This is a genomic window from Promicromonospora panici (assembly GCF_900608595.1).
Lineage (GTDB): Bacteria > Actinomycetota > Actinomycetes > Actinomycetales > Cellulomonadaceae > Promicromonospora > Promicromonospora panici.
Genome location: NZ_UWYY01000009.1, coordinates 1 through 57,671, shown reverse-complemented (window position 1 = coordinate 57,671; position 57,671 = coordinate 1). Strand labels below are relative to the sequence as shown.

The window sequence follows — 57,671 nt, the reverse complement described above, 5'->3', positions numbered from 1 at the left end:
TGAACGAGAACGGCGACTGGACCGACGGCGCGACCCTGTGGTTCACGGTCAAGGCCTGGCGGACGGCCGCGCTGAACGTGGTCGAGTCGGTGCACAAGGGCGTCCCGGTGGTCGTCACGGGCCGGCTCGAGGTCGACGAGTGGACCGGCCCGGAGGGGCAGCAGCGCACGGGCCTGGTGATCGTCGCGACGTCGATCGGCGTCGACGCGATGCGCGGCAAGGTCGGGTTCACGCGCGTGGTGCACCACGACACGGTGCCCGACGGCGCCCCGGTCACCCCGGCCGACCGCGGCGAGCTGACCGCGGCGCGCCCGGGCGACGTCGACCCGTTCGGGCTCGACGCACTGACGTCCGGGAGTGCCGCCGGCCTCCCGGGTGACGAAGACGACCCGGGTGACGAGGCCGGCGTCGGGCAGCGCGAGCTGGTGAACGCGTAGGCTGGTGCCAGTCGTGCTCCGCGGTCCGCGGGTGCCGGGGGACAACCTCCGCGCAGGGATCTCCCGGCACCCGCTCCGCGTGAGCGCACCCGTCCGAAGTACCTACTGTGAACGGTGGAACACAGGCAGTGGCTGAGTACATCTACTCCATGTATAAGGCGCGTAAGGCGCACGGCGACAAGGTCATCCTCGATGACGTGTCGCTGAACTTCCTGCCCGGCGCGAAGATCGGCGTGGTCGGACCGAACGGTGCCGGTAAGTCGACGATCCTCAAGATCATGGCCGGGCTGGACACGCCGTCGAACGGTGAGGCGCGCCTGTCGCCCGGCTACACCGTGGGCATCCTGCAGCAGGAGCCGCCGCTGAACGAGGAGAAGACCGTCCTGGGCAACGTCCAGGAGGCAGTCGGCGAGATCCTGGCGAAGAAGGCGCGGTTCGACGAGATCTCGGCCCTCATGGCGGAGCCCGACGCCGACTTCGACGCGCTGCTGGCCGAGATGGGCACACTGCAGGAGGACATCGACGCCGCCGACGCGTGGGACCTCGACTCCCAGCTCGAGCAGGCGATGGACGCCCTGCGCTGCCCGCCGCCGGACGCCGACGTGACCGTGCTCTCCGGTGGTGAGCGCCGCCGCGTGGCGCTCTGCAAGCTGCTCCTGGAGAAGCCCGACCTGCTGCTCCTGGACGAGCCCACCAACCACCTCGACGCCGAGTCCGTGCTGTGGCTCGAGCAGCACCTCGCCTCCTACGCGGGCGCCGTGCTCGCCGTGACCCACGACCGGTACTTCCTGGACCACGTCGCGGAGTGGATCTGCGAGGTCGACCGCGGCCGCCTGTACCCCTACGAGGGCAACTACTCGACGTACCTGGAGAAGAAGCAGGCGCGCCTGGAGGTCCAGGGCAAGAAGGACGCCAAGCTCTCCCGGCGCCTCAAGGAGGAGCTGGAGTGGGTGCGGTCCAACGCCAAGGGGCGCCAGACCAAGTCGAAGGCCCGTCTCGCCCGGTACGAGGAGATGGCGGCGGAGGCCGAGCGGACCAAGAAGCTCGACTTCGAGGAGATCCAGATCCCGGCCGGCCCGCGCATGGGCTCGCTGGTCCTGGAGGCCTCGGACCTGAAGAAGGGCTTCGACGACCGCGTGCTCATCGACGGGCTGTCGTTCACGCTGCCGCGGAACGGCATCGTCGGCGTCATCGGTCCGAACGGTGTCGGTAAGACCACGCTGTTCAAGACCATCGTGGGCCTGGAACCGCTCGACAGCGGTGAGCTCAAGATCGGCGACACGGTCTCGATCTCGTACGTCGACCAGTCGCGCGGCGGCATCGACCCGAAGAAGACCCTGTGGGAGGTCGTGTCCGACGGGCTCGATTTCATCAAGGTCGGCAACGTCGAGATCCCGTCCCGCGCGTACGTGGCGTCGTTCGGGTTCAAGGGCCCGGACCAGCAGAAGCCGGCCGGCGTGCTCTCCGGTGGTGAGCGCAACCGCCTCAACCTGGCGCTGACGCTCAAGCAGGGCGGCAACCTGCTGCTGCTGGACGAGCCCACCAACGACCTCGACGTGGAGACCCTCGGCTCGCTGGAGAACGCCCTGCTGGAGTTCCCGGGCTGCGCCGTCGTGGTGTCTCACGACCGGTGGTTCCTCGACCGCGTGGTGACGCACATCCTGGCGTACGAGGGCACCGAGGAGGACCCGGCGAACTGGTACTGGTTCGAGGGCAACTTCGAGTCGTACGAGGCCAACAAGGTCGAGCGCCTCGGCGCCGACGCGGCCCGCCCGCACCGGATCACGTACCGCAAGCTCACCCGCGACTAGCCCGTTGAGCGCTGGATATTCGCCCTCCTGGCCGCACTGGAGGGGCGAATATCCAGCACTCAGCGATCCAGACGGCGGTGCGGGCAAAGGGTGAAATTTATTCATTCCTTGCTGTAACGTGACATCTCCGACAAGATGCCGCAGTGAGTGCCCTGCGACCCGGATGGCGTGACCTGCCGCCTGCGCTGAAAGAACGCATCAACCACCTGCTCGGCGCCCGCGTGATCGCCGCCAGTACCCCGGGAGATTCCGGGACCCTGCCCGTCGCGCAGTTCCAGGTGCAGACGATGCAGGGGAACGCCTTCGTCAAGGCGCTGGGCACGGAACAGCCGGACACTCTGAACTTCCTGCGCCAGGAGATCGCGCTCTCGCCGTTGCTGCCCCAGGCCGCGCCCAACCCCGAGCTGCTGTGGTCGATCGACGAGGTGCTGCCGAATCTGGGCACCTGGGTGGCGGTCGCCTACGCGATGCGCGCCGACGTGCGGCCGATCGACCTCAGCTGGCCGGAGGACGACGTCGCCACGCTGTTCCGGGTGGTGCGGTCGATCGGTGAGATCGAGGCCCCTGACGACCCGATGTTCCTGCCGGAGGAGAAGGTGTTCCCCGCGGACTCGTGGGAGGTGCTCGCGGACAGGCTGCCCGCCAGGCTCGCGAACCACTCGCCGTGGCTCGCCGGCCGGCTAGAAGGCCTCGCGGAGATCGCCTCGCACGCCCCGGACGCGATAGCCGGCAAGAGCCTGCAGCACGGCACGCTGCGCGTGCAGAACGTCATGCTGCCGACGGCGCCGGGGGCGAAGGCGCTGATCTCGGACTGGATCCGGGGCAGCGCCGGGGCTCCGTACCTCGACCTGGTCTCGATCCTGCTGCACGCGAGGATCAACGACGGGCCGCCGCCCGAGGCCACGCTGCGCCGGTACGGGCTGCCGCCCGGCACGGAGCCGGATGCCGTGACCTGCTGGATCGCGGTGCTCGCCGGGCACTACGTGAAGTCGTCGATGGAGCCGCCGCCCACCGACATGCCGGAGCTGCGTTCGTACCAGCACCGGCTGGCGCAGGCCGCCGTCTCGTGGCTCAAGACCCGGCTCGGTTTCTGAGCCCGGCCAGGCCGGCACAACCGCGTCATACCGATTGTGGTTTGCGGGTGAAAGCCGGGTTGGGCAAACTCCGGCCATGAGTGCTGTTCGGCGGCCGGCATGGTCCGATCTCCCCCCCTCTGTCCGTTCCCGTGTGAGCGAGACCATGGGAGGCCGGGTGATCGGCTCCGCTCCGATGAGCGGCACCGCTCCGGCCAGCACGCTGGAGGTGCTCCAGACGGCGTCCGGCCGGTCGATAGTCCGCGCGGTCGGGCCCGAGGCCCCGGTGACGCAGGACCGGATGGCCGCCGAGGCGGCGTCGGTGGCCACCCTGCCCGACGAGGTCCCGACCCTCCCGCGCGAGTGGTTCGTCGACGAGGTGCTGCCCGGGGCGGGCCGCTGGGTGGTGCTCGGCTACCGCAACGAGCCCATCCGCCCGCCGCACGACCCCTGGGACGAGGGGGACCTCGCGGCCGCGGTCGAGCTGGCCATCCAGATCGGCACGAGCGAGGCGCCGGCGGAGCTGCCCGACGCGCTCGACCAGATCGACGTCGGTGCCTGGGCCACCATCGCCGCCATGCAGCCACCCGGCTTGTCCGCCTTCACACCGTGGCTGTCCGACAAGATCGACCATCTCGCCGACATCGCCTCCTACGCGGACGAGGCCCTGTCCGGCAAGAGCCTCGTGCACGGCGCGCTGCGCCGGGAGTCGATACTGATCACCGACCACGGCTGGGACGCGACCAGCGCCCACGCCGTCGACTGGTTCATGCCGTCCCACGGCGCGCCGTTCCTCGACGTCGTGCTGCTGCTGCCGCACCTGCGGGTCGACGGCGCCCCGCCACCCGAGGCGGTCCTGGACCGGCACCCCCTGCCCGACGTCGACCCAGAGGCACTCACCTGCGCCGTGACGGTCACCGCCGGCGCGCTCGTGCTCGAGTCCATGCGGCCGCCCGAGCCGGGCCTGCCGCACGGCCGCGCCGTACAGCGCGAGGTGGCGCACGCGGCCCTCGAATGGCTGCGGATGCGCCTCGGCGGCTGAGCCGCTCGCGGCACGGTCGCGGTTTCTCGTCGAACGGTCGGGTTTTCTCGCCGCGCGGTCGAGCCCGACCTGGGTGGTTGCGGCAGACTGTGCGCCATGACCGACAAGCCCGACGACGACGCGGCATCCGGCGTCCCGGACCCGGGGCCGGGCTCCGAGCCGGCTGCCGGGTCGGGTCCCGAAGCAGGCGTAGAACCGGTCGCCGAGCCCGGCGACTGGACCGGCCTGACCGGCGCGCTCGAGGTGCTGCGTGCCCGGCTCGGCGCGCTCCGCCTGCCGCTGGAGACGTCGGGCGCCGAGGCCGCGCGTACCGAGCTGCGCCGCGCCACGGATCAGCTCGACGACTACCTGCTGCCGCGGCTTCGGTCGCAGAAGGCGCCGCTGCTCGTCGTGGTCGGCGGGTCGACCGGCGCGGGCAAGTCGACGCTCGTGAACTCGATCCTGGGGGAGCGGGTGACGCAGCCGGGGGTGCTGCGGCCCACCACGAGGGCGCCGGTGCTGGTGCACCACCCGCTGGACGCGCGCTGGTTCTCCACGGACCGGGTCCTGCCGGGCCTGGCCCGCCAGACGGTGTCGGGCGGCGGGGCGTCGGGCGGCGGCGCGGCGGGCGGCACGACCCCGGGCCCGCCGGCGTCGGGCAGCGCGGGGCCTTGGAACGCCGCGCAGAACACCGCGCAGAACGCCGCGCAGGCGGCGGCCAGGGCCGGCGCCCAGCCCGGCGGGACGCCGTCCGAACCGAGCCGCACGCTGCGCCTGGTGCCGAGTGACTCGCTGCCCAAGGGCCTGGCGCTGCTGGACGCGCCGGACATCGACTCCGTCGACACCGCCAACCGCGAGCTCGCGGCGCAGCTGCTCGGGGCGGCGGACCTGTGGTTGTTCGTCACGACGTCGGCCCGCTACGCGGACGCCGTGCCGTGGGACCTGCTGCTGCAGGCCTCGGGGCGCAAGGCGCAGGTGGCGATGGTGCTGGACCGCGTGGACCCGGGCGCCGAGGCCACGGCCGACGACCTCCGGGACATGATGGTGGAGCACGGCCTGGCCGACAGCCCGCTGTTCGTCATCGCCGAGGCCGAGCTCGTCGACGGGATGCTGCCCGAGGAGGGCGTCGCGGAGGTGTCGCGCTGGCTCACCGGGCTGGGCGGGGACGCTCAGGCGCGCCAGCGGGTCATCTCGGCCACGCGCGACGGCGTCGTGGACTCCCTGGTCCTGCGGGCGGCCGAGCTGGCCGACGCCGCGGACGCGCAGCGTGCGGCGGACGCCCGGCTGCGCCACGTCGTGGACCGCGCTTACACGGACGCGGTCGCCCAGGTGACGGCCGCGACGTCGGACGGCGCGCTGCTGCGCGGCGAGGTGCTCGCCCGCTGGCAGGACTTCGTGGGCACCGGCGAGTTCTTCCGGGCCGTCGAGGAGGGCATCGGCCGGTTCCGGGACGCGGTGTCGGGGTTCTTCCGCGGCAAGCCCAAGGAGGCGCCGCAGGTCGAGCAGGCGATCGCGCACGGCCTGGAGTCTGTGGTGCTGGACGCCGCCGAGGAGGCCGCGGAGCGCTCCTACCAGGCCTGGCGGGGCGACGCCGCGGGTGCGGCGCTCCTCGAGGGCCTGGAGCTGTCGCGGACGCCGGCAGCGTTGCGCGCCGAGGTGGGCGGGCAGATCCGCGGCTGGCAGGGCGACGTCCTGGAGCTCGTCCGCGAGCAGGGCGAGTCGAAGCGGGGCAAGGCCCGGGCGCTGTCGTTCGGCGTGAACGGCCTCGGCGTCGCGCTGATGATCTTCGTCTTCGCGTCGACGGGCGGGCTCACCGGCATCGAGGTCGGCATCGCGGGCGGTTCGGCCGTGCTCGCTCAGCGGCTGCTGGAGGCGGTGTTCGGCGAGGACGCCGTCCGCCGGCTGGCACTGCAGGCGCGCGACCGGCTCCGCGCCCGCATCCAGGCGGTGATGGACGGGCAGGCCGCTCGGTACACGGCGCAGCTGGACGCGCTGGGCTCCGCGGAGACGAACGGTGCGGGCGTGCGCGCCGCGGCCGACACCGTGAGTTCCGCCGCCTCGGCCGAGCGGCAGGCACGCCGGGCCGCCGGAGCCGGAGCCGGGGCCGGGGCCGGAGCACCCACCGAGGACCTCACCGAGAGTCGCGGCCTGCGCGGGGTGCACGCCCGGCCGGCCGGCGACAACCTGGCGACGGGCCGCCCCGACCTGGGCGAGGAGCCGGAGCGCAAGGGCTTCTGGAAGCGGCTGTTCGGGGAGGGCGACCGGTGAGCCGGCTCGACCTGGCGGACCGCACCACCGCCCTGGACACCGCCGTCCAGGCCGCGGAGGGCCGCATCGAGCCCGCCCTGCTCGACGAGGCGCGCGCCGTCGTCACCCGGGCACGCGAGCGTGGCGGGCTGTCCGCCGAGCACACGGTGGTGGCGCTGGCCGGCGCCACGGGGTCGGGCAAGTCGTCGGTGCTCAACGCGGTCGCCGGTGTGTCGATCGCGCAGTCGGGCGTGCGGCGTCCGACGACGTCGCATCCGATGGCCGCCGTCTGGGGCGAGGGCGCGGACCCGCTCCTGGACTGGCTGGAGGTCGGGTGGCGGCACCAGGTGCGGGAGCCGGGCGCCGAGACCGCGCCTCCGGTGATCGAGCTCTCATCGGTCGTCGAGCCCTCGTCGGAAGGCGGCGGCTCGACAGCTGGGCGGGGCCGCGGGCCGTTCCGGCGTCGGACCCCCGCGGGGGACACGACGGGGCTGGTGCTGCTGGACCTGCCCGACCACGACTCGGTGGTCACGGAGCACCGGGTGCGCGCCGAGCGCCTGGTGCAGCGCGCCGACCTGCTGGTCTGGGTGGTCGACCCGCAGAAGTACGCGGACGCCGCCCTCCACGAGGGCTTCCTGCGCCCGCTCGCGGGCCACGCCGAGGTGGTGGTCGTGGCGCTCAACCAGGCCGACCGCCTGACGCCGGACGAGACGTCGGCGATGCTCGCCGACCTCAAGCGCCTCGTCGCCGAGGACGGTCTGGCCGGCGCGCGCGTGCTCGCCGTCTCGGCGAAGACCGGGCAGGGCATGGACGACCTCCGCGGCCTGCTGGCGAAGGCCGCGGCGAAGCGCGAGGCCGCCACGGCGCGGCTCGCCGCCGACGAGCGGGCAGTCGCGCAGAAGATCGTCGACGAGTGCGGCACGCCGCCGCCGTCGCGCCTGGGGAGCCAGGCCCGCGGCGACCTGGTCGCCGCCCTGGAGCTGGCGGCCGGGGTACCGACGGTGGTCGACGCCGTCCGCGCCTCCGCCCGCCGCGACGCGCGCTCCGCGACGGGCTGGCCGCTGACCCGCTGGGTCGGGCGGCTGCGCAGGGATCCGCTGCGGCGGCTCGGGCTGCGTTCGGCGGACCGGGAGCACCGGGCGCCGTCGGGCCGGGAGGACCTGGTCCGCACGTCGCTGCCGACGGCGAAGCCGGCCGTGCGCTCCGCCGCGGCGTCGGCGGTGCGGCGCTACGTCGAGGAGGTGACCCGCGGCGTCGCGGACCCGTGGGTGCTGGCGGCGCGCTCGCGGGCGCAGGCGGGCATCAACAAGCTGCCTGACGCGCTCGACCAGGCGGTGGCCGCCACCCGGGTCGAGGCGGCCCGGCGTCCGGTCTGGTGGTCGCTCGTCAACGTCGTCCAGTGGTCCCTGATCGCCGTCGTTGCCGCGGGCCTGCTGTGGCTCTTCGTGCTGTTCGGCTTCGCGTACCTGCAGCTCCCGCCGCTGCCGACCCCCGTGCTGACTCTGCCGACCTGGTCGGGCGGCGACGGCGTGGTGTTCCCCGGGGCGCCGTCGCAGGGCTCCGGGGAGGGACTCGGCGTCGACCCCTTCCGGATCCCGTGGCCCACGCTCATGGTGCTGGGCGGGCTCGCGCTCGGTCTGCTGCTCGCGCTCGTCTGCCGGGTGTTCGGCGCGCTGGGCGCGCGCCGTCGGGCGCTGGGTGCTCGACGGCGCCTGAGGCAGGCCGTCGGCCAAGTCGCCGACCGACTGGTGCGCAAGCCGGTGGAGGCGGAGCTGGCCCAGCTAGCCAGCTGCCGCACGGCGGCCACGGTAGCCGCCAGCTGACTCTTTGTTGTGAGCGTGATTTGTGCGCCTACGGGCCCGTTTCAGGCGCAACGATCGCGCTCACAACCAAGTTGGGTCAGCGGCGGAAGGTGACCGGGGGCTCCTCGAACTCCTTCCACGCCAGGCGCTCCGCCTCGGTGAGGCGGCGCGGCTGGTTCGTGGCGGCATCGACGAACACGAGCGTGGTGGTGGCGCGGGCATACGGCTCGCCGCCCGACGTCGGGCCGGTCTTCGCCATGCTGGCGACGCCGTCGTGCACCTCGTAGCAGACCTCCGCGCTGGCGCCGCCGATCCGGCCGAGCCACATCTCCACGCGCACCGGCGTCCGGGTGAACAGCAGCGGGCGCAGGTACTCGATGCGCTGCCCGGCCACCAGCGTGTGCGAGTCGGCCTCGGGACCGGTGGGTACCACCGCCGTCGGCCATTCCTCGCCCTCCGGCGCCTCCGGATGCTGCCAGAAGGCGGTGATCCGGGCGTCCTCCAGCAGGCGGAACATCGCTACGTTGTTGACGTGCGCGTACGCGTCGAGGTCGGACCAGCGCAGCGTGACGGGGACATGGAGGCGTGTCATGTGCCCATCTTCCTCCGCGGCCCCCGGTGACATGGCGCGGTCGCGGCGTGAGGACGGTCACGACTCGGGCGTCTACTGCTCAGGCGGCCCCTGGTCCGAGGCCCCGGCGTCGTGCTTCGCGCGGTGGGCGAGCACGTCGTCCATGTGGGTCTCGGCCCAGCCCTTGATGCCGCGCACGAGCTGGAGCAGCGAGAGGCCGAGGTCGGTCAGCTCATAGGTGACCGTGACGGGCACCGTCGGCGTCGCCGTGCGCGTGACGAGGCCGTCGCGTTCCAGGGAGCGCAGCGTCTGGGTGAGCATCTTCTGGCTGACGCCGGCCAGCCGGCGGGACAGCTCCGAGTAGCGCATCGGCCGTGGCCCGTCGCCATAGCCCCCGCCCGGCTTCGGCGAACCGCCGCCGCCCAGCGCGCTCACGGTCAGTGTCACCCACTTGTCCGAGATCCGGTCGAGCAGGATGCGGCTCGGGCAGGCCGCCAGGAACGCGTCGTACTCCGCCTTGGCATGCGCCCTCTTCTGGGCCGCCGTCATCGTCGGCATCGTCTCTCCTCTCACCCGTGGGTGGGTTACGCACTTCCAAGTGCCTACTTCCCGTCGGGAAGCGGCCTCACCATCCTGGTGTACGGAGCCGTTCGGCACCAACCTCCGTGCGGCACACCTCCAACCCCGACGTGTCCGACACACAGGTCACCTGAGTGACCTGTGTGTCGGACACGTCGCCACTCGACACAAAGGAAGACATGAGCACGCCCTCCACCACAGTCCCTGGGCCACTTCCTGGCGGCAGCTGGACCCTCGGCGACCTGACCGTCACCCGGTTCGGCTACGGGGCCATGCAGCTCGCCGGCCGCGGCGTCATGGGCCCGCCCGCCGACCCCGACGGCGCACTCGCCGTACTGCGCGAGGCCGTCGACCTCGGGATCACCCACATCGACACGAGCGACGCCTACGGTCCGCGAGTCACCAACCGGCTGATCCGCGAAGCGCTGCACCCGTACCCCGAAGCTCTGCACGTCGCGACCAAGGTCGGCTCGACCCGCGACGAGCAGGGCGGCTGGCCCCCGGCCCGCGAGCCCGAGGCGCTCTACCGTGCCGTCCACGAGAACCTGGACAGCCTGGGCGTCGAGGTGCTCGACGTCGTGAACCTCCGGCTCGGCAACGCCCAGGGGCCCCAGCCGGGTTCGCTCGCCGAAGCGTTCGAGACGCTCGCCGGGCTTCAGCAGCAAGGCCTGATCCGGCACCTTGGCGTGAGCAACGCGACGGCGGAACAGGTCGCCGAGGCGCGCGCGATCGCACCGATCGTCTGCGTGCAAAACATGTACAACCTCGCCCACCGGCACGACGACGAGCTCATCGACAAGCTCGCGGCGGACGGCATCGCCTACGTGCCGTTCTTCCCGCTCGGCGGCTTCAGCCCGCTCCAGTCCGCCGCTCTCTCGGCAGTGGCCACCCGCTTGGAGGCGACGCCGATGTCCGTCGCACTGGCCTGGCTGCTGCAGCGGTCGCCGAACATCCTGCTGATCCCCGGCACCTCGTCGGCGGCGCATCTGCGCGAGAACGTCGCGGGCGCTGGTCTCCGGCTCACCTCCGACGACGTCGCGGCGCTGGACGAGATCGCCGGCTGAGTGGTCTCAGTGTGTCCGAATTGGTAGGTTCATCCCACTTGGTGTTGGCCACGATTCTGGCCACGGAGGAACTGTGGATCTGCCCAGACACAACTTCGACCCGGTCACGTTGCACGAGGTGTTCGACGACGTCCCGGCCGCCCAGGCGTACCTCGCCGAGCTGGCGCAGCGGCGGGACGGCGACGCGCCGGGCACACTGGCCGTGCGCGTGCCACTGATCCGCGCGCTGGCCCCCGCCGCGGACGATCCGGACGCCGAGCTGGCCGAGGCCGAGTACCTCGGCTGGCTCGCCGTCCGGCTGGCCGGCGGGCCGGGCGACGGTCGGGAGGCCGCGCACTCGCACGCCGAAGAGGTGCCCCTCGGCGCCGTCGCGCCCCTGCTGCGGCTCGCGCACGTGCTGCAGTGGCGGCACCGGTTCTCGGAGGCGGACCTGTTGTTCGGGCTGGCCCTGGAGGCCGCGCACCACTACGGGGAACACGGCGCGAGCATCGAGCACGCGCGCCGGCTCGAGTTCCTCGCGCTGCTGCACTGGGGCAAGTGCCGGTACGACCAGGCGCTCGCTGTGCACGCCGACCAGGCCCGGCCCTTCCTCGGCGAGGCCCTTGCCCTGTTCGTCCGGGCCCTGGAACAGCGCGCGGAGGCGCGGGCCGGCCGGGATCAGGTCGAGTCCACCCGTCTGGCGGTCCGGGCGACGCGCGACCGCCTGGCAGAGCTCGGGGCCTAGCGGTGGCTCAGGCCGGGAGCCGGATCATGCCCTCCTGGCCCGCGGAGGCCACCAGGGCGCCGTCCTGTGTGTAGACCTTCGCCGTACCGAGGGCGCGGCCGCCCTGCGCGCTCGGCGAGGACTGCACGAACAGCATCCACTCGTCCACCCGGACGTCGCGGTGCCACCACATGCCGTGGTCCAGGCTGGCCATCGGCACCGACGCGCCGGCATCCTGCCAGGACTTGCCGGCGGCGCGCAGGGCGGGCTCGAGCATGAGCTGGTCGCACGCGAAGGCGAGCAGAGCGCGGTGCATGGCCTGCTCCTTGTTCTCCAGCGGACGGCGCGTGCGCATCCATACCAGCTGGGTGGCGGGCGGCGTGCCGCCGTGGGCCACCGCGGCGTCCGGACGCAGGTACAGCGAGCCGCCCACGTGCCGCAGCTCGAACGCCGAGTCCGTCCAGAACTGGGCCCGGGCCGCGAATGCCTCCGGCAGGCTGGCGAGCTCGTCGAACGCGGAGCCGACCTCGTCCGGCGGCGGGACGTCGTCGGGCATCGGCATGGCGTGCTCGTAACCCGGCTGGTCCTCCTGGAAGGACGCGATCATCGACAGGATCGGCTTGCCGAACTGGATGGCGTGGGTGCGGCGCGCGCTGAACGAGCGCCCGTCGCGCAGCCGCTCCACCGCGAAGTCGATGGGCTCCTCGAGCCGCCCCTCGCGCAGGAAGTAGCCGTGCAACGAGTGGATCAGGCGGCCCTCCGGCACCGTGCGGTCCGCGGCCAGGATGGCCTGCGCGAGCACCTGCCCGCCGTAGGCGCGGTTCGCCGGGCCGGGCATGCTGTCCCCGCGCAGCACGTCCTCCTCGCCGCGCGGGCCCCAGCCCTCGAGGTGGCGCAGGTCGAGCACCTCCAGGAGGCGGTCGAGGGCGTCGGGCGGGGTCGGGTCAGGGGTGGTGGCGTCCACGAGCGGGCGTCTCCTTCAGTTCCTGGTCAGTCTTCGTCAGTCTTCGAACGTGTTGATCATGCTGAAGGCGGCGCGCTCCAGGTAGTCCCACAGCTGCGACTCGTGGATCGGCGCGAGCTCCAGCGAGTCGACGGCGGCCCGCATGTGCGCGAGCCAGCGGTCGCGGGCGTCGGGGTTCACCTTGAACGGCATGTGGCGCATGCGCAGCCGCGGGTGCCCGCGCTGCGCGGAGTAGGTGCCGGGTCCGCCCCAGTACTGCTCGAGAAACATCGTCAGACGCTCCTTGGCCGGCCCCAGGTCCTCCTCGGGATACATGGGGCGCAGCACCGGGTCGTCCGCGACGCCGTCGTAGAACGTGTCGACGAGGCGCACGAACGTGTCGTGGCCGCCGACCGCGTCGTAGAAGGATTCCTGTGTCACGTTCGTCATCCTGCCACCCGACGGTGACAGTCCGATGACGCCCGTGTGAAACGGAGTCTCATGTGATCGATTCGACAACAGTCCGGCCGAAACGCTTGCCAGGCCAGATAGGCTGAGGCCAGACCTGCAGCGACGCACGGTGGGAGTTGAGACATGACCAAGGCTGACCAGATCCTTGCGGCACTCGGAGGGACCTCGAACGTGGTCGAGCTGGAGCCGTGCATCACGCGGCTCCGGGTCGAGGTGAGCGATCCGTCCCTCGTGGACGAGATCGGACTGAAGTCGTCCGGCGCGTTCGGCGTCGTCCGGTCCGGCCGGGTGGTCCAGGTGATCGTCGGGCCCGAGGCGGACAACCTCGCGGCAGAGCTCGACACGCTCAGAGTCTGACGAGAGATGGTCTGACGAGAGAAGCGACGCCGAGCTCGACGGTGAGCTCGGCGGCATGACCGCGCGGGCCCGGGTGTGTTCCGGGCCCGTGACCGGCCTCACGATCCCGCCGCTGCCCGCGAACGGCCTGTGAAGGTCGCGCAGGAGTCCCTCGCATCCCGCCGAAGATGGCGGAGCAGGCGCCCGGACCCGAGTAAGTTTGCGCGCGTGTTCGAGTCTCTTGCTGCCTCAGTGTTCAACAGCGCCGAGGACTTCTGGTCCTGGTTCGGCGACAGGCCCCTGAAGATCATCCTGATCCTCGTGATCGGGATGGTCGCCATCGGCGTGCTGCGGCGCGTCGTCACCGCCCTCGCCGAGAGCATCGCCGTCGGTCAGAAGCCGAGGTCGGTCGAGCGGTCGGCGGACCCCGTGGGTACCACCACCGGCGCCGTCCCGAACACGACAGCAGGCGGGGGCAGCAAGCGGCGCCGCAAGAACATGCTGATGTCGCCACAGGCTCTGGCAGACGTCCTGACCGCGGCCAATCCGCGGGCGGCGGAGCGGCGCGCCCAGCGCGCGCGAACCGTCGGTTCGGTGCTGAAGTCGGCGGTCAATATCGTGATCGGCACGATCATGGTGCTCTCCATCCTCCAGGTGCTCAGGTTCGACATCGCGCCCCTGCTGGCTACTGCGGGCGTGGCGGGCGTCGCCATCGGTTTCGGTGCGCAGACCCTGGTCAAGGACTTCATCTCCGGGGTCTTCCTGCTCATCGAGGACCAGTTCGGCGTCGGCGACAACGTCGACCTCGGGGTGGGCGTCGTCGGCACCGTCGAGGCAATGGGCCTGCGGCTGACCCAGGTGCGCGCGTTCGACGGGACCCTCTGGTACGTCCGCAACGGCGAGATCCTGCGTGCGGGCAACCGCACCCAGGAATGGAGTCGCGCGGTCGCCGAGATCCAGGTCCCGCTCGGGACCGACGTCGACGCCGTCCGCGCCGCGCTCGGGCGCGCCGTCGACCGCGTGAAGAACGACCCGGAGCTCGCCGACAGCCTCCTGGAGACGCCGTCGGTGCGCGGCGTCGACGCCGTCGACGGGGCGGGCCTGACCTTCACCCTGCACGCCCAGGTGCGCCCCGCCCAGCAGTGGGCGGTCGCCCGATCGCTGCGCGTCGCGGGCCACGCGGAGCTGCTGAACGCGGGGATCGTCGCGCGCTCGGCGCCCGTGTCGTTCGACGAGAACACGACCGGGGACACACCCGGCGTCAGCTGACTCCGTCTGGACCGCCGGGGCAAGGCATACCCGGCCAGGAAGGTAACGGAGACGGAACATTGCTAGCTCTCCGTTGCCCTCCCCGCCGGGTATGCCTTGCCCCCGGCCAGCGATCCACGTCAGGCTTCGCGGGCGGGCCCAGGGTTCCGGCGTGATGCCCGGGGTGCTTGGGATCCGCCTGTCAATTCGCCTGACACGCCCGCGTTGCGCCCGGTGAGCGCCGGTTGATGGCAGGATCTTTCCTTGTGACCGACGAATCGACGACCGGCTCCACCGGAGACGGCCCCCCAGTGCCGCCGGAGCTGGCCGAGCTGGCAGCCGCCCACGGCGTGCAGCGCGAGTACACCGACCACGACGGCCGCGTCCAGCAGGTCAGCACCTCGACGATCGTCGCGGTGCTGGAGGCGCTCGACGTGCCGGCGTCGACCCCCGCCGCCGTCGCGGCGAGCCTGGAGCGGACCCGCGACGACGAGTGGCGCGCGATGCTGCCGCCCACGGTCGTGACGCGGGAGGGCACCGAGGTGCAGGTGCCGGTGCACATCGCGGACGGCGCGGAGGTGACCGCGTGGGTAGAGCTCGAGCTGTCCGAGACGCCGGTCATGCCGGCGAGCGCCACGCCCTGGCGCGTGACGGCGCCGCCGTCGACCGCCACGGGCTCGTTCGCGACCGTGAAGGGCACGCGGGTCCAGCTCCGCCAGGCGGACGTCTTCACCGAGCCGCGCACCGTGGACAGCCGAAAGGTGGGCCGGGCGACGTTCACCGTTCCCGGCGACCTGCCGCTGGGCTGGCACACGCTGCACGCGAAGTCGGGCGGGCAGACGGCGCGGACGTCGCTCGTGGTGACGCCCGAGCGGCTCGAGCTGCGCAAGAAGGTGGCCCGCAAGCAGGCGTGGGGCTTCATGATCCAGCTCTACTCGGTGCGGTCCCGGGACTCCTGGGGCATGGGCGACCTCGCCGACCTGGGCGACCTCGCCTGGCAGACGGCGCACAACGGCGGGGCCGACTTCGTCGGGGTGAACCCGCTGCACGCCACCGAGCCGGTGACGCCGCTGACGCCGAGCCCGTACCTGCCGACGTCGCGTCGCTTCATGTCGCCGCTGTACATCCGCGTCGAGGACATCCGTGAGACGGCGTACCTTTCCGCCGCCGACCGGTCGCTCGTGGAGTGGGCCGCGGAGCCCGTGCGCGAGCTGTCCGAGGACTCCGGGCCGATCGACCGGGACGCCGTCTGGGAGGCCAAGAAGGCCGCGCTCGAGGTCGTGTACACGGCGCCCCGCTCGGCGGCCCGGCAGACCGCGTTCGACGAGTACGTGCTGGCGCAGGGCAAGGGCCTGATCGACTTCGCCACCTGGTGCGCGATCACCGAGCACCTCGACGGCCGCGACTGGCCGGCGGAGCTGTCCGACCCGGGCTCGTCCGGCGTGACGACGCTGCGTAACGCCCTGTCCGAGCGCGTCCAGTTCTACTGCTGGCTGCAGTGGGTGGCCGACGAGCAGCTGCGCGCGGCACACCGCGCGGGGCTCGACGCCGGGATGCGGCTGGGGGTGCTGAAGGACCTCGCCGTAGGCTCTGCACCGCACGGCGCCGACGCGTGGGCGGACTCCGGCGTCCTCGCCCGCGGAGTGTCGGTGGGCGCACCGCCGGACATGTACAACCAGCAGGGCCAGAACTGGACCCAGCCGCCGTGGCACCCACGCGCGCTCGCGCGGGCGGGCTACGCGCCGTACCGCGAGCTGCTGCGCACCACGCTGCGGCACTGCGGCGCGCTGCGCATCGACCACGTGCTCGGGCTCTTCCGCCTGTGGTGGATCCCGGGCGGGGCACGCGCGTCGGCCGGTGCGTACGTCACCTACGACCACGAGGCCCTGATCGGCATCCTGTGCCTGGAGGCGCAGCGCGCCGGGGTGGCGATCGTCGGCGAGGACCTCGGCACGTTCGAGCCGTGGATCCGCGACTACCTCGCGGAGCGCGGGATCCTGGGCACGTCGGTGCTGCTCTTCGAACGGGACGCCGCGGGAGCGCCGCTGGAGCCGGAGGCGTACCGCAGCGCGGCCCTGGCCACCGTCACCACGCACGACCTGCCGCCGACGGCGGGGTACCTCGCGGGCGAGCACGTGGACCTGCGCGAGCGGCTCGGGCTGCTGACGGAGGAAGCGACGGTGCTGCGCGGCCGTGCGCGCGCGGAGCGCGACTCGCTGGTGGAAGCATTGTCGCGCCGCGGCCTGACGACGTTCGCCCCGTCCGAGCGGGAGCTGGTCGAGGGCCTGCACCGCTACCTCAAGGACACGCCGTCGGCGCTGGTCGGCGTTTACCTGACCGACGCCGTGGGGGAGCGCCGCGCGCAGAACCAGCCCGGCACGGACACCGAGTACCCGAACTGGAAGGTGCCGCTGGCCGACTCGGCGGGAACGGTGGTGCTCCTGGAGGACCTGTTCACCAACGCCCGCCTGCGCTCGCTGGTCACGGTCATGAACGAGGAAGACCCCACCCCGTCCCTGCCGAAGTAGAACTGTGGCGAAGTAGAACTGTGGCGAGGTAGGAGCCTGGCGAGGTAGGACCGCAGCGCTGCCACAGTTCTACCTCGCCAGGGTCCTACCTCGGCGAAGCGGGGGTCAGGCGTCCGTGGACTGGGCCTTCAGCGCGCGTTCGGTGCCTGCCAGGGCCTCCACGACCAGCCGGCGCAGGGCCGGGGGCGCGTCAGCGTTCGTGTCCAGCCAGGCGGCTGTCGCGTCTCGCAGCTCCGCCGACGCCAGCGGCGCCGGGTAGAAGCCTTCGATGATCTCCTCGGCGATGTGGTACGTCCGCTCGCTCCACACCTTCAGCACGGCGTCCAGGTACGGCTGCACGACGCCGGCCAGCGCGGCCGGGTCGTTCACGTGCAGGAACCCGAGGCCCGTGTTCCGGATGATCGCGTTCGGCACGTCGGCGTCCACCACGGACGACAGCGCGGCCAGCTTGCCCTCGACGGTCGGCTTGGCGGCCCGGGCACGAGCAGCCGCCTGGCGGCCGGTGGCGGTGTTGTCGGCGGCGAGCATCTCGTCGACCTCCGTGTCGCCCGCGGCGCCGTTGAGCACGAGGCCCTCCAGGAGCTCCCAGCGGAGATCGGTGTCGAGGGTCAGCCCGTCGAGCGCGACCGAGCCGTCCAGCAGCCCGGACAGGGTCGCCACGTGCTCGGGCGTCGACGCCACGTGCGCGAAGAACTTCACGAGCTGGAACTGCGTGTCCGAGCCGGCCGCGGCGTCGCCCACGAGCGACCAGAGCGTGTCGCCCACCTCGGCGATCGTCGCCGTCCGGGTCGACGGCGCCACGTACTGCTTGGCCGCCAGCACCATCTGGTTCAGCGTGGTCCGGAGCGTGGTCGACTCGGTCTCGCGGGCGATGCCGCCGAGTACGAGACGCACGTACTCCGACGCCGGGACCTCGGCGTCGCGCACCGAGTCCCAGACCGAGCCCCACACCAGGGAGCGGGCCAGCGGGTCCGCGATGTCGGCCAGGTGCTCCAGCGCGACGCGGAGCGACGAGGCGTCGAGGCGGATCTTCGCGTACGCGAGGTCCTCGTCGTTGAGCAGCACGAGCGCCGGGCGGTCGAGCTCGACGAGCTCCTTGACGTCGGTCCGCGGCCCGTCGACGTCCACCTCGGTGAAGTGGGTGCGCACGAGCTCTCCGGCGTCGGACAGGCTGTAGAAGCCGATGCCGAGGCGGTGCGGGCGGATCGTGGGCCACTCGGCGGGCGCCGTCTGCTCGACGACGAACGACATGATGCGGCCCTTGCTGTCCGTCTCGATGACCGGACGCAGGGTGTTCACGCCCGCGGTCTCCAGCCAGAGCTTCGACCAGGCCTTGAGGTCGCGGCCGCTGGTGGCCTCGAGCTCGGTCAGCAGGTCGGGCAGCTCGGTGTTGCCCCACGCGTGCTTGCCGAAGTACGCCGAGACTCCCGCGATGAACGCGTCACGCCCCACCCAGGCCACGAGCTGCTTGAGCACGGACGCACCCTTGGCGTAGGTGATCCCGTCGAAGTTGACCTGGACGTCCTCCAGGTCCTTGATCTCCGCGACGATCGGGTGCGTGGACGGCAGCTGGTCCTGCTTGTAGGCCCACGACTTCTCCATCGCCGAGAAGGTGGTCCAGGCGGCCTCCCACTCGGTGGCCTCGGCCGTGGCGAGCGTGGACGCGTACTCCGCGAACGACTCGTTCAGCCACAGGTCGTTCCACCACTTCATGGTGACCAGGTCGCCGAACCACATGTGCGCCAGCTCGTGCAGGATCGTCACGACGCGGCGCTCGCGCACGGCCTCGGTGACCTTGGAACGGAACACGTACGACTCCGTGAAGGTCACGCAGCCCGCGTTCTCCATGGCGCCCATGTTGTACTCGGGCACGAACAGCTGGTCGTACTTGGTGAACGGGTACGGGACGCCGAACGTCGACTCGTAGAACTCGAAGCCCTGCCGGGTCTTCTCGAAGATGTAGTCCGCGTCGAAGTGCTCCGACAGCGACTTGCGGCAGAAGGCGCCGAGCGGGATCTCCCGCCCGTCCGACGACGTCAGCGACGAACGGACCACCGCGTACGGGCCGGCGACCAGCGCCGTGATGTACGTCGAGATGCGGCCGGTGGGCTCGAACGTCCAGGTGGCGACGTCGCCCTCGCTGGTCGAGCCGGCCGGGACCGGCTCCGGTGTCGGCTCGTTGCTCACGACCTCCCACGCGGCGGGCGCGGTGACCGTGAACTGAAACGTCGCCTTGAGGTCCGGCTGCTCGAAGCAGGCGAACACCCGGCGCGCGTCGGGCACCTCGAACTGCGTGTACAGGTAGACCTCGCCGTCCACCGGGTCCACGAAGCGGTGCAGGCCCTCGCCCGTGTTCGTGTAGCCGCAGTCGGCGACGACGACGAGCTCGTTGTCGGCGGCCAGGCCTTCCAGGGTGATGCGGGAGTCGGCGAAGACGGACGCCGCGTCCAGCTCGCGGCCGTTCAGCACCACGGACCTCACCGACGGGGCGACCAGGTCGAGATGAGTCGAGGCGCCTTCCGTCGCGGTGAAGCGCACAGTCGTGGCGGATGCGAAAGTCTCCGGACCAGTGGTCAGGTCCAGCGCGATCTCGTACGACTCGACCGCTACGACGCCGGCACGTTCGACCGCCTCGGCGCGGGTCAGGTTCTCTCCGGGCACAGGCCCTCCACGTCTGTCTTCTCGTGGGCGCCGATGGCACCCCGCGCGTCCGATGAACGCGCATCTTCGGTTGGGTTGTCGTCCGATCTGTGAACTACCTGCGACGACTCGTCGATCATGCCACGCGGGAGTAACAGCGAGTAACGCCTTTGTGTACGATCGACCGCGGTCGCCCGACCGACCGATTTGAGCTGAGGGAGTCGCCTGATGTCCGGCACAGTGCCGCCGCCACCGCCGCCAGGCGGGGGCCCCGACGAGGAGTCGGGTGCGCCGCCCCAGAAACAGCACCCGGAGCAGCACCCACCCACCGCGCCCACGCCTGCCCAGCAGGGACCGGTGCAGCGGGTCTCCGCGTCGACACGCATGCCACCGGCGATCTCGCCCGCGAGCCAGTTCTCGCAGGCGGTCACCCCGGCGCCCGCCGCGCCGGGTGCTCCCGTGGTGCAGTCCGTGCACAAGAACGGGGACGCGGGGACGCAGCAACAGCAGTACTACCCCGAGCAGTACGGGTATCAGCAGGGCTATGCGCAGCCCCAGGCCTACGCGCAGCAGGCGCCGCAGCAGCCCTACGCTCAGCAGGCGCCCCAGCAGCCGCAGGCTGGTCAGTACCCCCCGCAGCCGTACCCGCCGCAGGGCTACGACCAGTACGGCCAGCCGGTCTACGCGCCGCAGGGCAGTGGCTACCCGCCCGAGCCGGAGCGTGCGCGCAGGAAGCTCAGCCCGGGCTGGATCGCGTTCATCGCCCTGGACGTACTGCTCGTGGTCGCCGCGATCGTCTTCGCCGTGAGCCTGTTCAACTCTCCCGACAACTCACCGACGGGTGACGGGACGCCGGCCGCCGAGCAGTCGGCCGAGCCGTCTGCCGAGACCGGCCTGGAGACCGCCGGCGGACCCGGCGTCGAGACGTTCGCCGCGCCGTCGCTCAACATCACCTGCACGATCTCCGAGGACGCCGCGACGTGCGGCATCGCGCAGCTCGACCAGAAGCCCGCCCCCGACGACTCGTGCGGCGGCGCGTCCGGCTACGTGGCGAAGGTCGACCCGAGCGGCAACGTGACGCAGCCGTGCGTCGGCAAGAAGGAGCAGCCGAAGGCGGCGCCGGCTGACACCGCGAAGCTGGAGTACGGCCAGACCAAGAAGGTCCATGGATTCACCTGCACGAGCGCCGAGACCGGCATGACGTGCACCGCCGACTCGACGGGCACGGGCTTCTCGATCGCCCGGGCAGGCATAGGCCAGGCCTGACCGACCGGCTCCGCCGAGGTAGGACTGTGGCGAGGTAGAACTGCAGCGATGTAGGACCGCAGCGATGTAGGACCGCAGCGATGTAGGACCGCAGCGGCGAAATTAGGACAGAAGTGGGCCCCGCCGACCGAACGGTCGGCGGGGCCCGCGCGTCCCTCCAGCTCTCACGCGGTAGCAAGCACCGGCTTACTACTGCGAGAGTGTCGGGTCGCCGCGCGTCGGTAGAACGCGCATATCCGCTCCTGCAAGGCTTCGAACTCCACGGTCTCGTCCCAGACGACGCTCTCGACCTGCCATCCTGCATGTTCGATCCCTGCTTGGCGGGAGGATTGCCGGTCGCGTGCCGCGAGAGGATCCCCCAGGAGCCCCGAGAACTTCACAGCGCCGTCGAACTCGAGGCCTGCTCTGATCGCAGGCCATCCGAGGTCGAGCCACGCAGTTCCGCCAGGTATCGCGACTGGCACCTGGATTTGTGGTTGCGGCAGTCCCGCCAGGATCGCTGCGAGCCGCATCAGGACCTCGCCCGGTGACGCGCAGTCCGGGTCGCACAGTTCCATGACCCTCCGCGCCTGCACTACGCCGCGCCCTCCGGCTCGTTCGTCAAGGATCTGCCCGACGACGACCGGATCGGCACCTGCGCGGAACCCGGCCGTCACTATGACGAGCGCGCAGGAGAGTGGAGCGCTGCAGGCCACATCGACCATCGTTCGTTCAAGCGTGGTGACCGGTATGCCGCCGACCACGGTCCGATCCCTGGCAGGCAGTCTCTTGGACCAATGGCGGATCAGGCGCCCTTCGTCCTGGACGGATGGATGATATTCATGGATGACGTGGACGTGCCCGGGATCGCGGTAGGTCCACAGGCCATGGAGGCGTGCCGCCGCGGTGTGGCTGATCCAGAACTCCGTGTCCAGTGCTTCGACGACGCCCCGCACCTCGGTGAGGAACTCGGCGTCGAAGGCACGAACCGACTCCGGCGTCGGGACGTACACACCCCGACGTACCCGCACCACCCTTTCGCTCTTTGCAGCGTCGGCAACCAGGGGCCGGGTCGTCTTGTCGTACTGAAGCGCGGGTGGGACTGTCGGCGGCGGACTGTCAGCTGAGTAGAACCTGGAATGAGGTGCCTCGCCTGCAGTGAGGGCGTCCAACTGCAAAGCGATGCGCCGCAGCGCCAGGGTGTGCGAGGGCGTCGTGGTCATATGCCGATGCTGCACGAAGCGGCGGCCGGCCGTTTACGGGCCGACCGCCGCCTGTGGACAACGCGTCCTGTGGTCGCATTCGCTGCCTAGAACCGTGGTCGTTGGCGACCGCAGTTGCTCGGAAGAAATCCGCTGTGGTTCTACCTCGCCAGGCTCCTACCTCGCCAGGGTTCTACCTCGCCAGGGTTCTACCTCGCCAGGGTTCTACCTCGCCAGGGTTCTACCTCGCCAGGGTTCTACCTCGCCAGGGTTCTACCTCGCCAGGGTTCTACCTCGCCAGGGTTCTACCTCGGCGAGAGGGGGGTCGAGCGGGGTCACCAGATGCGGACGCGGTCCGCTTCCGGGAGGTAGAGGGCGTCGCCCGGCTTGACGTCGTACGTCGTGTAGAACTCGTCCACGTTGCGCACCACGCCGTTGCAGCGGAACTCGTTGGGGGAGTGCGGGTCCGTCGCGAGGCGGCGGAGCACCTCCTCGTCCCGGCCCTTGGACTGCCACACCTGCGCCCAGCCGAGGAAGATCCGCTCCAGGGCGGTCAGCCCGTCCACGACCGGCGCCTCCTCCAGGGGCTTGCCCAGCGCGATCCGGTACGCCTTGATCGCGATCGACAGCCCGCCCAGGTCGCCGATGTTCTCGCCGATCGTGAGGCTGCCGTTGACATGCGCGTCCTCCGCCCCCTCGGCGTCGCCGCCGTCAGTATCAACGGCGGACGCCGCCAGCTGCGCCGGGCGGAACTCGTCGTACTGCGCGATCAGCGCGCTCGTGCGCTTCTCGAACTCGGTGCGGTCAGCGTCGGTCCACCAGTCCTCGAGGCGGCCGTCGCCGTCGTACTTGGAGCCCTGGTCGTCGAACCCGTGCCCGATCTCGTGCCCGATGACGCCGCCGATCCCGCCGAAGTTCACGGCGTCGTCGGCCTCGGGGTCGAAGAACGGGGGCTGCAGGATCGCAGCGGGGAACACGATCTCGTTCATCCCGGGGTTGTAGTACGCGTTGACGGTCTGCGGCGTCATGAACCACTCGTCGCGGTCCAGCGGCTTGCCGATCTTCGCCAGCTCGTAGTCCTGGTCGAACGCGTTGGACCGGCGGACGTTGCCCACCAGGTCGGCCGCGTCGACCCCGAGCTCGGAGTAGTCGCGCCACTTCACCGGGTACCCGACCTTGGGCGTGAACTTCTCGAGCTTGGTCAGGGCCTTGGCCTTGGTCTCGTCGGTCATCCAGTCGAGGCCCTCGATGGACTCCCGGTAGGCCGCGACGAGGGCTTCCACGAGCCGGTCCATCTTGGCCTTGTTCGACGGCGGGAAGTGCCGCGCCACGTACTCGGCGCCCACCACCTCGCCGAGCGCGCCCTCCACGAGCGCCACGCCGCGCTTCCAGCGCTCGCGCACCTCCTGCGCGCCCGTGAGGGTGCGGCCGTAGAAGTCGAAGTTGGCCTCGACGATGTCGTCCGTCAGGTAGGGCGCCCGGGCGCTGACCACGTGGTACGTCATCCAGAGCTGCCAGTCCAGCAGCGACAGCTCGCTCCACAGGGCGGCGAAGCCGGTCGCGAAGTCGGGCTCGCGCACCACGAGGTGGTCGAACGCGCCGTCGGGCACGCCGAGGGCCTCCGCCCAAGCCACCCAGTCGAAACCGGGCGCCGACTCGACGAGGTCGGCGAGCGTCATCGGGTTGTAGGTGAGGGTCGCGTCGCGGTCGCGGACGACGTCCCAGTGGTGGGCGGCGAGCCGCTTCTCCAGCTCGAGGACGCGGCGCGCGGCGTCGTCGCAGGAGATGCCCCACGTCTCGTCGACCTTGGCGAACCGCAGCATCCTGGCCACGTGCGGCAGGTACTTCTTGCGGATCGGGGCGTACTGCTCCTCGCGGTAGTACGCCTCGTCCGGCAAGCCGAGACCGGACTGCCGGAGGTAGACGACGTACTTCTCCGGGTCGGTCGCGTCGTTGTCCACCCAGAAGCGGACACCCGCCGTACCGCCCGTGCGCTGCAGCGTGCCCAGCGCGCGGGTCAGGTCAGCCATGCTGTGGGCGTCCTGGATCAGCGCGAAGTCCTCGTCCAGAGGCGTGGCGCCGAGCCCGGCGATGCGCTCCGTGTCCATGAAGCTCGCGTACAGGTCGCCAATCATGGAGCCGGTGGGCGCATCCTGGATGATCTCCCGGACGTGCACCTCCGCCTGGTCGTAGAGGGCACGGAACGCGCCGTCCATGGCGCGGTCGGCGGGGATCTCGTGGGTGTCGATCCACCGCCCGTTGACGTGGCGGTACAGGTCGTCCTGCGGTCGGGTTGCGGGGTCGAGCGCGTCGAGGTCGATGCCCGACGTGAATCCCGTGGCGTCGGTGGTCATTGCGCCAGCGTACGCAAGAGTTGGCCCGCGGATGAGGGAAGATAGATCCATGCGCCTGCACATCGCCGCCGACCACGCCGGGTACGACCTCAAGCAGCACCTGGTGCAGCACCTGACCACCGCCGGGCACGAGGTGATCGACCACGGGGCCCACGAGCTCGACCCCCTGGACGACTACCCGGCCTTCTGCATCTCGGCCGGCGAGGCCGTCGTCGCGGAGCCGGGTTCGCTCGGCATCGTGATCGGCGGCTCGGGCAACGGGGAGCAGATCGCCGCGAACAAGGTCACGGGCGTGCGCGCCGTGCTCGCGTGGTCGCTGGAGACCGCCAGGCTGGGCCGCCAGCACAACGACGCGAACGTGATCGCCGTGGGCGGCCGCATGCACTCGGTGGAGGAGGCGACGTCGTTCGTCGAGGCCTTCGTGGCCGAGTCGTTCAGCGGCAACGAGCGGCACCAGCGCCGCATCGACCAGCTCGCGGACTACGAGAGCAAGCGTGCCTGAGGGTCACACCGTCCACCGCCTCGCGCGGACGTTCGCCTCGTTGTACTCCGGCCAGATCCTGCGGGTGAGCAGCCCCCAGGGACGGTTCGCCGACGGCGCGGCCGTGCTCGACGGCCGGCGTCTGGTGGCGAGCGAGGCCTGGGGCAAGCAGCTGTTCCTGGGCTTCGCCCCCGCCGGCCGTTCGGCGCCCGCCGACGTGTCAGACGCTCGGGTCACCGGAGTGACCTCAGGCTCTGACATCTTGTGGCTGCGCACGCACCTCGGGCTGTACGGCGCGTGGACGTTCGCGGGCGCCCCGGACGCGCCCGAGGTGGCGCATGCCATCGGCGCGCCCCGGCGTCGGATCGGGGAGCGCGAGACGACGGCGCCGCCTCCGCCGGCGTCGGACGGGTCAGACCCACAGGTCACCCTGGTGAGCTCCACGTCTGACACGTGGATCGTGCCGGAGCCGCGCGGGCAGGTACGCGTGCGCCTGCTCGGCGACCACGCCGTCGCCGACCTCACCGGACCCACGGCCTGCGAGGTGATCACGGCCGAGGAGAAGACGGCGGTCCAGGCGCGCCTCGGCCCCGACCCCATCCGGGACGACGGCGACGTCGAGGCCTTCGTCGCGGCGGTCGGCCGGTCGCGGGTGACGATCGGGCAGCAGCTCATGGACCAGGCTGTCGTCGCCGGGGTCGGGAACATCTACCGCGCCGAGGCCCTGTTCCGGGCCGGCGTCGACCCGCTGCGCCCGGGACGTGACGTCCCCGCCGCCGCGGTCCGGGCCATCTGGGACGACCTGGTGACGCTCATGCGCGACGGCGCCGCGCACGGCGCGATCGTGACGACCCGGCCCGCGGACCGCCCGGTCCGTCGAGAACAGGACCCTGACCAGGGCTCAGGTGAACACAGGCCCGATGTCGACGGGCGACGTCGGACCCGGCAGAACACCGACGGCGCGCCGGACGCCGTGCCCGCCGACCAGGCGTTCTACGTCTACCACCGGGACGGTCTGCCGTGCCGCGTGTGCGGGACGCCGGTGCTGATCAAGGAGCTGGCAGGCCGCAACCTGTTCTGGTGCGACACCTGCCAGACCTGACCGTCGACACCGCGGACAGCCCTTGGTTGTGAGGGTGACCGTTGCGTCTAAAACGGACGCGTAGTCGCAACGGTCGCGCCCACAACCAAGCCTGGGCGGGGGTTGTCAGAAGACCCAGGACGACGCCGGCGCGACCGGCCAGCCGAACGCCGTGCTCGCGCGGGCCAGCACGCCCTCACGCTGCCCGGGGCGCGGGTGCTCGGTGACGAGTCCGGCCGCGGCCAGCGCCGCGAGCGACTTGCCGCCCAGATAGGCGGCGCCCAGCTCGCGGACGTCGAGGGACAGCTCGGGGGAGTCGAACTCCGGGTCCACCCGCTCCACCGACGCCGGCCCGAAGGCCTCCGCCTGCAGGCGGTAGACCCCGGCGTTGGCGGGCAGCCGCGTGTCGGTCACGGCGAGCGTGACGTCGACGTCGGCCGCGTACTGGCGTCCGGCGAGCGCCGCGGCGACGTCGACCAGCCGGACCCAGACGTTGTCCGGGGTGCGCGGTTCGGCGGCGCGCAGGTTCACCAGGAGGTGCGTGATCACGTCGTCCACGGGCAGGACGAACGGCGCGACCTCGTTCGTCAGGTCGAGGTCGAGCAGCGCGCCCCACAGGGCCCGCGCGGCGGCGGCGTCGAGCGCGACGACCTCGCCGGCGTGGACCCGCCCGCGCGGCCCGGCGGCCTCCCAGTTCAGGGTGCGGCGGAACGTGACGTAGCCGCGCGGTTCGCCGTCGAGCTCGACGATCATGATGCGCCGGGACTCGCGCCCGTCGCGGTAGATCGGGGCGTCGGCCCACCAGTAGGCCTGCAGCTCCTCGGTCTCGCGCGTGACCCAGCCCGGGCGATTGATGCCGGGCACGCCCGTGGGTGCGGCGCCTGCCGCGCGATGCAGGCGGTCCTCGAGCTCGCCGTGCTTCTCGCGAGTGGCGACCTCGACCCGGACGGTGTGCCGCTCGGCTCCCGGTACGTCCCGGAGGGCCGCGCCGCGCGGGATCTTCAGGCGGAGGTCGTCGGCCGCGTGGCCGTAACCGAACCGGCCGTAGATCGGCGCCTCGGCGGCGAACAGGGCGCTGAGCGCCTCGCCGCGCTCGGCGGAGCGCGCCAGGTGCAGGTTGATCATCGCCGTCAGCAGGCCGCGGCGGCGGTGCTGCGGGTGCACGCCCACCCAGGTCAGGCCTGCGGTCGGCAGCTCGGCGCCGGGCACGGGGAAGTGCCCGAAGGGGTAGGACGCGTGCAGCGCCACCAGCCCGTCGGATCCCTCGGCCTCGATCGCTATCGCGCGCTCCCAGGTCAGGGGCGACGGGGTGGCGTCGATGTCGTCGTGGGCAAGGCCTGTGGGGAACGCCCACGTGTCCAGCTCGGTCACGAGCCGCTGGTCGTCCGGGGTCAGCGTGCGCCAGCGGTAGCCGGCGGGCAGGGCAATCTCGGGAAGAGCCATAGGCCGATCGTCGCACCGCAGGGCAAGCGGAAATCTGCCGGGCACTGTCGGTGTCCGCGTCTACGATCGCACTCGTGACCGACCAGCCACCCGGAGCCCAGCTGACCGATGTCGAGGAGTACGCCGCCGCGGTGCTGGACGTCGTGCGGCGCATCCCCTCGGGCCGCGCGATGACGTACGGGCTGATCGCCGAGATCGTCGGTGAGGAGCTCGGCCGTGGCGGGCCGCGCCAGGTGGGGAGCGTCATGGCCGGGTCGGGGGACCGGTACGCGCACCTGGTCCCGGACGACGACGCGGGCCGGGCGGGCGACGGCGACCCGGACGACGGCGGACGCGTGCCCTGGTGGCGCGTCGTCAACGCGGCCGGATCCCCGCCCCAGCAGCACCTGACCAAGGCCTTGGACGCGCTGCGCGCGGAGGGCTGCCCGCTGTCCCGCGACGGCGCCCGCGTGAACCTGAGGCGCGCGGTGTGGTTCCCCGAGGACGCCGCGGAGCCGGCGCACGACGCCGAGTGAGACCGGAGACGGCGGGGGGCGGCGATCGGGCAGCCTCGGGCGGAGTCACCCACAGTTCACGCGCGGGGACTGGTGCGTTCACTGCGGCGGGCTAGCGTCCTGAGGCGAAACTGATCCGTCCGGAGGTTCTGTCATGCACCGCCACTTCTCCCGTCCTGCCAGGATTTTCGGAGCGTCGCTGCTCGCTGCCGGGCTGGCCGCGTCGGGTCTGACCTCCGCCGCCGCTGAGACACCCCCCGCTGAGACACCCGCGGCAGAGACACCCGCCGAGGCACCCACTGCCGCGCACGCCCAGCACCACTCCAAGCGCGCCGCGACCCTCCTGTACTTCCACGACGCGCACGAGATCGGCCCGGTGCTGTCCGGCGGCCAGGACCGCGGCGGCGTCGCCCGCCTGGCCACGGCGGTGCGCACGGTCGAGGAGCAGAACCCGGCCACGGCCCTCGTCTTCGGCGGGGACCTCGCCGGCGGGACGCTGTTCGGCGGCCTCTACAAGGGTGTGCCGATGGTCGACGCACTCAACGAGGTGGGCGTGGACCTGGCGAACTTCGGCCAGCACGACTTCGACTTCGGCGTGGACCACGCGCGCGAGCTGGTCGCGGCGTCCGAGTTCCCGTGGATCACGTCCAACCTGACCGACACCGCGGGGTCGCCCTTCGTCGAGGACGGCACCTGGGCGGTGCGGCGGGTGGGCAAGGTCCGCGTCGGTTTCGTGGGCCTCACGGATGCCATCGAGACGACGTCGGCTGCGGGCGACCTCGTCGAGACCGACCCGGTGGAGGCGGCGCGCGCCGCCGTCGCCGACCTGAAGGCGCACGCCAGGGTCGACGTCGTCGTGGCCGTGACCCAGTACCCGATGGACGAGAACCATGAGCTGGCGCGGGCCGTGCCGGAGCTGGACGCCGTCTTCGGCGAGGAGATGGCCGAGTACGAGTCCGTGATCGAGTACGAGGGGGACGTGCCGCTCATGGCGTCCGAGGGGAACATCGGCTCGCTCATCCGCCTGGACATCACCAAGCGGCGCGGTGAGCACGTCGTCGCGCCGTCGGTCATCGAGGTGGACCATACGGTCGTCCCCGACCCTGAGCTGCGCGAGGTCGAGGAGCGCTACGCGGCCGAGATGGACGAGCGGCTGTCCGAGGTGCTGGCCGACGTCGAGACCCCGCTGCTCGACCCCGACCAGGACAGTCGCAACCAGGAGACCGCCCTGGGCAACTTCGTGGCGGATGCGTTCCGGGCGCGGCACCAGGCCGACGTCGGCTGGGTGAACGGCGGCGGCCTGCGCGCCGAGGCGCCGGGGCCGCAGTTCACGCTCCGCGACGCCTACTCGATCGCGCCCTTCAGCAACCGGGTGCTGAAGGTACGGGTCACCGGGGCGGGCCTGCTCAAGTCGCTGGAGGACGCGGTGTCCGAGGTGGAGGACGCCGGCGGCGGCTTCCCGCAGGTGTCCGGCATGGCGTACGCGTACTCGCCGAGCGCCGCAGTCGGCTCGCGGGTGAGCGACGTCCGGGTGGGCGGGCAGCCGCTCGACCCCGCGGCGTCGTACACGGTTGCGGTGACGAACTACGTCGCCGGGGGCGGCGACGGTGTCAGCGGCTTCGCGGACGCCGAAGAGCTCGTGCCGATCGGGGAAGCCCCGGTGGACGCCGAGGTGATCGCCGACCACGCCCGCACCCTGGGCACGATCGATGTCGAACCGGACGGCCGCATCACCGTCCTCCTCCCGTAAGCCGTCGTTGAGCGCTGGATACTCGCCCCGTCAACGCTCGAAACAGGGCGAATACCCAGCACTCAACGGACGCGTCGGGGGGCTACCCGCGACAGGAGGGCGCCCGCCGTCTGGCGGGCGCGGCCTGCGAGCGACGAGTCCTGCGACGCCGCCAGCACACCAAGCATCGAGGCCGGGTCGCCCTGGAGGAGCAGCGTCGTGATCGCGGTGTTCTCCCAGGTCGGCAGCTCTCGGCGGATCTTGTCGATCGGCCCGACGAGCGCGATCTCCTCCACGAGCTGCGTCGGCACGGCCTTCGCGGCCTCCTCCTTGCGCCCGGCAAGGTACAGCTCCTGCACCTTGTCGAGCGGCTCCTGGTAGCCGAGCCGGTCGAGCGACTGCTTGTGGAAGTTCGCCTCCTTGGCGCCCATCCCGCCTGCGTACAGGGCGATGAAGGGGCGGACGACGTCGGCGGCGGCCTCGACGTCGTCCCGCACGACGACGGGGACGCCCGCGCACACCTCGAACCCGTCAGCCGGCGAACGCTCCTCCGAACGCGCGTCGAAGCCCTCCGCGAGCAGGGCGCGGAACTCGTCGTCCATCCGGGGCGCGTAGAAGCCGGCCATCCAGCCGTCGGCTATCTCGGCCGCGAGGGCCACGTTCTTGGGACCCTGCGCGGCCAGCACGATCGGGATCTCCGGGCGGAACGGGTGCACCGTCGGCTTGAGGGCCTTGCCCAGCCCCATCGAACCGGGCGCGTCGGCGGGCAGCGGCAGCTGGTAGAACGAGCCGTCGTGGGTCACGGGTGCCTCGCGGCGCATGACCTGCCGCACGACGTCGACGTACTCGCGTGTCCGGGCCAGCGGCCGCTTGTACGGCTGGCCGTACCAGCCCTCGACGACCTGCGGGCCCGAGGCGCCGAGCCCGAGCACGAACCGGCCCTTCGACAGGTGGTCCATCGTGAGGGCCTGCATGGCGGTCGCTGTCGGCGTGCGGGCCGAGAGCTGAGCGATGCCCGTGCCCAGCCGCACGTTCCGGGTGCGGGAACCCCACCAGGCCAGCGGCGAGAAGGCGTCCGAGCCGTAGGCCTCCGCCGTCCAGACCGAGTCGAGGCCGAGCTTGTCGGCGGCCACGATGAACAGCTGGATGCCCTTGGGGGGCTTGCGGGACCAGTAGCCGGTCTGGATTCCGATGCGCATGTGGGGGTCACCTCGTCGTGGGAACGTCTTACCTGGGACGGCGCGTCCCAGATACTGCCCACACCCTACCGGGTGCGCGGGCTGCAGCTGCGCTGCCGCCCACCACCGAGGCCTCTACCGTTAGCGTGGCGGATTGTGGCCACTGACCGGCACTTCCGCCTCTAACGCGTCGGCGCGACGAATCTCCGCCTCGGCGTCGTTTATCTCCTGTTGTGAAATCGGGCCGTGGAGCTCCTCGTACTCGGCGAGGACATGCCGAGCGGTCGAGACTCTCGGCGCGGCGGAGCGCGTCCTCCTCGGCCAGGACCTCGGCCTCACGTGAGCTGCGGTGCGTGCATTCCATCGGATCACGCCCTTCGAGAGCGGGGCCACGTGCACCCGCATTGATCACGTTCCGCTTTCCGCCTGGACGGCCAGCCGCACTCTAGTCGTGCAGTGGTGCGGGTGCTCGTCGAACCGGAGGTCTACGGTGGCTTCGTGGCCACCTACGACGACGTCGCCCGGCTCGCCCTCGCGCTGCCCGAGACCGCCGAGGGGGTCAGCCGCGAGCACCGGGCCTGGTCCGTCGGCAACAAGGCGTTCGCGTGGGAGCGCCCGTTCACCAAGGCCGATCTCAAGCGGTTCGGGGACGATCCCGTGCCGGAGGGGCCGATCATCGGCGTGCGGGTCGAGGACCTGGGCGAGAAGGAAGCGATCCTTGCCGAGGGTCGGCCGGGGTTTTTCACCATCCAGCACTTCGACGGTTTCGCCGGGCTGCTGATCCAGCTCGACGTCGTCGGCGACGTCGAGCTGCGGGAGGCCCTGGTCGACGCCTGGCTCGCCACGGCGCCGCCGCGCCTAGCGGAGCAGCACGCGGACACATTGCGCTGAGGGTCGCGCGAGGTCAGATCGAGTACTCGATGAGCTCCGACGGGTCCTCGTGGCGTTCGCGCTCCGCCACCGGCGCCTGCGGCACCCGGATCCGCGCGGGTATCCCCACCGCGACGGCCCCGGCGGGCACGTCCTTCACGACGACGGCGTTGGCGCCGATCTGCGCGTCGTCCCCGACCCAGACGGGACCGAGCACCTTCGCGCCCGCGCCGACCGTCACGCGGTCGCCCAGGGTCGGGTGGCGCTTTCCCCGGTTGAGCGACCGCCCGCCCAGGGTGACGCCGTGGTACAGCATGACGTCGTCACCCACCACCGCCGTCTCACCGATCACGACACCCATGCCGTGGTCGATGAACAGTCGCTGCCCCAGCCGCGCGCCCGGGTGGATCTCGATTCCCGTCGCCGCCCGCGCGAACTGCGAGAGCAGCCGCGCGGGCAGGCGAAGGGAAGGGACCCGCCACAGGCGGTGTGCCGCGCGGTACGCCCAGAGCGCGTGTACGCCCGGGTAGGCGAGGGCGACCTCCAGGCGGGACCGTGCGGCCGGGTCGTGGGCGCGCGCGGCGTCGAGGTCCTCGGCGAGGACCTGGAACAGCCCGCGCACCCCCGCCATCAGTCGACCAGACCCTCGAACAGCGGGGTGGACAGGTAGCGCTCGCCGAAGTCGGGGATGATCACGACGATGGTCTTGCCGGCGTTCTCCGGGCGCTTCGCGACCTGCAGGGCCGCCGCCAGGGCGGCGCCGGACGAAGTGCCGACCAGCAGGCCCTCCTCCTTGGCCGACCGACGCGCGGCGTCGATGGCGGTGGCGAGGTTGATGTCGATGACCTCGTCGTACACCTTGGTGTCGAGGATCTCCGGCACGAAGTTGGCGCCGATGCCCTGGATCTTGTGCGGGCCGGGGGCGCCGCCGTTCAGGATGGGCGACTCCTCGGGCTCGACCGCGACGACCTTGATGTCGGGGTTCCTGTCCTTCAGCACCTGGCCCACACCGGTGATGGTGCCGCCCGTGCCGATGCCGGACACCAGGATGTCGACCTGGCCGTCGGTGTCGGCCCAGATCTCCTCGGCGGTGGTCTCGCGGTGGATCTTCGGGTTGGCCTCGTTGGCGAACTGACGGGCCAGGATGGCGCCCGGGCGCTCCTGCGCGATCTTCTCGGCCGCCGCGACGGCGCCCTTCATGCCCTCGGCGCCCGGCGTGAGCACGAGCTCGGCGCCGTACGCGCGCAGCAGTGCGCGGCGCTCCTTGGACATGGTCTCCGGCATCGCGAGAACCACCTTGTAACCGCGTGCCGCGCCTACCCAGGCCAGGGCGATGCCCGTGTTCCCGGAGGTGCCCTCGACGATCGTGCCGCCCTCCTTGAGCTCACCGGACGCCTCGGCGGCGTCGATGATCGACACGCCGATGCGGTCCTTCACGGAGTTGGCGGGGTTGTAGAACTCGAGCTTCCCGAGAACCGTCGCCTCGAGGCCTTCGGTGAGGTGGTTGAGCTTGACGAGCGGGGTGTTGCCGATGAGCTTGGTCGCGTCGTCGTAGATGCGGGCCATTGTTTCTTCCTTCGCTGTGTGGCGGGTGTGGCTGGCTGGAGTCGTGCGTGCCCGACGTCGTCGCCCAGGTCGTGCGGATGCGAACCTCGGGTCTGGCGTGGAGCGTCTGGGGCTGGTGTCGGGGCCGGAGCGTCGCGCTGGCGCCTGGGCCACGTTCGGCGGAGCCGATGTGGTCGGACGCGAAGCGGACGCTCTACAGACAGCCTCGGGGGCAGCAGCCGGTTGCGCACATCCAGTGCGTGGCGGCCGGACGGAAGGCGGTGGGGAGTGCGGAGCGCACGGTGCTCAAGACGTCCTCCCTGCGTGGGGCGGCCGGATGGCCGCGCGGCTGCGTGTTCCGTTGGCGGGCCAGCGGCTCGCCTGGAGCAGATTACGCGGGGGAGGACTCTGAGACAAGATCTGTCTCAGCTATCGATCATGTCGATGCTTTGCGACACGGCCCCGGGTCGTCGAGGCCCCGCCGGGAGACACCACATCGGCCCCGGTCCACTGAAGGACCGAGGCCGACGGGTTGCTGGAGGGCGCTGCGACTGCCCGCTTGGCGCAGGTCAGCTCAGTGCAGGTCAGGCGGCGAACCGGCCGAGCCGGCCGGCGGTGGCGGCCGTCGTCGCGACCGTCTCGACGGTGGACTCGGCATCGGCATCGGCATCGGCATCGGCAGTGCCGCCGCCGATGTTGATGTCCGAGCACAGGTAGTACGGCTGGTCGAGGTGGGAGGCCTGCCAGATCGTGTACAGGACGGCGCGACCGCTACGCCCGGACAGGTCGACGTCCGTCTCGTAGGTGCCCTGCGACGGGTAGGAGCCGGTCTCCTTGACCAGGTCGACGTCGTCCCAGCCGAGCGCCTCCGTCGTCGGGTCGAAGCCGGGCTTGGAGACGTAGATGCGCAGGTAGTCCGCGCCGTGGCGCGCCTGGTCGGTCAGCGTGAGGTGGAACTGCTGCGGCACGTCCTTGGCGACCCACGGGCCAGGGGTGTCCATGTAGTCGTACCGCGGTGACTGGGTGCGTCCACCCGAGCAGAGCTGCCCGTTGGGTATGACGCCCTCGTGGTTCCCGCCGACGTTCTCCCGGTAGAGGCCGTTCCAGTTCCACATCGCGTTGGGGTCGTGCTGCCACGCGCCCCAGCACATCGGGTCGATGTTGGCCATCTCCGGGTTCAGGTGATCGCTGCCCCAGCGCTCGAAGCACCCGTAGTTGCGGGTGGGTGGGTCGGTCACTGAGCCATGAGCGGCGGCGGGAGCGGCTGCGACGGTGCCGACGGTGACCGCGGTGACCATGGCGAACGGCGCGACCAGCGCCGCGGTGATGGCGAGCGTGAGACTGCGCTTGTGCGCACGGATGGACATTGGTTCCTCCAGGTGCTCGGCTGGTGCGCCTGGCGGAGCCCGCCACGGCGCGTGCAGGACCACTGTGCGGAGGCGGCACGGGCGAAACTACCCGGTGAAACGATTAGAGTTTCTGCCGCCGTCGTGAAAGGAATGAGTGGTGAACCAGTCCCGGATTCGCGAGGCATCGGCCCACGACGACGCCGTCGTGCTCGAGCTGATGACCGAGTACATGGCCTGGGCGCTCGCCACGTTCGAGCAGACGTACGGCTTCGCGATGGGTATGGAGGTGCAGCAGACGGCTGACGCCCTGGGCAAGTTCCGACGTCCGTCCGGCATGATCGGGCTTGCCGAGGTCGACGGCGCGCCCGCCGGCGTCGCCGCGCTCCGCGTGCAGGACGACGGCGCCGCCGAGATCAAGCGGATGTTCGTGCGCCCCGAGCACCGCGGCGCGCACCTGGGCTCCGAGATGCTCGACTGGCTGCTGGACCTGTGTCGCGATGACCTTCGGGCGCCGGTGGTCCGGCTGGACAGCAACCGCTTCATGCGCGACGCCCACCGGCTCTACGAGTCGCGCGGGTTCGTGGAGCGCTCGCCGTACGAGGGTTCCGAGATTCCCGCGGAGCTCCAGCACCTCTGGCGGTTCTACGAGCTGCGCCTCGACTGAGTCGGCTACAGCGCTCGGTCGACGGCGGTCCGGACCGGCGTCGGACGCGTCCGCGAGGGGAGGACTGGCGAGCCCTGGCTGGTGGAGCGAACTGTGCCTATGGTCGGGGAAACCGAGTGTCTCGGAGGTTCGTATGGCTGTCACCGACCCGCCCGCCGTCGTCCCGCCCGTCATCCAGGAGTTCATCGACGCCACCAACGCTGCCGACACCGAGCGATTCGTCGCCACCTTCGCGGACGATGCCTACCTGAACGACTGGGGACGCGAGTTCCGCGGACCGGACGGCGTCCGGAGCTGGAACGAGACCGACAACATCGGCATGCAGAGCCAGTTCGAGCTGATCTCGGTGCTGCCCGGAGCCGCGCACGGCGAGTACACCGCGAACATCAAGGTGACGAGCAACCGGTTCAACGGGACCGGGCCGTTCAAGTTCCAGCTGCGCGACGGGAAGATCGCGAGCCTGGTCCTCAGCTGAGGTGGCCAACCAGGTGCAGAGCGCTGAGTCCCGTCGCTCACCACACCGTCGCTCACCACATCGCCACCTCGGCCCCCAGCTCCAGGCCGTCCTCGGTCGCCTGCGCCGACGAGATCGCCACCTGGCTCTCGCCCTCGGGGAACGTCACGCCGTCGGCGAGCTGGTCGAGCTGGGTGATGCCGAGCTGGTCGGCCAGGGCGGCGACCGGGAGGCTGAGCCCGGCGAACCGGACGGTGTCCGCCCGGAGCACCGCCCGGCCGCCCTCGGCCGCCACGGAGAGCAGCACGTCCACGGTCTCCTCGGTGCCGCCGACGGCCAGCGGCACCTGCGCGACCAGGCTCCCGGACTGGGGCGTGACCTCCAGCTCCGGCAGGTCCGTCGCCGCCCGTGCCGTGTTGGTGAGTGCCTCGGGTGTGACTCCGATCCGCAGCGTGGCCTGTCCGGTCGCCAGCTGCCAGAGCGCCGGGGTGTCGTCCCGCGCCACCGACACACCCGGCGGCAGGTTCGAGGCGGTGTTCTCGATCCGGTCGTCGATGACGCCCCGCAGCACCACCTCGCCGACCACACCGAGGACCAGCAGCCCGCCCACCACGGAGGCGACGGCGATGATCCAGCGACGGCGGGGACGGCGAGGTGTGCTCTCAGTCATGGCTGCCATTCGACATGACCGACATGACGGTTCGCTGAGTATCCCGTGATGAGCGCGGACAGTTCGGTCGGGTTACCCGGCGCTCAGTCGGTACGCGCCCACCCACGCACCGGCGTCCAGATCACGCGGCAGCGCGTTCGGCCCGACGCGGTGCTCGCGGGCCCACCGCCGGACATCGCTCCTCGCAAGGCCCTGCCGAGCCAGGACGGCGTGCACGCCACGGCCGCGCCCGTTGAACACGGCGGCGGCGAACCGTTGGTAGTGCCGCCGCTGGGCCGGCGGCAGCAGCGGCTCCGGACGGCGGTCGATCACAAGCAGCCCGGCGTCGACGCTCGGCCGCGGCCGGAACGCCCCGGCGGGGATGCGCCGGTCCAGGCGCGGCGAGAACCACGGCCACCACTGGGCGGTCAGGAGGGTCGTGCCACCGACGGCGGCGCGCTTGCGCGCGACCTCCCACTGCGTGACGAGCACGGCGCGCTGCCAGCCGTCCAGGGTGAACAGGCGCCGCAGCACCGGCGTCGTCAGGTGGAAGGGCACGTTGCACACGAGGTCGTAGGCGTCGGACGGCGGCGCGTGGCGCAGGATGTCGCCCCGCGTCACCGTGACGTTGCCCGGCACGACCCGGCCCAGCCGGCCGACCGAGCGCGGGTCGATCTCGACCGCCTCGACCGGACGGCCCAGGCGCGACATCGGCACGGTCAGGGCGCCGCGCCCGGCGGCCCACTCGACCAGGGGCCGGTCGGCGCCACGGACGAGGTCGACCACCCGGTCGATGACCTGTCTGTCGACCAGGAGGTTCTGGCCCAGCTCGTGCGCGCCGCCCGGGTATTCCGGACGGGAGTGCTGCGGGACGCCGTCGGCGGGCGCGGGGTGTGCGGACGTACGGGAGGAACGGTTGCGCGGCATGGTGTGCTCCGGAGGTCGTCGGTACTCGAGTCCGGGCAGCACGAACGCGCCGCCCGGTGGTAGCCGGCGGCGCGGGGCACGCGCTGGGTGTCAGTGTGCGTTCCGCGCCGCTAGCGGGCGGAACGCTCTCTGATCATCGTGTTCATGGTCATGGCGCTCATCACGGCCGACCCTACGAGCGGCCCGCGACGGGAGGCCAAGTTTTTTCGAGGCGGCTTGACACGGCGATCCGGCGATGGTCGTATTACGCCACTGTTAACGCTCACATTTCGCGAGGTCAACGTGCAAAGAAGCACTCGTCGTTCCCGCCTGCCTGTTCGCGCGGTCGCCACAGGCGCCGTCGTGGCACTGCTCGGAAGCCTGATTCCGTTCCTACCGGCCAGCGCTGCGGCGCCTGTCGCGACCGCCTCGGCAGACGTCACCGACGGGCTACTGCTGAAGTACGACCTCACGCAGACCTCGGGCACCACGGTGACCGACAGCTCCGGCAACAGCCGGAACGGGACTCTCGTGGGCGGCGCCACCTGGACCGGGTCCGAGCTGTCCCTCGACGGCGTCGACGACCACGTCAAGCTGCCGGACAACCTGACGGCCGGGCTGTCGTCGATCACCGTGTCCACCGACGTGTTCGTTGCCCCGGACCAGGCGACGCCGTTCTTCATCTGGGGCCTGGGCAACACCGCGACATCGGGCTCAGGCACCGGCTACCTCTTCGCGAGCGGCAACGCGTTCCGGGCCGGGATCACCACGACGAACTGGGCAGGGGAGAAGGTGACGGCGAAGTCGCCGAGCGGCAACCTCGAGCGCGGCGTCTGGAAGACGGTCACCTACACCCAGACGGGCACCACCGGCACCCTCTACGAGGACGGCGTCCAGGTCGGTCAGAACACCGCGGTGTCCGTGCTGCCGAGCCAGGTCGGCGGTGGCGTCACCACGAACAACCTGCTCGGCGAGTCGAGCTACGCCGCTGACAACGCCCTCAAGGGGAAGCTGCGCAACTTCCGGGTCTACGACCGCGCGCTCAGCGCTGACGAGGTCTCGACGCTGGCACAGACCGCCCCGCCCGCCACGGACGACCAGTCGCAGGCCGACGCCGCGGCCGCCGCGCTGAGCATCGTGCACGCCGACGACGTCCGGGGGCACCTCACCCTCCCGGCGTCCGGCCTGCACGGCGCGTCGGTCACCTGGGCGTCGTCCGACCCCGCCGTGGTCGCCACCGACGGCATCGTCCAGCGGCCCGCGCACGGCGCGGGGGACACCCAGGTCACCCTGACCGCCACCGCCGAGGTCGGCGGCGCGACCGCCACTCGCGAGATCGTCCTGACCGTGCGCGAGCAGCCCGCCGCCGCGCCGTACGAGGGCTACGCGTTCAGCTACTTCACCGGCAACTCGATCGCCGGCGAGAAGATCTACTTCGCGGCGAGCCGCGGCAACGACGCCTTGACGTGGGACGAGCTGAACAACGGGCAGCCGACGATCGAGTCGACCGAGGGCACCCTCGGCCTGCGCGACCCGTTCCTGATCCGCTCGCCCGAGGGTGACCGCTTCTTCCTGATCGCCACGGACCTCTCGATCGGCCGCAACGGCAACTGGGACGTCGCGCAGCGGCAGGGCAGCAAGTACCTGGAGATCTGGGAGTCCACGGACCTGATCAACTGGTCGCAGCAGCGGCACGTGAAGGTCTCGCCCGACACCGCTGGCAACACCTGGGCGCCCGAGGCGTACTGGGACGAGTCGCTCCAGCAGTACGTCGTCTTCTGGGCCTCGAAGCTGTACGCCGAGGACGACCCGAACCACACCGGCAGCGCCTACAACCGGATGCTCTACGCGACCACCCGCGACTTCGTCACGTTCAGCGAGGCCAAGATCTGGCAGGACCGCGGCGAGTCGCGGATCGACTCCACGGTCATCAAGGAGAACGACACCTACTACCGCTTCACCAAGGACGAGGGCGGCGGCGGCACCGGCTGCTCCGACATCATCCAGGAGAAGTCGCCGACGCTGACCGCCGTCGACCTGCCCGGCAACCCCTCGTGGGAGTACATGGCCGGCTGCATCGGCCGCGACGCCGGTACCTCGGCCGTCGAGGGGCCCACGGTCTTCAAGGCCAACCCGGGTGACACCTCGGGCTCGCCGTTCTACCTGTTCGTCGACGAGTACGGAGGCCGCGGCTACATCCCGCTCGGCACCGACGACCTGGAGAACCCGGCCTGGCAGGTGGCGCCCGACTACGACCTGCCCGCCAGCCCGCGCCACGGCACCGTCATCCCGGTCACCGCGGCCGAGCTCGCGGCGCTGCGCGAGGGCATCGTGATCCCGGACCCGGTCACGCCGGTCGTGGCCGACGAGAACGGCCTGGTCGCGCAGTACGACCTCGACGAGACCACCGGAACCGCCGCGGAGGACAGCACCGGCCACGGGTACGACGGCGTCGTCAGCGGCGACGCCACCTGGGCCGACGGCGCGCTGAACCTCGGCGGCACCAACGGTCACGTCAAGCTGCCCGACAACATGATGGCCGGCCTCGACGCGATCACGGTCTCGACGAAGGTGTGGCTGGACCCCGCCCAGGCGACGCCGTACTTCATCTGGGGGCTGGGCAACACGGACGGCGGCGGCACCGGCAACGGCTACTTGTTCACCACCGGCAACAACTACCGGTCCTCGATCGCCACCGGCAACTGGTCCACGGAGCAGACCGTGGCCTCGGGCTCGGCACTGCCGCGCGGTGCCTGGAAGACGCTCACCTACACGCTCCAGGGCGGCACCGCCACGCTCTACCTCGACGGCGTCAAGGTCGGCGAGAAGACCGGCGTCACCATCAAGCCCGGCGCCATCGGCGACGGCCGGACGACCGCCAACTACATCGGCCGTTCCGTCTACACCGCCGACAAGTACCTCAAGGGCAAGGTGCGCGACTTCCGGATCTACAACCGTGCGCTGTCGGCGGACGAGGTCCGGGAGCTCGGGGCGGACCCGACCGCCATCACCGGCGTGGACCTCGCGAGCCTCAAGGTCCCGGCGGTCATCGACGCCGCGTCGTCGACGGTGACGCTGCCGGTGACGCCCGGTACGGACCTGACGGCGCTGGAGCCCGCCTTCCAGGTCGTCTCGACGTCGACGGTCTCACCCGATGTCACGGGCCCGATCGACCTGTCGACGCCGAAGACGTTCACGGTCACCGCGCAGGACGGCGCCACCCGGGACTGGACGGTGCGCGCCGTCGAGATGCGGTCGCCGTCACTGCCGGGCCTGTACGCCGACCCGAACATCGTGAAGTTCGGCGACTTCTACTACATCTACGCCACGACGGACGGCGTCGCGGGCTGGGGCGGCAAGGACTTCTACGTCTGGAAGTCGACGAACCTGGCCGACTGGGAGCGTTCGGAGGAGCCGTTCCTGACCCTCGACGGCGCGAACGGCGACGTGCCGTGGGCGAGCGGCAATGCCTGGGCGCCCACCATCATCGAGCGGGGTGGCAAGTACTACTTCTACTTCTCCGGCCACAACCCGACGTACAACCGCAAGACGCTCGGCGTCGCCGTCGCGGACAGCCCCGAGGGCCCGTTCACCGCGCAGCCGACGGCGATGATCCTCAACAACGAGGCGATCACCTCGGGTCAGGCGATCGACCCGGCGGCGTTCCAGGACCCTGAGACCGGCAAGTACTACCTGTTCTGGGGCAACGGCGGGCCGTCGAACGGGCCGGTCTACGCCGAGCTCAGCGACGACATGCTGTCGATCAAGCAGGACACGCTCAAGCGGATCGGCGGCCTGACCGACTTCCGTGAGGGAACGTTCCTGAACTACCGCGACGGGCTCTACCACCTGACCTACTCGATCGACGACACCGGTTCGGCCAACTATCGGGTCGGCTACGCCACGTCCACCAGCGTCGACGGGCCGTGGACCTACCGCGGCGTCATCCTGGAGAAGGACCCGTCCCAGGGGATCCTCGGGACCGGGCACAGCTCGATAGTCCAGGTGCCGGGGACCGACGAGTGGTACATCGCGTACCACCGGTTCGGGATGCCGGGCGGCGACGGGACGCACCGGGAGACCACCATCGACCGGCTGACGTTCAACGAGGACGGCACCATGAAGAAGGTCGTGCCGACCCTCACGAGCGTCGACCCGCTGCCCTACGACGGTGTCCAGCCGACGGCACTGCGGACGCCGAAGGCCCTGGGCCGGACCGTCGACGGCGCGACGCTGACCGCTACGCCCGGCACCTGGGACAAGGACGACCTGACATTCACCTACCAGTGGCTGCGGGACGGCGAGCCGGTCGACGGTGCGACCCGCCAGACGCTCCGGCTGACGGGCGCCGACGTCGGGCACCGCCTGTCCGTCCGGGTGACGGCGGCGCGGCCGGGCGCGTTCCCGGGTACGGCGGACTCGGCGGCCACGGCAAAGGTGACATCCAGAAGCTGACGGCTTGGTTGTGGGCGTGACCGTTGCGACTATGCGCCCGCTCTAGGCGCCACGGTCCCGCCCACAACCAAAGAGTCAGCGGGCGGCCAGGCCTGTCTCCCAGGCCCAGGCTGCTATCTCCACGCGATTACGGAGGCCTAGCTTGGCCTGGATCGCGGCGACGTGACCCTTGACGGTGCTGAGCGAGATGAACATCTCGGCGCCGATCTCCAGGTTGGTCCGCCCCTGCGCGATGGCGCGGACCACCTCGGTCTCCCGCTCCGAGAGCGGCTGGGCGGCGGGTTCGCTGCCCGGACGCTTCGGTCGTCCGTTCTCGCCGAAGCGGCCCGGCAGCCCGGGAGCGCCGGACGTCGTCAGATGCCGCAGCAGCCGCACCGTGACCGACGGCGAGACCAGGGCGTCGCCCGCGTGCGCCGCCCGGACCGCCTCGACGAGCAGCGCGGGCCCGGCGTCCTTGAGGATGAAGCCGACGGCGCCGCCGCGCAGCGCGCCGTAGACGTACTCGTCGACGTCGAACGTCGTCACGACGACGACCCGGAGCGGGTCCGCGACGTCGGGCCCCGCGAGCGTCCGGGTGACCGCTATGCCGTCCAGGCGCGGCATCCGGATGTCCACCAGGCACACGTCCGGCCGCAGACGGCGGGCGAGTGCGACGGCCTCGGCGCCGTCGGACGCCTCCGGCAACCAGGTGGCCGGCAGCAGCACGAGCAGCCCGGCGATGCCGTAGACCGCGAGGATGTCCCCCGGCCAGAGCAGGAGATGGTGGGCGACACCGATCGCGAGGAGGACCGCCAGGCGGCGCGCGAGGACCACGCGGGGCCGCGGGGTGCGGGTCGCAGCGGACTCCAGGATGAGCGAGAAACCGATGCCGAAGAGGAACGAGAGGATCGGGAAGAACCGGTGGTCCACGAGCAGGTGGAGCAGGTCGGGCCCGCCGGTTGTCGGGCCGACGACGCCGGCGGCGCCGTCCGAGATCGCGCTGCTGGCGATAGGGACGATGTTGGCCAGCGTGATACCGCACAGCGCGAAGCCGCGGATGACGTCGAGGGAGACGACGCGGGCTCGCGACGGTTCTCGGGATGTGGTCGTGACGGGGGTCGGTTCGACGGAGCATCGGGACATGCGCCCATCGTCGTAACCCTGGTGCGAGTGCGGTACCGGCCAAAAGTACCTTTCCCCTCCACCGTTGGCTGTGGGCGGGATCGTTGCGACTATGCGCCCGCTTTAGGCGCAACGATCCCGCCCACAACCAAGCAGGGGGTTACTCGTTGCGGAGGTTGCCCGGGCGGGTCAGGTGCCACAGGAGGGGGAGGCCCGCCGCCGTCGTCAGCAGGACCACGAGTGCCGCCGCGCCCGACGTCGCGCCCACACCCGCCCAGTCGAACGTGAGCGGTGCCTCGACCGCCGTCTGCAGCGCCAGGGCCAGGCCCGAACCCGTCAGCACCGCCAGAGCCAGCCCGAGTACGACGGGGATGGCGACCTGGAACAGCACCGAACCGCTCAGCGTCCGCCGGCGCGTCCCGAACGCGACGAGCACCGCGAGGAGCTGGCGTCGCTCCCGGAGCTGCTCGATGACGTTGACCAGCATGCTCGCCCCGATCATCACCAGCAGCGCGACAGTCCCGACCAGGAGCACCTGCCGGATGTCGCCCAGCGCCGCGGTGCTCTGCGCGATCGGCGACGCATACGCCCGCGGGTCGACCTCGCCGGCCGCCGTGCGCAGGTGCTCCAGGGCGTCCGGCACGGCCGGGTCGAGCGCGGCGTACGCCGTGACCGACTCCGGTTCGAGCTTGATCCCGCCCAGGGCCGCGGGCGTGACCAGGATCCGCGCGGGAGCCCCGCCCATGGCGGCCACGCCGCCCTTCGGCGGCGCCACTGTCTCGGCCGACGCCGGGAGCGTCCACAGCGTGCCGTCACCCGTGCCGTCACCCGTGCCCTCACCCGAGCCGTCGGCCAGCACGTACGAGCTGCCGGCCGCGGGCACCGCGGTGCCGTCCGGCGCGACGACAAACGTATCGCCGTCGGCGCACGCACCGAGCTGTGCCTCCTGGGCCAGCACCTCGCAGGTTCCGGACTCGACGAGGATCTCGCCGCCGGACGCCGGCCCGTCCCCGGCCCCGGCCCCGCCCTCGGCACCGGGATCCGGCCACACCCATACCGACGTCAGCGTCCCCACCGCCTCGACCCCCTCGGCCTGCGACAGCTCGCGCACCCAGACCTCGTCGGCCTCGGCCCCCGGGTAGATGTCCAGCACGCTCGCCTGGAACCTGCTGGTATCGGCCTGCGACTCGGCGCTCAGCGCCCCGATCGCCCCGACCAGCCCCTGTAGCGCGATCAGCCCGGCGACCGACACCGCGATCCCGGAGACCGCCCGCACCGCCGTCTCGCTGTCGAGCTGCAGCCGACGCACCGCGAGGTCCCACGCGACACCGCCGCCGTGCAGCCGCCGCACCGCCGCCTCCACCAGCCACGGCAGGATCAGCGCCACCCCCACCAGCAGGAACACCAGGCCCGCCACGATCATGACCTGGTTCCCCAGGGAGTCGTCCAGGCCGGTGACCAGCGGGTGCAGCAGCGCGACACCCAGCACGGGGAACACCGGCCGCCACCAGAACCGCCGACGGCGCTCGCTGCCGCGCCGGACCACGCCGAGCGGCTCGACCAGCACCTGCCGCAGCGCCGAGAGCGTGACCAGCACCGTCGTCACGGGCACCAGCACCACGACCAGGACCGCAAGGGTCGGCAGGGGGCGGAAGTCGCCCGGGTAGAAGCTCATGTTCCCGGGCACGACGTAGCCCGCCACCTGCCCGGCCACCACGTACAGCACCGCCCCGACCGCCAGCCCGAGCAAGGTGCCCGCCAGGGTCTCGCCGGCGGCGATCCGGCGCGTCATCCCGACGTCGGCCCCGACCAGCCGCAGCGCGGCGAGCCGGCGGTCCCGGTTCTCGCTGCCGAACCGCACTGCCGTGCTGACGAAGATCGCGACCGGGAGCAGCAGCACCACCATGCCCACCAGGGCGAGCAGCATGAGAACGACGTCGACACCCTCCTCGTACGTCTCCGCGCCGCCGAACGACTGGATCCGGTTCGCGGTGCCGGCAGTGAGCCGGTCGGTGCCCAGGTAGAAGGTGAGCTCGCCGGGACCGGCGAGACCCTCCTCGCCGATCGTGCCCACCACTCGGTCGCCCCAGCGTCCCTGGAGGGCCGCGCCGTCGTCCGAAGCGAGCAGCCGGTCCAGCGCAGGGGAGACGATCACCTCGCCCGGTGCGGGCTGCCGGCTGACGCCGGGCGGCAGCGGGGCGCCGTCACCCTCGGGCTGGAGCATGCGCCCGTTGACCGCCTGGTCGTGGAACACCGACCGGATCTCGGTGGTGAGCAGGGTCGGTGAGCTCAGGCTGAGCGGCTGCTGCGACTCCACGGAGCGGTCGGCGGCCCGGTCGGCGCGGGCCTCCAGCACCGCCGGGATGCTGGCCGCGACGACCAGCATCGTCACGCCCAGCCCGACGCCGACGGCGATCATGGTGAGGCGCGCCCAGCCGGACCTGCCGCCGCCCACGCTCAGGCGCATGCCGAGGGCGAGGTCGGCGGCCCATCGCGTCATCGGGCGTACTCCCTGGTCCGCACCCGGCCGTCGCGCACGACTGCCTCGTGGTCGGAGTAGGCCGCGACGCGCGGCTCGTGGGTGACGAGCACGACGGCGGCCGCGGTCTCCCGGGCGGCCGCGACGAAGAGCTGCATGACCCGCTCGCCGTTCAGGGTGTCCAGGGCGCCGGTCGGCTCGTCGGCGAAGACGACCCGGGGCCGGGTCACGAGCGCGCGGGCGACGGCGACCCGCTGCTCCTGTCCGCCCGACGCCTGCCCGGGGCGCTTGTGTGCGACGTCGGACACCTCGAGCCGTTCCAGCCAGGCCGCCGCGCTGCGCTGGGCCGCGCGGCGGCTCGCGCCGCCCAGCCGCAGCGGGAGGGCGACGTTCTCGAGGCAGGTGAGCTCCGGGACGAGCTGGCCGAACTGGAAGACGAACCCGAACTCGCTGCGCCGCAGGGCGCTGCGCTCGTCGTCGTGCATGGCGGTCAGGTCGCGCCCGGCGTAGGTCACGCGGCCCTGGTCGGGATGGAGGATGCCGGCCAGGCAGTGCAGCAGGGTGGACTTGCCGGACCCGGACGGGCCCATGAGCGCCAGCACCTCGCCGGCGTGCACCTCGACGGACGCGGAGTCCAGCGCCGTGGCGGTGCCGAAGCTGAGGTGCAGGTTCTCGGCGGTGAGCAGTGGTTCGGGGGCCATGAGGTCTCCTGGGGTGAGGGTCGTGCTCGGCCAGTGCGGACGGTCGACGCGCTAGGCGCGGACCTGGGCGGCGAGCTGCTGGATGCGCGCGGCGGTGACCTCGAGCCAGCGCAGGTCGGCCTCCAGATGGAACAGGGCGTGGTCGCAGATGAGCTGGTCCGCCAGGTCCCCGCCGTCCCTGCGGCGCGTGAGCTCGCGCATGAGGCGCAGGTGCTCCGCGCGCTGGGCGTCGAGCACGTCGGCGGCGTCGTGCCCCGTGAGCAGGGCGAGCACCACCTTCGTGTAGAGGGTGCTCTGCAGGTACGGCTCGGGCTTCTCGGGCTGGGCGAGCCAGCCGGCGACGTCGGACACGCCGGCGTCGGTGATCGCGTACTTCTTGCGCTCGGGGCCCGCGCCGGGCTCGGACTCGACCTCGACGAGGCCGTTCCTCAGCAGCCGGGCGAGCGTCGAGTAGACCTGCCCGTAGGCCAGCGGCCGGTCCTGCCCGAAGCGCTCGTCGTACGACCGCTTCAGGTCATACCCATGACGCGGGCCGCCCTCAAGCAAACCCAGCAACGCGTGTCCCACACTCATGCCCAGCACTATACACACGATGTATACGTCCAGAGAATACTCTGTTGAGTGCTGGACATTCGCCCTCTTGAGGGGTGTTGGGGGGTGAAAATCCGGCACTCAGCGAATGGGCGGGCGGGGAGAGGGCGTGGGTGGCGGGGTAGAGTTGGGCGCTGGTGAACGCAGACAGGGGTGGGTTGTTGCAGCACGAACAGATCGGTGAGTCTCGGTGACGATCATTGCCTCCGACGCCCGTCCGGTAGCGGTCGAGGCGGCGCGTCGCCGCAGCATCGCCGTCATCTCGCACCCCGACGCCGGTAAGTCGACGCTGACCGAGGCCCTCGCGCTGCACGCCCACGCCATCGAGGAGGCGGGGGCGGTGCACGGCAAGGGCAACCGCGCCGGCGTCGTGTCCGACTGGCTCGAGATGGAGCAGAAGCGCGGCATCTCGATCACCTCCGCCGCTCTGCAGTTCGCCTACGGCGACGTCGTGATCAATCTGCTGGACACTCCTGGTCACGCCGACTTCTCCGAGGACACCTACCGGGTGCTGACCGCCGTCGATGCCGCCGTCATGCTGCTCGACTCGGCGAAGGGCCTGGAGCCGCAGACGCTCAAGCTGTTCGAGGTGTGCCGCCGCCGTGGAGTGCCGGTCATCACGTTCGTCAACAAGTGGGACCGGCCCGGGCGCGAGGCGCTCGAGCTGTGCGACGAGCTCGAGGAACGCATCAACCTGCGCCCGACGCCGCTCACCTGGCCGATCGGCGAGGCCGGCCGGTTCCTGGGGCTGCTCGACCGTGCGAACGGCGAGGTCCGCACCTACCGCCGCGCCCCGGGCGGCGCTTCGATCGCCGAGGAGAGCGTGCTCTCCCCGCAGGCCGCGGCCGACGCCCTCGGCGACGACCACACCGAGGCCGTCGAGAGCGTGCAGCTCCTGGAGCCGGTCGACCGCGCCTCCTTCCTCGCGGGCACGACGACGCCGATGCTGTTCGGCGCGGCGCTGGCCAACATCGGCGTCCGCCAGCTGCTCGACGCCGTCGTCGACCTCGCCCCCGCACCGGCCGCGCGGCCCGACGTCGACGACGGCGAGCGCGAGGTCACGCAGCCGTTCAGCGGTTTCGTGTTCAAGATGCAGGCCGGTATGGACCCGAACCACCGCGACCACGTCGCGTTCATCCGCGTGTGCTCCGGCCGCTTCGAGCGCGGCATGGTGGTCACGCACGAGCGGACGGGCCGGCCGTTCGCCACCAAGTACGCCCTGTCGGTCTTCGGCCGGGAACGGGCGACCGTCGAGGACGCCTACCCGGGCGACGTGGTGGGCCTGGTCAACGCCAGCACGCTCGCCGTCGGCGACACGGTGTTCGACTCCTCCGGGCCGAAGGTGCGCTTCCCGCCGATGCCGGTGTTCGCACCGGAGCACTTCGCCGCCGCGCGCGTGGCCGACCCGGGCCGCTCCAAGCAGTTCCGCAAGGGCATCGCCCAGCTGGAGCAGGAGGGCGTCGTCCAGGTCCTGGTGTCCGAGGTGCGCGGCGACGGCAACCCGATCCTCGCCGCCGTCGGCCCGCTGCAGTTCGAGGTGGCGAGCTTCCGGATGGAGCACGAGTTCTCCGCGCCGATCCGGATGGAGACGCTCGGGCTCTCGCTGGCCCGCGAGGCGGCGCCGGAGCACATCGACATCATCGCCGGCTACCCGGGCGTCGAGGTCGTGCGCCGCGGCGACGGGACCCCGCTGGTCCTGCTGCGCGACGTCTGGCACGCGCGGGCGTTCGAGCGCGCGCACCCCGACGTCCCGCTGATCCCGCTGGTCGCCAGCGGCGTCTGAGCCCGACACTCCGGCCAGGAGCGCGGGTTCGCGGGGGAGCGAGGATTACGGTCTGGGCATGACGTCGCCCAGCTCGTCCGAGGCCGGTGGGGCCGGCTCCGGCGTGCCGACCGGTCCCGATCAGCCGACGACCGACGAGCCGGTCCCGCCGCCCGGCGCGCCCGACTCCCCGCGCCCGCCGCGCTGGCTGTCCCGGGCGCTGTTCATGGCCGTGGTGGCGGTGTTCGTCGCCATCTTCGCGTGGAACGCGATGGGGAAGCTGGAGGGGCTCTTCGTCAACGTGCTCATCGCGGTCTTCATCGCGCTGGCCCTAGAACCGGGCACGGTCTGGCTGGTGCGGCAGGGGTGGCGTCGCGGGCTGGCCGCCGCGGTCACGCTGCTCGGGTCGCTCGTCGTGGTGATCGTGCTGATGGCGCTGTTCGGCAACCTGTTCGTGCAGCAGCTCGTCGAGCTCGCGCAGTCGGTCCCCCGGCTCTACGAGGGCTTGCAGGGCTTTGTCGTCGAGCGCTTCGGGATCGAGATCCCCGAGTCCGAGAACCTCCTGCGGCAGGCGTTCGACCGGTTCGGCGAGGACGTCGCGTCCGGGGCGCTGCTGGTGGGGACGACGGTGGTGGGCGGGCTGCTCGCTACCCTCACGATCCTGCTGGTCTCCTACTACCTGCTCGCGGCGGGGCCCCGGTTCCGGGCCGCCGTCTGCGGCTGGCTGACGCCGGCCCGGCAGCAGGAGATGCTGCACCTGTGGGAGGTCACGCAGGGCAAGGTGTCCGACTACATCGGCTCCCGCGTGGTCCTCGCCGCCGTCTCGACGGTGGTCACCTTTGCGTTCCTCGCGATCCTGCAGACGCCGTACGCGGTGCCGCTCGCCGTCTTCGTCGGGGTGGTGTCGCAGTTCGTGCCGACGATCGGCGCCTACCTCGGTGGTGCCCTGCCCACCATGGTGGCGCTGACGGCGCAGGGCTGGCCGCAGGCGCTGGGCGTGCTCGCCTTCGTGATCGCCTACCAGCAGTTCGAGAACCTGTACCTGGCCCCCAAGGTGTCGGCCCGGGCGCTGGAGATGAACGCGGCCGTGAGCCTGCTGGTGGTCCTGGCGTTCGGCGCGGTGTTCGGGGTGCTCGGCGCGTTCCTGGCGCTGCCCGTCGCCGCGACGATCCAGGCGGTGGCGACCACCTACTTCCGGCGGCACGAGCTGATCGAGTCGCACATGCTGCGGGACCCGGACGCCTCGACCTAGGCGCAGCCCGCCGTAGAATTGCGCCCGGCGCGCCGCCGGTCTGCGGTGGTTCGGCGCCCAACTCTTTGTCTTCGTACGCAGTGTCGCGTGCTCAGTCCTGTCCGACCGGACCGGGTCTCGCGGCCTCGGTCCGCGGGGCGCGCGCCCCAGAGCCCGAAGGAAACACTGCGTGTCACGCACTCCTGTCGACCTGCCCGATCCTGCCCCGGCGCCGGTCCCTGTGACCGGCGCCCCCGAGGCGACGACCTCGGGCTCGTTCCGGGCGGCGTTCAGCTCGGTCCGCACTCTCCGCACCGAGGTCCTCGCGGGCCTCGTCGTGGCGCTGGCCCTGATCCCGGAGGCGATCGCCTTCTCGCTCATCGCGGGTGTCGATCCCCGGATCGGGCTCTTCGCGTCGTTCACGATGGCCGTGACCATCTCGTTCCTCGGCGGACGCCCCGCCATGATCTCCGCCGCGACGGGCGCGATCGCGCTGGTCATCGCCCCGGTGGTGCGGGACCACGGGCTCGACTACCTGATCGCGACGGTCATTCTCGGCGGCATCATCCAGGTGGCCCTCGGCGTGCTCGGCGTCGCGAAGATCATGCGATTCATCCCCCGGTCGGTCATGGTCGGTTTTGTCAACGCGCTGGCGATCCTCATCTTCCTGTCCCAGGTGCCGCACCTGATCGACGTGCCGTGGATCGTCTATCCGCTCGTCGCCGTCGGCATCGTCATCATGGTGCTGCTGCCTCGGTGGACCAAGGTGGTTCCGGCCCCGCTGGTCGCGATCGTGCTGCTGACCGCCGCGGTCGTCGTCGCGGGGATCAACGTGCCGACCGTCGGCGACGAGGGCGCGCTGCCCGAGTCGCTGCCGAGCCTGCTGTTCCCGAACGTCCCGCTGAACCTCGATACGCTGCAGATCATCGCGCCCTACGCCCTGGCGATGGCGCTGGTCGGCATCCTGGAGTCGCTGCTGACCGCCAAGCTGGTCGACGACGTCACCGACACCCACTCGAACAAGACCCGCGAGTCCTGGGGCCAGGGCGTGGCCAACATCGTCACCGGGTTCTTCGGCGGCATGGGCGGCTGCGCCATGATCGGCCAGACGATGATCAACGTGAAGGCCTCCGGCGCACGCACGCGGCTGTCGACGTTCCTGGCCGGCGTGTTCCTGCTCATCCTCGTGGTGGGTCTCGGCGACGTGGTCGCGATCATGCCGATGGCGGCGCTGGTGGCCGTGATGATCATGGTCTCGGTCGGCACCTTCGACTGGCACTCGATCCGCCCGGCCACCCTGCGGCGCATGCCCAAGTCCGAGACCACCGTCATGGTCGCGACGGTGGTCGTCACCGTGGCCACGCACAACCTCGCCTACGGCGTGATCGTCGGCGTGCTGGTCGCGATGGTGCTGTTCGCCAACCGGGTCGCCCACTTCACCTCGGTCAAGCGCCTGGACACCTCGGACGCCGACGACCGGCGGGTGTACGCGGTCGACGGCGAGCTGTTCTTCGCCTCGTCCAACGACCTCGTCTACCAGTTCGACTATGCGGGCGACCCGAAGAACATCGTGATCGACATGACGAACGCCCACATCTGGGACGCCTCGACCGTCGCCACGCTGGACGCCATCACGACCAAGTACGTGGCCAAGGGCAAGACCGTGACGATCATCGGGATGAATGACGACTCCGCCGCGCGCCACGAGCGGCTCGCCGGAAACCTCGGCGCCGGTCACTGATCGCGGCTGGTGCCTGACGGCGATGTCCGTCAGGCACCCGTCGCGCCCAGCCGACGAGGTGGCACCTGCTCGATGCGGGTCCAGCCCTTCCAGCCGCGCTCCTCCAGGAGGGCGATGACCCGCCTGCCGCCCGGTGACGCGGCTGGCAGCGCGTCCAACAGGTCCACGAAGGGCTGGTCCCGGTCGTCGTCCCCCGTCTCGCCCAGCTGGCCCGCCTCGGCGGCCCGCCACACGATCCTCTCCATGACGTCGACGATCTCGACGATCCGCGGATCGTCGGCGGGCCAGTGGATGGCCTCGTTGATCAGCTTGTAGAGCAGCACCGTGTCGGGGTCGTCCAGCTCCCGGTGCTTCATCGCGATGATGTCGTCGATCTCGTCCGGTGCGTGCGCGGCCACCATGATCCAGCCGTCCCGCTCGAGCGCGATGTACTCCTCGTCGACGCCGAGACCTCGTAGCCGGTCGAGATAGTCCAGGACGCTCCGCGGGAGCGCCAGACTCTCTCCGTCGGCGAGCCTGGCGATCCGCTTGCGGTTCTCTCGCAGCCGGCGCATCTCCGCGCGCAGCCCTCTGTCGATCTCCTTGATGCTTCGGGCGAACTCGTCCGGGGCGGCATCGAGCAGCTCCTGCACTCTGGCCAGCGGAACTCCGGCGTCGGCCAGGGTGTGGATCCGGATCAGCCGCACGAGCGCGGCGGCGTCGTACGACCGGTAGCCGGAGCGGTCGCGCTCCGGCTCCGGAAGCAGCCCGATCTGGTGATAGTGCCGTACCGCCCGCACCGTCACCCCGGCATACGACGCCACCTGGCTGATCGTCAGCATGCTGCCCAGCGTGCCCTACGAGATCTTGCGACGGTAGGCGGCCATCGCGAAGAAGTACGTGACCACGAGGATGCCGACGCACCAGCCCAGGGCGACCCAGATGTCGGTGCCCACGGGCTGCTCGGCGAGGAGGGCGCGAATCGTGTCGACGATCGACGTCACCGGCTGGTTCTCGGCGAACCAGCGCACCGGGCCGGGCATGGTCTCCGTGGGCACGAAGGCCGAGCTGAGGAACGGCAGGAAGATGAGCGGGTAGGAGAAGGCGCTCGCGCCGTCGACAGACTTCGCCGTGAGTCCGGGGATGACGGCGAGCCAGGTCAGGGCCAGTGTGAACAGAACCAGGATGCCCGCCACGCCGAGCCAGTCCAGGATGCCCGCGCCGGAGCGGAAGCCCATCAGGAGCGCCACCAGGACGACGACGGCCAGCGAGACGAGGTTGGCGACCAGCGACGTCAGCACGTGCGCCCACAGGACCGACGAGCGAGCGATCGGCATGGACTGGAAGCGCTCGAAGATGCCGCCCTGCATGTCCATGAACAGCCGGAACGCTGTGTAGGCGATGCCGGACGCGATGGTGATGAGCAGGATGCCCGGCAGCAGATAGTCGACGTAGCTGTTCGTGCCGGTCTCGATCGCGCCGCCGAAGACGTAGACGAACATCAGCATCATCGCGATCGGCGTGACCGCCGTGGTGAGGATCGTGTCCATGCTGCGCATGATGTGGGTCAGGGAGCGTCCCAGCAGGACGCCGGTGTCGCTGAAGAAATGCTTGGTCATCGCTGGTCCTCGCTGTTCTGTGCCGATGCTGCGGGCGTGCCGGCCTCGCGATGCGGGCCGGTGGCCTCGCCGTCCGGGCCGGCGCCGTTCTCGCCGACGACGGCGAAGAAGACGTCCTCCAGGGAAGGCTGCTTCTCGACGTACTCGATCTTGGCGGGCGGCAGGAGGGCCTTGAGCTCGGCCAGGGTGCCGTTGACGATGATCCGGCCCTGGTGCAGGATCGCGATCCGGTCGGCGAGCTGCTCCGCCTCGTCCAGGTACTGGGTGGTCAGCAGCACCGTGGTGCCGCCCTGGGCGAGGTTCTTGACGGTCTGCCACACCTCGATGCGGGCCTCGGGGTCGAGCCCCGTCGTCGGCACGTCGAGGAAGATGACCGGCGGGTTGCCGATCAGGCTCATGGCGATGTCGAGGCGGCGCCGCATGCCGCCGGAGTAGGTGGCGGCCTTGCGGCCGCCGGCGTCGGTCAGGGAGAAGCGGGCCAGGAGGTCGTCGGCGATCTTGCCGGGGTTGGTCAGGTGGCGCAGCTTCGCGACCAGGATCAGGTTCTCGCGTCCGGTCAGGACTTCGTCGACGGCGGCGAACTGCCCGGTGAGGCTGATCGACTCGCGTACGTCGGCGGCCTGGGTGGCGACGTCGTACCCGTTGACGCTCGCGGTGCCGGCGTCGGCCTTCAGGAGGGTGGACAGGATCTTGATGGCGGTGGTCTTGCCTGCGCCGTTGGAGCCGAGCAGCGCGAAGATGCTGCCGCTCGCGACCTCGAAGTCCACGCCCTTCAGGACGTGCAGGTCCCTGTACGACTTCTCGATGTTCCGGACCCGGATCGCGGGCACTCCCGTGCCTGCTCCGGGACCCGCTCCGGTGTCCGTATGAGTGTTCATGCGACGAGGATGACGGGTTGACCCTGCGTCAGGGTCAAGCCTGATCCGACCGGCGTCGCCTTGGAACAACCACGGCCGCTCACCGGGTTGGCCAGGAGGAGAGGTCCAGCGCCGTTCCGGGCATGCCCCGCGGCGTGTTTCCGCAGCGAGAGGTGGTCAGGATGCCCGACATCGCGCAGAGAGCTCTGGTGATCCCGCCGGGGACGGCGCAGCCCGGGCAGACCCGGGTTCGCGCGTACAGCGCGGGCGAGCTCGTGGCCGACGCCGACCCGCCACTGCTGGTCTGGGAGAACCCCCACTTTCCCCGGTACTTCTTCGCGCGTGACGACCTGAAGGCCGAGCTGCGGCCGGCGGGGCAGGGGCGGGTGTCGAAGTCGCTCGGGATCAGCGAGGTGTTCGACGTCGTCGTCGGCGACCGCATGCTGGAAGGCGCCGCCCGCCGCTATCCCGAGGCGCCGGCCGAGCGCCTGCGGGGCTCGTTCACGCTCACGTGGTCCGCCTTCGACACGTGGCTCGAGGAGGACGAGGTGCTGCACACCCACACGCGCAGCCCGTACGTGCGCATCGACGCGCTGCCGTCGAGCCGGCACATCCGCGTGGTGGCCGGGGGCGAGGTCGTCGCCGAGTCGCGCCGGCCGGTCGTCCTGACGGAGACCGGGCTCGGGCCCCGGTACTACCTGCCGCGGACCGACGTGCGGATGGATCTGCTGACGCCTACCGATACCGTGACTCGCTGCCCGTACAAGGGGTCGGCGTCCTACTGGACGCTCGACGTCGGTGACCTGGAGCTGACCGACGTGGTCTGGGTGTACGAGACCCCGCTGCGTGAGGCGATGCGCGTCGCCGGGCTGGTGTGCTTCTGGCCGGAGAAGAGTGCCGACCTGGAGCTTTACGTCGACGGCGTGCGGGTCGGGCGGCCGTAGGGGCAGGTGACGGGATCCGGGGTACGGGAGTGGCGAATCCCCGGGCTCGGCAGCGCGAATCCAGAGGTCGGTGATCGTCCTTACCTTTCCCTTACGGAGCTGTCGTCAGGGGCGTGCGCCCTGTACGGGGCCGGATCGGTGAGCGATCGTTGCGGTAACGGGCACTTTCCGGGTGCCATGCAGCCCTGGATGGAGTGATGTTGCCGTGATGCGTACTCGAGGAGCGCTGGCCGCGTTCGTGGCGGCCGGTTCGTTGCTCCTGGCCGGTTGCGCGGCCGGCGAGAGCCCGCAGCCGGGGGACGACGTCGTCGCCACCGAGCCGGGCTCGGCTGCGTCCGACACCGCCGAGCCGGACGCCGGCTCGGCCGGGTCGTCGGAGTCGGTGCTGACGTTCACCTCGACCACCATCGATGGCGAGGAGTTCGCCGCCGCGGACCTGGCGGGCAAGCCCACCGTGTTCTGGTTCTGGGCGCCGTGGTGCCCCACGTGCGTCTCCCAGTCCCCGCAGGTGCTCGACCTCGCCGAGCAGCACGGCGACGACGTGAACGTGGTCGGTGTCGCGGGGCTCGACGAGCTCGCGGCGATGGAGGACTTCATCGAGAAGACCGACACCGACGGCCTCACGCATCTGAACGACGAGTCCGGTGAGGTCTGGCGGCACTTCGGGATCACGGCGCAGAGCACGTTCGCCGTCGTCGACGAGAACGGTGTGGTCACGGACACCGGGTACCTGGAGCCGGACGAGCTGTCCGCCCGGGTCGCCGAGCTGGCCGGCTGAGGCATGGACGGACTGCCGCTCGGGCTGGCGCTGGTCGCCGGGATGGTCGCCGTCGTGAACCCGTGCGGGTTCGCGATGCTGCCGGCCTACGCGTCCATGCTGGTGATGGGCAAGGACTCGCCGGGCAGGGCCGTCGCCATCCGGCGGGCGCTGGCCTTCGCTCTGGCCATGACGGTCGGGTTCACCGCCGTGTTCGGGCTGTTCGGGCTGCTGCTTACGCTCGTCTCCAGCGTCGGCGCGGTCCAGCGGTACCTGCCCTGGTTCACCGTCGTGCTCGGGGTGCTGCTGTTCGGGCTCGGCGTCTGGCTCCTGGCCGGACGAGATCTACCCGGGCTGCGGATCTCCGGCGTGAAGCGGCCGACGCTGACCCGGTCGGCGTCGTCGATGGCGATGTTCGGCGTCGCCTACGCGACCGCCTCGCTCAGCTGCACCATCGCGCCGTTCCTCGCGACTGTGGTGGCGAGCTTCCGGGCCGGTACGGTGGGCGGCGGCCTGGCCGTGTTCGGCGCCTACGCCCTGGGCATGGGCCTGGTGATCGTCGCGGTATCGCTGGCAGTGGCGCTGGCGCAGACGGCGGTGGTGGCCTGGCTGCGGGAGGCCGGCCGGATCGTCCCGCGACTGGGCGGCGGCCTGCTCGTCATCGCGGGCGCGTACGTGGCGTACTACGGCTGGTACGACATCCGCGTGCTGCGCGACGGCGCGCTGGACGACCCGGTCATCGGGGCGGGGGAGAGCGTCCGGCGCTGGCTGGTCGACGGCGTGGCGCTGCTCGGCGTCGGCGGCATGGTGGCTCTGGTCGGCGCGCTGCTGGCGCTGAGTGCGGGGCTGACGTGGTGGCTGCGTCGCAGGCGAAGGGACGACGTTGTCGACGTCGGCCGCGATATTCAATCCGGGACGTGACCGTTGACCGACTACCGCCGCTGCTCGATCGAGTGGGGCTGTCTCGACAGCCGCACCCGCTGAACGCAGCCGGGTAGGGAACAAGGTCCACCCGTCTTGGGCTCGGGGTGCAGGACTACCGGATCATCGATCGTCGTGACGTGCGCCGGGTGGAGCGCTGGCCCGACGGGCTGGGCTCCGCCGTGCCGCTGGTACCAGACTCGGACCGGGGCGCTCATGTCGTCAGATCCTAGGGTCGGCCAGCCGGGGGCTGCCCTCGCTTCAGCAGGCCTTGATTCAGCAGGCTCGGGGAGAGCCGTAACCCCCGACGTTATGGCTTTGCCCAAGCCTGCTGAACATGTGTCAGTTCGCTGACGCCTTGGTCTGGAGGTTTCAGGTCCGGTCTGAGGACCTCGGTAGCGTCTCGGTGGTGCCCCGAAGAGTTATCCACAGATCTCAAATACGCCCTGCAGGACGTACGAATGTTCGAGACAATGGAGGCAGTGAACAACGGGTAGTGGATGACGGGCGGGGGTGGGGGCCGGTGGAGTCGATGAACAACGCGACGCGTGGTGGTCTGCCTCCCGCGGCGTCGGTGGAGGAAGCGGTGGCCCGGATCGAGGCCGCCGTGGGTGACCTGGCCGACTTGACCGCTCCGGAGGTGCTGGATGGGTGGGGTGCGCCGGCCGTGTCCCGGCTGGCTGACGCGCACACCCGTATCCGTCGGTTGACCGGTCGCCTGGACGGGGTGCGGTACACGTTGTTGCCGCGGATCGAGGCCGAGGGTTCCTGGCGTTCGGGTGGCATGGCCCGGACGTTTAAGACCTGGCTGCGGCTGCGTGAGGGGGTCTCGGCGTCCACGGTGGGCAAGGACCTGACCATCGCACACCGCCTGGACACCGCGCTGCCGGTGACCCGGGAACGGCTGGTCGCCGGTGTGCTCGGCGCAGACCACGCCCGGGTGATGACGGAGGTCGCGCCGACCAGCGAGACTCGCACGGACGCGTTGGGGTGGTTGATCGATACCCGCACCGGGGAGACGACCACGCCGGAGCTGTTCGTGCAGACCGTCGCCGTGGACTTCCCCGACCCCGCCGACGACCCGGACGGGACCCGGACGCGCGAGCTGATCACGGGGGTGCTGGAGGGTGCGGTCGCGGACGGGACCCTGGCCACCGGAGAAGGCGTGGTACTACGCGAGGCCCGGTTGTTGGACGCGGACCGGTTCCGGAGGGTGGCTAAGGCGTTCGCGTCGGTGACCGACCCGGATACCGACGATCGTGAGGACGACAAGGCCGCTCAGGGCGAGTTCCTGGATCTGGCCAAGACGTTCGGCGGCTACCACGTGGCAGGGTTCCTGACCGATGAGCACGGCCTGCTGGTGCAGACCGCGATCACCGCCGTCATGGGCGCACCCGCAGTGGACGACACCAGGG

Annotated in this window: 47 protein-coding genes and 1 pseudogene (1 of these 48 running past the window's edge); 27 read left to right on the top strand and 21 right to left on the bottom strand. The window is 71.2% G+C overall.

Annotation, left to right across the window (positions count from 1 at the left end):
• From EW117_RS11815 to EW117_RS11790, 6 genes are all read left to right on the top strand, one after another.
• Positions 1 to 437, top strand: partial view of a single-stranded DNA-binding protein gene (locus EW117_RS11815; protein WP_129786922.1) — the 3' portion only. The gene continues 118 nt to the left of window position 1, outside the view; 437 of the gene's 555 nt are visible here — the last part of the coding sequence; the start codon falls outside the window, past its left edge; it ends in the stop codon at positions 435 to 437.
• 128 nt (positions 438 to 565) lie between these two features.
• A complete protein-coding gene (gene ettA / locus EW117_RS11810) occupies positions 566 to 2,248 on the top strand; it encodes an energy-dependent translational throttle protein EttA (protein WP_129786921.1) in 1,683 nt (560 codons plus the stop codon).
• A gap of 143 nt (positions 2,249 to 2,391) precedes the next feature.
• Entirely contained in the window at positions 2,392 to 3,342 is a 951-nt protein-coding gene (locus EW117_RS11805) for a phosphotransferase (protein ID WP_129786920.1), read from the top strand.
• Between the two features lie 133 nt (positions 3,343 to 3,475).
• Positions 3,476 to 4,363 carry a hypothetical protein gene (locus EW117_RS11800; protein ID WP_129786919.1) on the top strand — a complete coding sequence of 296 codons (888 nt, stop codon included), beginning with the start codon at positions 3,476 to 3,478 and terminating at the stop codon, positions 4,361 to 4,363.
• A gap of 96 nt (positions 4,364 to 4,459) precedes the next feature.
• On the top strand, positions 4,460 to 6,610 hold the full coding sequence (locus EW117_RS11795; protein ID WP_129786918.1) for a dynamin family protein: 2,151 nt from the start codon (positions 4,460 to 4,462) through the stop codon (positions 6,608 to 6,610).
• Positions 6,607 to 8,412, top strand: a complete 1,806-nt coding sequence (locus tag EW117_RS11790; RefSeq protein WP_129786917.1) for a dynamin family protein — start codon at positions 6,607 to 6,609, stop codon at positions 8,410 to 8,412. Before EW117_RS11795 ends, EW117_RS11790 begins: the two co-directional genes overlap by 4 nt.
• Positions 8,413 to 8,488: 76 nt before the next feature.
• On the opposite strand, the gene EW117_RS11785 is transcribed toward EW117_RS11790, so the two are convergent.
• The gene (locus EW117_RS11785; protein WP_129786916.1) at positions 8,489 to 8,983 is read right to left on the bottom strand and encodes an acyl-CoA thioesterase; all 495 of its coding nucleotides are present in this window, start codon (positions 8,981 to 8,983) and stop codon (positions 8,489 to 8,491) included.
• Positions 8,984 to 9,055: 72 nt separating this feature from the next.
• Positions 9,056 to 9,520, bottom strand: a complete 465-nt coding sequence (locus tag EW117_RS11780; RefSeq protein WP_129786915.1) for a winged helix-turn-helix transcriptional regulator — start codon at positions 9,518 to 9,520, stop codon at positions 9,056 to 9,058.
• Positions 9,521 to 9,720: 200 nt separating this feature from the next.
• Between EW117_RS11780 and EW117_RS11775 the strand changes: the two genes are divergently transcribed.
• Together EW117_RS11775 and EW117_RS11770 are read left to right on the top strand one after the other, a co-directional pair.
• On the top strand, positions 9,721 to 10,605 hold the full coding sequence (locus tag EW117_RS11775) for an aldo/keto reductase family oxidoreductase (protein ID WP_129786914.1): 885 nt from the start codon (positions 9,721 to 9,723) through the stop codon (positions 10,603 to 10,605).
• A 73-nt stretch (positions 10,606 to 10,678) separates the two neighbouring features.
• Entirely contained in the window at positions 10,679 to 11,329 is a 651-nt protein-coding gene (locus tag EW117_RS11770; RefSeq protein WP_129786913.1) for a hypothetical protein, read from the top strand.
• A 7-nt stretch (positions 11,330 to 11,336) separates the two neighbouring features.
• Here EW117_RS11770 and EW117_RS11765 read toward each other — a convergent pair whose 3' ends face one another.
• On the bottom strand, positions 11,337 to 12,272 hold the full coding sequence (locus tag EW117_RS11765; protein WP_129786912.1) for an acyl-CoA thioesterase: 936 nt from the start codon (positions 12,270 to 12,272) through the stop codon (positions 11,337 to 11,339).
• Between the two features lie 36 nt (positions 12,273 to 12,308).
• Positions 12,309 to 12,692: a globin gene (locus EW117_RS11760; protein ID WP_129786911.1), complete on the bottom strand. Its 384-nt coding sequence runs from the start codon at positions 12,690 to 12,692 to the stop codon at positions 12,309 to 12,311.
• Positions 12,693 to 12,845: 153 nt separating this feature from the next.
• Between EW117_RS11760 and EW117_RS11755 the strand changes: the two genes are divergently transcribed.
• The 3 genes from EW117_RS11755 (at position 12,846) to malQ (ending at position 16,834) form a co-directional block, all read left to right on the top strand.
• Positions 12,846 to 13,079: a PTS sugar transporter subunit IIB gene (locus EW117_RS11755; RefSeq protein ID WP_129786910.1), complete on the top strand. Its 234-nt coding sequence runs from the start codon at positions 12,846 to 12,848 to the stop codon at positions 13,077 to 13,079.
• A 207-nt stretch (positions 13,080 to 13,286) separates the two neighbouring features.
• Positions 13,287 to 14,327 carry a mechanosensitive ion channel family protein gene (locus EW117_RS11750; protein WP_242504243.1) on the top strand — a complete coding sequence of 347 codons (1,041 nt, stop codon included), beginning with the start codon at positions 13,287 to 13,289 and terminating at the stop codon, positions 14,325 to 14,327.
• A 245-nt stretch (positions 14,328 to 14,572) separates the two neighbouring features.
• Positions 14,573 to 16,834: a 4-alpha-glucanotransferase gene (gene malQ / locus EW117_RS11745; RefSeq protein WP_129786909.1), complete on the top strand. Its 2,262-nt coding sequence runs from the start codon at positions 14,573 to 14,575 to the stop codon at positions 16,832 to 16,834.
• A gap of 105 nt (positions 16,835 to 16,939) precedes the next feature.
• On the opposite strand, the gene pepN is transcribed toward malQ, so the two are convergent.
• Positions 16,940 to 19,495, bottom strand: a complete 2,556-nt coding sequence (gene pepN, locus EW117_RS11740; RefSeq protein ID WP_129786908.1) for an aminopeptidase N — start codon at positions 19,493 to 19,495, stop codon at positions 16,940 to 16,942.
• 207 nt (positions 19,496 to 19,702) lie between these two features.
• Here pepN and EW117_RS11735 point away from each other — a divergent pair, with 207 nt between their 5' ends.
• Positions 19,703 to 20,740 carry a hypothetical protein gene (locus tag EW117_RS11735; protein WP_129786907.1) on the top strand — a complete coding sequence of 346 codons (1,038 nt, stop codon included), beginning with the start codon at positions 19,703 to 19,705 and terminating at the stop codon, positions 20,738 to 20,740.
• A gap of 164 nt (positions 20,741 to 20,904) precedes the next feature.
• Here EW117_RS11735 and EW117_RS11730 read toward each other — a convergent pair whose 3' ends face one another.
• Together EW117_RS11730 and EW117_RS11725 are read right to left on the bottom strand one after the other, a co-directional pair.
• Positions 20,905 to 21,942 (bottom strand): hypothetical protein, encoded by a 1,038-nt coding sequence (locus EW117_RS11730; protein ID WP_129786906.1) that lies wholly within the window; start codon positions 21,940 to 21,942, stop codon positions 20,905 to 20,907.
• 314 nt (positions 21,943 to 22,256) lie between these two features.
• Entirely contained in the window at positions 22,257 to 24,275 is a 2,019-nt protein-coding gene (locus EW117_RS11725; protein WP_129786905.1) for a M13 family metallopeptidase, read from the bottom strand.
• Between the two features lie 49 nt (positions 24,276 to 24,324).
• On the opposite strand from EW117_RS11725, the gene EW117_RS11720 reads away from it, so the two are divergent.
• Together EW117_RS11720 and EW117_RS11715 are read left to right on the top strand one after the other, a co-directional pair.
• Positions 24,325 to 24,777, top strand: a complete 453-nt coding sequence (locus tag EW117_RS11720; RefSeq protein WP_129786904.1) for a ribose-5-phosphate isomerase — start codon at positions 24,325 to 24,327, stop codon at positions 24,775 to 24,777.
• Positions 24,770 to 25,858 (top strand): Fpg/Nei family DNA glycosylase, encoded by a 1,089-nt coding sequence (locus EW117_RS11715; protein ID WP_129786903.1) that lies wholly within the window; start codon positions 24,770 to 24,772, stop codon positions 25,856 to 25,858. Before EW117_RS11720 ends, EW117_RS11715 begins: the two co-directional genes overlap by 8 nt.
• 105 nt (positions 25,859 to 25,963) lie before the next feature.
• On the opposite strand, the gene EW117_RS11710 is transcribed toward EW117_RS11715, so the two are convergent.
• Positions 25,964 to 27,280, bottom strand: a complete 1,317-nt coding sequence (locus EW117_RS11710; protein ID WP_129786902.1) for a GNAT family N-acetyltransferase — start codon at positions 27,278 to 27,280, stop codon at positions 25,964 to 25,966.
• Positions 27,281 to 27,354: 74 nt separating this feature from the next.
• On the opposite strand from EW117_RS11710, the gene EW117_RS11705 reads away from it, so the two are divergent.
• On the top strand, positions 27,355 to 27,795 hold the full coding sequence (locus EW117_RS11705; protein ID WP_277986460.1) for an MGMT family protein: 441 nt from the start codon (positions 27,355 to 27,357) through the stop codon (positions 27,793 to 27,795).
• A 133-nt stretch (positions 27,796 to 27,928) separates the two neighbouring features.
• Positions 27,929 to 29,524 (top strand): bifunctional metallophosphatase/5'-nucleotidase, encoded by a 1,596-nt coding sequence (locus tag EW117_RS11700; RefSeq protein ID WP_129786899.1) that lies wholly within the window; start codon positions 27,929 to 27,931, stop codon positions 29,522 to 29,524.
• Between the two features lie 62 nt (positions 29,525 to 29,586).
• Here EW117_RS11700 and EW117_RS11695 read toward each other — a convergent pair whose 3' ends face one another.
• Positions 29,587 to 30,702 carry an LLM class F420-dependent oxidoreductase gene (locus EW117_RS11695; protein ID WP_129786897.1) on the bottom strand — a complete coding sequence of 372 codons (1,116 nt, stop codon included), beginning with the start codon at positions 30,700 to 30,702 and terminating at the stop codon, positions 29,587 to 29,589.
• A 477-nt stretch (positions 30,703 to 31,179) separates the two neighbouring features.
• Between EW117_RS11695 and EW117_RS11690 the strand changes: the two genes are divergently transcribed.
• Positions 31,180 to 31,572, top strand: a complete 393-nt coding sequence (locus tag EW117_RS11690) for an MmcQ/YjbR family DNA-binding protein (protein ID WP_129786895.1) — start codon at positions 31,180 to 31,182, stop codon at positions 31,570 to 31,572.
• Between the two features lie 13 nt (positions 31,573 to 31,585).
• Here the strand turns inward: EW117_RS11690 and epsC are convergent, their stop codons facing one another.
• From epsC to EW117_RS11675, 3 genes are all read right to left on the bottom strand, one after another.
• Positions 31,586 to 32,182 (bottom strand): serine O-acetyltransferase EpsC, encoded by a 597-nt coding sequence (gene epsC, locus EW117_RS11685; RefSeq protein WP_129786893.1) that lies wholly within the window; start codon positions 32,180 to 32,182, stop codon positions 31,586 to 31,588.
• On the bottom strand, positions 32,182 to 33,117 hold the full coding sequence (cysK, locus tag EW117_RS11680) for a cysteine synthase A (protein ID WP_129786891.1): 936 nt from the start codon (positions 33,115 to 33,117) through the stop codon (positions 32,182 to 32,184). Before cysK ends, epsC begins: the two co-directional genes overlap by 1 nt.
• 563 nt (positions 33,118 to 33,680) lie before the next feature.
• Positions 33,681 to 34,463: a lytic polysaccharide monooxygenase auxiliary activity family 9 protein gene (locus EW117_RS11675; protein WP_129786889.1), complete on the bottom strand. Its 783-nt coding sequence runs from the start codon at positions 34,461 to 34,463 to the stop codon at positions 33,681 to 33,683.
• A gap of 139 nt (positions 34,464 to 34,602) precedes the next feature.
• Here EW117_RS11675 and EW117_RS11670 point away from each other — a divergent pair, with 139 nt between their 5' ends.
• Both EW117_RS11670 and EW117_RS11665 read left to right on the top strand, forming a co-directional pair.
• Entirely contained in the window at positions 34,603 to 35,109 is a 507-nt protein-coding gene (locus EW117_RS11670; protein WP_129786887.1) for a GNAT family N-acetyltransferase, read from the top strand.
• A 133-nt stretch (positions 35,110 to 35,242) separates the two neighbouring features.
• Positions 35,243 to 35,584, top strand: a complete 342-nt coding sequence (locus EW117_RS11665; RefSeq protein ID WP_129786885.1) for a nuclear transport factor 2 family protein — start codon at positions 35,243 to 35,245, stop codon at positions 35,582 to 35,584.
• Between the two features lie 52 nt (positions 35,585 to 35,636).
• Here the strand turns inward: EW117_RS11665 and EW117_RS11660 are convergent, their stop codons facing one another.
• A complete protein-coding gene (locus tag EW117_RS11660) occupies positions 35,637 to 36,233 on the bottom strand; it encodes a hypothetical protein (RefSeq protein WP_129786883.1) in 597 nt (198 codons plus the stop codon).
• A 72-nt stretch (positions 36,234 to 36,305) separates the two neighbouring features.
• Positions 36,306 to 37,139 (bottom strand): 23S ribosomal RNA methyltransferase Erm, encoded by an 834-nt coding sequence (erm, locus tag EW117_RS11655; RefSeq protein ID WP_129786881.1) that lies wholly within the window; start codon positions 37,137 to 37,139, stop codon positions 36,306 to 36,308.
• A 342-nt stretch (positions 37,140 to 37,481) separates the two neighbouring features.
• On the opposite strand from erm, the gene EW117_RS11650 reads away from it, so the two are divergent.
• Entirely contained in the window at positions 37,482 to 41,573 is a 4,092-nt protein-coding gene (locus tag EW117_RS11650; protein WP_242504242.1) for a family 43 glycosylhydrolase, read from the top strand.
• Positions 41,574 to 41,648: 75 nt separating this feature from the next.
• Here the strand turns inward: EW117_RS11650 and EW117_RS30785 are convergent, their stop codons facing one another.
• The 4 genes from EW117_RS30785 to EW117_RS11630 all read right to left on the bottom strand — a co-directional run bounded on the left by EW117_RS30785 (position 41,649) and on the right by EW117_RS11630 (position 46,427).
• Complete coding sequence (locus EW117_RS30785) at positions 41,649 to 42,293, bottom strand: LuxR C-terminal-related transcriptional regulator (protein ID WP_242504260.1); 645 nt, start codon at positions 42,291 to 42,293, stop codon at positions 41,649 to 41,651.
• A gap of 541 nt (positions 42,294 to 42,834) precedes the next feature.
• Complete coding sequence (locus EW117_RS11640; RefSeq protein ID WP_129786879.1) at positions 42,835 to 45,174, bottom strand: ABC transporter permease; 2,340 nt, start codon at positions 45,172 to 45,174, stop codon at positions 42,835 to 42,837.
• Positions 45,171 to 45,854, bottom strand: coding sequence for an ABC transporter ATP-binding protein (locus EW117_RS11635; protein ID WP_129786877.1), 684 nt, complete (start codon positions 45,852 to 45,854; stop codon positions 45,171 to 45,173). Before EW117_RS11635 ends, EW117_RS11640 begins: the two co-directional genes overlap by 4 nt.
• Before the next feature lie 51 nt (positions 45,855 to 45,905).
• The gene (locus EW117_RS11630; RefSeq protein ID WP_129786875.1) at positions 45,906 to 46,427 is read right to left on the bottom strand and encodes a PadR family transcriptional regulator; all 522 of its coding nucleotides are present in this window, start codon (positions 46,425 to 46,427) and stop codon (positions 45,906 to 45,908) included.
• 208 nt (positions 46,428 to 46,635) lie between these two features.
• On the opposite strand from EW117_RS11630, the gene EW117_RS11625 reads away from it, so the two are divergent.
• The 3 genes from EW117_RS11625 to EW117_RS11615 all read left to right on the top strand — a co-directional run bounded on the left by EW117_RS11625 (position 46,636) and on the right by EW117_RS11615 (position 51,179).
• Entirely contained in the window at positions 46,636 to 48,228 is a 1,593-nt protein-coding gene (locus EW117_RS11625) for a peptide chain release factor 3 (protein WP_129786873.1), read from the top strand.
• Positions 48,229 to 48,286: 58 nt separating this feature from the next.
• Positions 48,287 to 49,459 carry an AI-2E family transporter gene (locus EW117_RS11620; protein ID WP_242504241.1) on the top strand — a complete coding sequence of 391 codons (1,173 nt, stop codon included), beginning with the start codon at positions 48,287 to 48,289 and terminating at the stop codon, positions 49,457 to 49,459.
• A gap of 169 nt (positions 49,460 to 49,628) precedes the next feature.
• Positions 49,629 to 51,179 (top strand): SulP family inorganic anion transporter, encoded by a 1,551-nt coding sequence (locus EW117_RS11615; RefSeq protein WP_242504240.1) that lies wholly within the window; start codon positions 49,629 to 49,631, stop codon positions 51,177 to 51,179.
• 29 nt (positions 51,180 to 51,208) lie between these two features.
• Here the strand turns inward: EW117_RS11615 and EW117_RS11610 are convergent, their stop codons facing one another.
• The 3 genes from EW117_RS11610 to EW117_RS11600 are packed head-to-tail and all read right to left on the bottom strand — an operon-like array spanning position 51,209 to position 53,655.
• The gene (locus EW117_RS11610; RefSeq protein ID WP_129786871.1) at positions 51,209 to 52,000 is read right to left on the bottom strand and encodes a MerR family transcriptional regulator; all 792 of its coding nucleotides are present in this window, start codon (positions 51,998 to 52,000) and stop codon (positions 51,209 to 51,211) included.
• Between the two features lie 15 nt (positions 52,001 to 52,015).
• Positions 52,016 to 52,777 (bottom strand): ABC transporter permease, encoded by a 762-nt coding sequence (locus EW117_RS11605; RefSeq protein ID WP_129786869.1) that lies wholly within the window; start codon positions 52,775 to 52,777, stop codon positions 52,016 to 52,018.
• Positions 52,774 to 53,655, bottom strand: a complete 882-nt coding sequence (locus EW117_RS11600; protein ID WP_129786867.1) for an ABC transporter ATP-binding protein — start codon at positions 53,653 to 53,655, stop codon at positions 52,774 to 52,776. Before EW117_RS11600 ends, EW117_RS11605 begins: the two co-directional genes overlap by 4 nt.
• A 161-nt stretch (positions 53,656 to 53,816) precedes the next feature.
• Here EW117_RS11600 and EW117_RS11595 point away from each other — a divergent pair, with 161 nt between their 5' ends.
• The 4 genes and pseudogenes from EW117_RS11595 to EW117_RS11580 all read left to right on the top strand — a co-directional run.
• On the top strand, positions 53,817 to 54,578 hold the full coding sequence (locus tag EW117_RS11595; RefSeq protein ID WP_165362660.1) for a DUF427 domain-containing protein: 762 nt from the start codon (positions 53,817 to 53,819) through the stop codon (positions 54,576 to 54,578).
• A gap of 208 nt (positions 54,579 to 54,786) precedes the next feature.
• On the top strand, positions 54,787 to 55,356 hold the full coding sequence (locus EW117_RS11590) for a redoxin family protein (RefSeq protein WP_129786863.1): 570 nt from the start codon (positions 54,787 to 54,789) through the stop codon (positions 55,354 to 55,356).
• A gap of 3 nt (positions 55,357 to 55,359) precedes the next feature.
• A complete protein-coding gene (locus tag EW117_RS11585; RefSeq protein WP_129786861.1) occupies positions 55,360 to 56,256 on the top strand; it encodes a cytochrome c biogenesis CcdA family protein in 897 nt (298 codons plus the stop codon).
• Positions 56,257 to 56,788: 532 nt separating this feature from the next.
• Positions 56,789 to 57,671, top strand: a pseudogene (locus EW117_RS11580) (DUF222 domain-containing protein); the annotation flags it as partial.

What these genes read in the sequence shown, in the direction of transcription:
- EW117_RS11795 (WP_129786918.1), top strand. Translation starts at nt 4,460, where the DNA reads ATGACCGACAAGCCCGACGACGACGCGGCATCCGGCGTCCCGGACCCG.
- EW117_RS11785 (WP_129786916.1), bottom strand. Translation starts at nt 8,983, where the DNA reads ATGACACGCCTCCATGTCCCCGTCACGCTGCGCTGGTCCGACCTCGAC.
- EW117_RS11780 (WP_129786915.1), bottom strand. Translation starts at nt 9,520, where the DNA reads ATGCCGACGATGACGGCGGCCCAGAAGAGGGCGCATGCCAAGGCGGAG.
- EW117_RS11775 (WP_129786914.1), top strand. Translation starts at nt 9,721, where the DNA reads ATGAGCACGCCCTCCACCACAGTCCCTGGGCCACTTCCTGGCGGCAGC.
- EW117_RS11755 (WP_129786910.1), top strand. Translation starts at nt 12,846, where the DNA reads ATGACCAAGGCTGACCAGATCCTTGCGGCACTCGGAGGGACCTCGAAC.
- EW117_RS11735 (WP_129786907.1), top strand. Translation starts at nt 19,703, where the DNA reads ATGTCCGGCACAGTGCCGCCGCCACCGCCGCCAGGCGGGGGCCCCGAC.
- EW117_RS11730 (WP_129786906.1), bottom strand. Translation starts at nt 21,942, where the DNA reads ATGACCACGACGCCCTCGCACACCCTGGCGCTGCGGCGCATCGCTTTG.
- EW117_RS11725 (WP_129786905.1), bottom strand. Translation starts at nt 24,275, where the DNA reads ATGACCACCGACGCCACGGGATTCACGTCGGGCATCGACCTCGACGCG.
- EW117_RS11720 (WP_129786904.1), top strand. Translation starts at nt 24,325, where the DNA reads ATGCGCCTGCACATCGCCGCCGACCACGCCGGGTACGACCTCAAGCAG.
- EW117_RS11710 (WP_129786902.1), bottom strand. Translation starts at nt 27,280, where the DNA reads ATGGCTCTTCCCGAGATTGCCCTGCCCGCCGGCTACCGCTGGCGCACG.
- EW117_RS11700 (WP_129786899.1), top strand. Translation starts at nt 27,929, where the DNA reads ATGCACCGCCACTTCTCCCGTCCTGCCAGGATTTTCGGAGCGTCGCTG.
- EW117_RS11695 (WP_129786897.1), bottom strand. Translation starts at nt 30,702, where the DNA reads ATGCGCATCGGAATCCAGACCGGCTACTGGTCCCGCAAGCCCCCCAAG.
- epsC (WP_129786893.1), bottom strand. Translation starts at nt 32,182, where the DNA reads ATGGCGGGGGTGCGCGGGCTGTTCCAGGTCCTCGCCGAGGACCTCGAC.
- cysK (WP_129786891.1), bottom strand. Translation starts at nt 33,117, where the DNA reads ATGGCCCGCATCTACGACGACGCGACCAAGCTCATCGGCAACACCCCG.
- EW117_RS11675 (WP_129786889.1), bottom strand. Translation starts at nt 34,463, where the DNA reads ATGTCCATCCGTGCGCACAAGCGCAGTCTCACGCTCGCCATCACCGCG.
- EW117_RS11665 (WP_129786885.1), top strand. Translation starts at nt 35,243, where the DNA reads ATGGCTGTCACCGACCCGCCCGCCGTCGTCCCGCCCGTCATCCAGGAG.
- EW117_RS11660 (WP_129786883.1), bottom strand. Translation starts at nt 36,233, where the DNA reads ATGACTGAGAGCACACCTCGCCGTCCCCGCCGTCGCTGGATCATCGCC.
- erm (WP_129786881.1), bottom strand. Translation starts at nt 37,139, where the DNA reads ATGCCGCGCAACCGTTCCTCCCGTACGTCCGCACACCCCGCGCCCGCC.
- EW117_RS11640 (WP_129786879.1), bottom strand. Translation starts at nt 45,174, where the DNA reads ATGACGCGATGGGCCGCCGACCTCGCCCTCGGCATGCGCCTGAGCGTG.
- EW117_RS11635 (WP_129786877.1), bottom strand. Translation starts at nt 45,854, where the DNA reads ATGGCCCCCGAACCACTGCTCACCGCCGAGAACCTGCACCTCAGCTTC.
- EW117_RS11630 (WP_129786875.1), bottom strand. Translation starts at nt 46,427, where the DNA reads ATGAGTGTGGGACACGCGTTGCTGGGTTTGCTTGAGGGCGGCCCGCGT.
- EW117_RS11620 (WP_242504241.1), top strand. Translation starts at nt 48,287, where the DNA reads ATGACGTCGCCCAGCTCGTCCGAGGCCGGTGGGGCCGGCTCCGGCGTG.
- EW117_RS11610 (WP_129786871.1), bottom strand. Translation starts at nt 52,000, where the DNA reads ATGCTGACGATCAGCCAGGTGGCGTCGTATGCCGGGGTGACGGTGCGG.
- EW117_RS11605 (WP_129786869.1), bottom strand. Translation starts at nt 52,777, where the DNA reads ATGACCAAGCATTTCTTCAGCGACACCGGCGTCCTGCTGGGACGCTCC.
- EW117_RS11600 (WP_129786867.1), bottom strand. Translation starts at nt 53,655, where the DNA reads ATGAACACTCATACGGACACCGGAGCGGGTCCCGGAGCAGGCACGGGA.
- EW117_RS11595 (WP_165362660.1), top strand. Translation starts at nt 53,817, where the DNA reads ATGCCCGACATCGCGCAGAGAGCTCTGGTGATCCCGCCGGGGACGGCG.
- EW117_RS11590 (WP_129786863.1), top strand. Translation starts at nt 54,787, where the DNA reads ATGCGTACTCGAGGAGCGCTGGCCGCGTTCGTGGCGGCCGGTTCGTTG.
- EW117_RS11585 (WP_129786861.1), top strand. Translation starts at nt 55,360, where the DNA reads ATGGACGGACTGCCGCTCGGGCTGGCGCTGGTCGCCGGGATGGTCGCC.